The organism is Actinophytocola sp. (genome assembly GCF_035634895.1).
In the GTDB taxonomy this organism is placed as follows: domain Bacteria; phylum Actinomycetota; class Actinomycetes; order Mycobacteriales; family Pseudonocardiaceae; genus Actinophytocola.
On sequence record NZ_DASQCC010000124.1, the window covers coordinates 1 to 57,671 of the forward strand.

Below are 57,671 nucleotides of genomic sequence, written 5' to 3' on the forward strand. Positions count from 1 at the left end.
GCTCCGCCCGCTCCGCTCATGCCAGCTGACGATGCCAGTACCGGACGGCCTGGACGAGCAGGCATGCCGCCAACCCGGCGAGAAGCCCCATGCCGGCAGCCGCGAGCACGTTTCCCCCGACACCCAGGTCGATGCTGAACAGCCCGGCCCGGAACTCGACGTGCGCGCCGCCGAGGGCCGCCATGCCGCCGAAACACAACGTGGCGACCCACGGCGTGTGCCATTCGGCGAACAACGCGATGAGTACGAGAATCGCGGCACTTATTACGACGAGCGGCCACATGGGTGCGGCGATCGGACCAAGTCCTCCAGTTTCCACAGTGGGCAGTGGCAGGTTCGGCCCTTCGACCGTCCACGGCGTACCAAGTCCTCTGGTCAGCGCGACACAGAGCAGGTTCGGCGCGGCCAGCACCATCGTGCCGAGAACCCGGGTGCCGCCGAAAATCGAAGCAAGTACTCCGACGATCAAAGCAAGCCCTGCGGCACCCAGCAGCACCGCGACCACTTTCCGAAGCTTCGGCAGCCACCACATGCCGACCCGGAGCCCCAGCACGACCGCGAGCCACAGCAGCCCGCCGAGCAGCGTCGGCCAGAACCGGATGTCCAGCTGCCCGGCGGGCAGGAACGGCAGCACGTGCAGGCCGGTCACGAACACCGCCGCGGCGCCGGCGACTCGCTGCCAGGACGTGAGCACGACCGCCAGCAGCACGGCGCCGACCAGTGAGACTCCCAGCGGTAGCAAGGAGACCGACCCGGTGAGCAGGTCCCGGCTGACCCCGGCGGAGCCACCGACGGCGAGCGCCACCGCGGCGGGTGTGGTCGCGGCGCCGAAGCCGGCGAGGGACACCCCCAGTGCCGCCCAGCCGGCCATCCCCAGCCACGCGACCAGACCGGCGGCGGCGCCGACGAGAACCTCCTTGCGTGCCGCCGGTTCGGTCCACGAACCGGCGGCGACGGCCTGGCCGGCCATCACGCGTCCTTCGTGCGCAGCAGCAGGTAGCCGCCGGCACCCACCGCCGCGACACAGGCGCACAGAAGGCCGAAGCCCGGCCACGGGGCGAGCGCGCCGTCCGTCGGCACGACCGAAAAGATCCGTTCTCCCGAGGCCGTCGGCCAGTACTTGTTCACCCAGGCCGCCATCCGCTCCGGCAGCGCCTGTGCGACCGCCCGCACGAGCAGCGTGACCGTCACCAGCGTGCCGATCGCGCCCGCGGTCGACCGCAGCACCGTGCCGAGGCCGAGACCCAGCAGGCCGAGCGCCGCAAGATACAGGCCGCCGCCGATGACCGCGCGGGCCACCTCGGGCTGGCCGAGCGTCGCGTACGGGACGCCCTGGCCGGCGAACACCGCCTGGCCGAGGAAGAACGACGTGAACCCGATCAGCTGACCGATCAGCACCGCGACCAGCGTGAACACTCCGGCCTTCGCCGCGAGGAGCCGGCCGCGCCGCGGCACGGCCAGCAGGCTGGGCTGGATCGAGCCGGTCGCGTACTCGGCGGTGATCACCAGCACGCCGAGCACCCCGATCGCGAGCTGCGCGACCGTGATGGCGGTGAGGCTGGCCGCGGTCGGGTCCCAGGCCGTGCGCTCGGCGGCGGAGGCGTCGGGGTAGCCGCGCGCCTGTCCCGTCGCGGACAGCGCGCCGACGGACAGCGCGAGCACGACCGTCACCGTCGCCGTGAGCCAGGTCGAGCGCAGGCTGGCGAACTTGGTCCATTCGGAACGGAGGATGTTCACGCGCTCACCCCGAACTCGACCGCGTCGGCGGTTAGTGTCATGAACACGTCCTCGAGCGAGTCCCGTCGCGGCGTCAGCTCCGCGAGCGCGATCCCGTCCGCGGCGGCGAGCTTGCCGATCTCGGTGGCCGTCAGCCCTTGAACCAGCAGCGCGTCGCCGTCCGTGCCGAGATGCGCACCCGACCGGCGCAGCAACCGCGCGAGTCCGTCCTGCTCGCCGGCGCGGACCAGCACGTTCTCGGTCCCGTGCCGGTGGAGGAACTCGTCGACGGTCGAGTCGGCCAGCAGCCGGCCCCGCCCGATGACCAGCAGGTGCTGGGCGGTGAGCGCCATCTCGCCCATCAGGTGGCTCGACACCAGCACGGTCCGGCCCTCCGCGGCGAGACCGCGCATGAGCGTCCGGATCCAGCGAATGCCCTCCGGGTCCAGGCCGTTGACGGGCTCGTCGAACATCACCACCGGCGGGTCCCCGAGCAGCGCGGCCGCGATGCCAAGCCGCTGGCTCATGCCCAGCGAGAACGTCCCCGCACGCCGGCCCGCGATGCTCTCCAGCCCGACGAGCCCGAGCACCTCGTCGACCCGTGTTCGCGCGATGCCGGCCGCCTGTGCCAGTGCGAGCAGGTGGTTGGCGGCGCTGCGGCCGGGGTGCACGGCCCGTGCGTCGAGCAGCGCGCCGACCGTGTGCAGCGGCCGCGCCAGGTCCGCGTAGCGCTGCCCGGCGACCGTGACGGTTCCCGCGGTGGGCGCGTCGAGTCCCAGGACGAGCCGCATTGTCGTGGACTTGCCGGCGCCGTTCGGCCCGAGGAAGCCGGTGACCCTACCCGGCTGGACGGTGAACGTGAGCACGTCGACGGCGAGCGTGTCGCCGTAGCGTTTGGTGAGGCCGACCGCCTCGATGATCGTGTCGCTCATGGCGCAAGGCTGTCGGCGCGAGGTGACGGGTTGCTGGGAACGGACGGGCCGTCCTCGCGAAACGCCGGGGCGTTCCCAGGAAACTCCCAGGAATCACCAGGTGGCGCCGAGAGCCAGCACGGGTGGTGCGCCGTCCGGGAACCTCAGTTCGAAAACCGCGCCGTTGTCGACGACGAGGCCTCTCGAGAAGTTCTGGAAGCCCCGCATGTCCAGAGGGTCGGCGTCGGTCAGGAGCACCCACGCCACGGCATGCATGAAGATCCCGTGCGTGAAGACCGCCACCGGCCCCGTCGGTTGCTTTGTGAGACGGTCGATGCAGTCGTTGATCCGGCCGATCAGGCCGGCGAACGACTCCGCGCCGCCGACCGCGAGATGCGGGTCGGCGCGGTTCCAGTATTCGACGACGTACGGCCAGCGTTCTTCGCTGGTGGTGAGCCGATCGTGGAGGTCGCCGAGATAGGTGAACTCCTGGACCGGCCACTCCTCGCGGCGCACGTCCGGGAACCGGGCCACGGTGGGCTCGGCGGTCTGGACCGCACGCAGGTAGGGCGAGGTGACGATCAGCGCGGGCTGCTCCGGCAGCGCGGCGGCGACGCGTTCGGCCTGCTCCCGACCACGTGCGGTGAGCGGGCTCGCGCCGGGGACTGTGGACGGCGTGCCCGCGTTGGACTCACTCTCGCCATGCCTGATCAACCATGCTCGTAGCATGATCGAGCAGCCTAACGGTGAGCGAGCGTCGATGGTTCGGGTTAGGTTTTCGCGCATGGTGATCGAACTTGCCCGCTTCACGATCCACGAGGGCGCGGAGGACAAGCTGCTGGCAGAGCGCCCGGCGATGATCGAGGCGTTGCGGCGGCGGTTTCCCGCCTGCCTGGCCGCCTTCCTGACCAAGGAGGGCGAGGATGCCTGGCTGGACGCGATCCTGTGGCGCAGCCGCGCCGAGGCGGAGGAGGCCGCGCGACTGATCGACACCGTGCCGGAGTGCCACGAGTGGTTCCGCCACATCGCGGAGTCCCGCGGCCTGCGTCACGTGGAGGTCAAGAACGCCTGGGCGTCTGAGGTGCTGCTCGCCGCGATCGCCGGCTAGGTCCTGGGATCGTCGTGCGAACGTCCACGCTCGACAACCGTTTCCTCAGGGGACCGTGACGAGGCCAACCACGGTCCACCTCGCCACCCGTGCCAACGGCCGGGACGCAACCCGCACTCAGGAATTCCGGGGAGGCGGACTGGTCACCACGCCGTTCACCACCTCCAGGTGACGGTTGGTGTGCACGGCCTCGAGCATGCGACGGTCGTGTGTCACCAGCAGGAGCGTTCCGGGGTAGTTCGCCAGGGCCGACTCCAGCTGCTCGATGGCCGGCAGGTCGAGATGGTTCGTCGGCTCGTCCAGCACCAGCAGGTTCACCCCGCGCGCCTGGAGCAGCGCCAGGGCCGCCCGCGTGCGCTCGCCGGGGGAGAGGCTGCCAGCGGGGCGCCGCACATGTGCCGCCGTGAGTCCGAACTTCGCAAGCAGTGTGCGTAGATCCGTAGGCGCCGTCTCGGGCAGTTGCTCCTCGAACGCGGCGAGCAGCGTCTCCTGTCCGGTGAACAAGGCGCGGGCCTGGTCAACCTCGCCGACCCGCACGCTCGGCCCGAGCGACGAGGTCCCCTCCACCAGCTCGGCGCGCCCCAGCAGCGCGGCGAGCAGCGTCGACTTGCCAGCGCCGTTCGCGCCGGTGATGGCGACCTTGTCCGCCCAGTCGATCTGCAGGTCGACCGGACCGAGCGTGAACGACCCGCGCCGCACCACCGCCCCCCGCAGCACCGCGACGACCGCGCCGGCCCTGGGCGCCGCGGCGATCTCCATCCGCAGCTCCCATTCCTTGCGCGGCTCCTCGACGACGTCCAGCCGCTCGATCATCCGGTCCGTCTGCCGGGCCTTCGATGCCTGCTTCTCGGTCGCCTCCACGCGCTTGTTCCGGCCTATCTTGTCGTTGTCGGTCGACTTGCGCCGGGCGTTGCGGACACCCTTGTCCATCCACGCTCGTTGCGTCCGTGCCCGCAGCTCCAGCGAGGCCTTCGTGTCCGCGAAGTCCTCGTACCGCTCCCGCGCGTGCCGGCGCGCCACCTCCCGCTCCGCGAGGTAGGACTCGTAGCCGCCGCCGTAGGTGTTCACCTGCTGCTGCGGCAGGTCCAGTTCCACCACGCCGGTGACCGTGCGGCTCAGGAACTCGCGGTCGTGGCTCACCAGCACGGTGCCCGCCCGCAGTCCGGTCACGAATGCCTCCAGCCGCGCGAGCCCGTCGAGGTCCAGGTCGTTGGTCGGCTCGTCGAGCAGGAAGATGTCGTACCGGGACAGCAACAGCGACGCCATGCCGGCGCGCGCGGCCTGCCCGCCGGACAGTGCGGTCATGTGCGTGTCGAGGTCGACGGTCAGCCCGAGGTCCGCGACCACCTCGTCCATGCGTTCGTCCAGGTCGGCGCCGCCGAGCGCGAGCCAACGTTCGAGCGTCACCGCGTAGTCCTCGTCGGCGCCCGGTCTGCCTTCGCTGAGCGCGGTGGTTGCGTCGTCCATCGAAGTCTGTGCCGTGGTGACGCCGGTGCGGCGGCCGAGAAAAGCGCGAACGGTCTCACCCGGCCGACGATCGGGCTCCTGCGGGAGATAGCCGACGTTCGCCGTCGGCGGGTTGAGCCGCACGCTGCCGTCGTCCGGCGCGGCGACGCCGCCCAGGATCCTCAGCAGCGTCGACTTGCCGGCCCCGTTGACCCCGACCAGACCCACCACGTCGCCGGGTGCCACCACGAGATCCAGACCGGAGAACAGCACCCGCTCACCGAACCCGGCGGCCAACCCCTTGGCGACCAATGTTGCGCTCACTGTTCCGGAGCGTAGACATGACGAAACCCCGTGGTGCTGCCAGGTCGGGGGTCCGCCAGCACCACGGGGTCAACTGTCTCATCGCCGGTGCCCACGCATGCGTTACCGGCGATCCCGGCCGCCGATGTGGCGTGTGCCACTCGTCAGCCGTTCTCGATCGTCTCGTTGACGCGCTGGGGATCCAGCAGGTGTTCGACCATGAGCCGAGCCCCGCCGTGGATGCCCGCGCGGTGCCCCGCCCGACTGGTACGGACCTGCAGGTTCTCCGTCGCCATGGGCAGGCTGCGTTCGAACACCGCGGCCCGAACGCTGGCGACGAACGGCTCCGTGCGACTCAGCAGGCCGCCGATCACCAGCGCGTCCGGGTTGAAGAAGTTGACCACCGTCGCGAGCAGCTCGCCCGTCGCCCGGCCCGCGTCCCGCAGCATGCGGGTGGCGATGGGGTCGGCGTCCGCGGCCAGCGCGACCACGTCGTTGGGAGTCCGTACCCGTGCACCGACCGTCTGGAGGTCACGGACGAGCGCGGCGCCGCTCGCCACCGTGTCCAGGCAGCCGCTGCGCCCACAGGAGCACGGAGTGTGCTCGTGGCCGGGCACCGGCAGGTGGCTGATGTCGCCCGCCGCGCCGACCGAGCCGCGGTGCAGCCGGCCTGACGCGATCACCCCGCAGCCGATGCCGCTGCCTGCCTTCAGGTACACCATGTGCTCGACGGGTGCGACGGCATGTTCGCCGAGCCCAGCGAGGTTCGCGTCGTTGTCGACGAGCACCGGCACCCTGGCCCCCCGGCCGAACATCTGGACCCGCACGTTCACCCCGTGCCAGCCGGGCATCCGCGACGGCGACACCACGCGACCGGTTCCGGCGTCCACCGGACCGGGAACGCCGATGGTGATGCCCCGCAGCCGCTTGGGTTCGATCTTCTGGTTCTCGATCGTCTCGGTGACCCACCCGAGCACGGCGTCGGGGCCTTCCTCGATCCGCACGGGCGTGTGCTCGTGCTCCTCGATCAACCTGAAGTTCATGTCGTACTGGCCCATGGCGGCGTGATGGCTGCCAAGGTCCACCGCGATGACTTCGCCGTAGTCAGGTCGCAGCACGATGCGCCGGGGACGGCGGCCACCCTGCGGCAGCCCGTCGTCCAGCTCCTGCACGTAGCCGTGGTCGATCAGGGCCTGGACGCGCAATCCCGCGGTCGACGCGGACACGCCGAGGAGCTTCGCGAGCTTGGCGCGCGACGACACCGCTCCCGCCCGGATGAGCTGCAGGACGGCGCCGGGGGAGTCGGGAGCGACGCGGGGACTGGTCATACGAAACTCATACCTTACTTCGATTCTCGCTTGACTTACTTCGATTTTCGCACATATGGTTTCGACAATCGAACCAAGTCGGAGGAAAATCGATGAAGGGTCGTGTGCTGTTAGTTACCGCCGGCACCCTCGCCGTCGTGCTCGCGGGGTGCGGAAGCGGAGGTGAGTCGGCCGTGCCACCGGCGGGCGGCGCCACGACCAGCCCGGATCTGTTCAAGGACGCGCCGGTGGCCGAGGCCGCCGCGATCCTGCCTGGCTCGACCATGGAGCGGATCAAGCAACGTGGCAAGCTGATCGTGGCGGAGGCGCTCGACGCGCCGTTGCTGTCCCAGCAGAACCCGAGCAACCCCGATGAAGTGACCGGTTTCGACGCCGACCTGGCGAAGCTGCTGGCGGTGTACATCTTGGGGAAGCCGGAAGTCGAGATCGTACCGCCGGCCACGGAGACCCGTGAGGCGCTCCTCGCGAACGGCACGGTCGACGTCGTCTTCAACACCTACACGATCACCGAGGAACGGGCCACACAGGTCGCGTTCGCGGGCCCGTACTTCGAGTCTGGCCTGGCCGTGGCCGTGAAATCCGGTAACACCGGCATCAAGGGCGTCGACGACCTCGGCGGCAGAAAAGTGATCGTCGGGGCCAACACGCCGGCCGTCACCGAGGTACCAAAAGTTCAGCCAACCGCGCAGATCATCACGTTCGGTACCGATCCGCAGGCGGTCACCGCGCTGCTGCAGGGCCGCGGCGACGCGTACGTCCAGGACCTCACCATCCTTGCTAGTGACGCCAAGGCGAATCCGCAACTTTCCGTGGTCGGCAACCCGTTCACGAAGGAGCCGTACGGCATCGGCCTCAAGCACGGCGACGACGACTTCAAGAAATTCGTCAACGACTGGCTGAAGAAGGTCCAGGACGGCGGTCAGTGGGCGCAGGCCTGGAAGAGTTCGCTCGGTACGGTCGTCGACTCGGCGCCGCCGACCCCACCCGCCATCGGATCCGTGCCCGGCTCCTGATGCAGGCACTGCTCGGCGACCTCGGACCGCTGCTGCAGGGCCTGCTGACCACCCTGTGGATGGCGGTCCTGTCCGCGGTGGGCGCGCTGGCCCTCGGCGTGATCGTGACCGCGATGCGCGTCAGCCCGATCCCCGTGCTGCGGGGTGTGGCCTTCGCCTACGTGCAGCTGTTCCTGAACGTGCCGCTGCTCGCGCTGCTGGTGCTGTTCGTGTTCGCGCTGCCGGACGCCGGCCTGCTGATGCCGCTGCCGATGACCGCCGTGGTCGTGCTGGTGATCTACGAGGCGGCGTACGTCGCGGAGGCCGTGCGCAGCGGGGTGAACACGGTCGCGCTCGGGCAGGCGGAGGCGGCCCGAGCGCTCGGGTTGACATTCCGGCAGACGCTGGGGTCAGTGATCCTTCCGCAGGCGCTGCGGGCCGTGGTGCAGCCGGTGGGCAACGTGATGATCGCGCTGGTGATGAACACGTCGCTGTTCGCGGCGGTGGGCATCGTCGAACTGACGGCGGCCGCCAACAAGACGAACCTGATCCACGCACAGCCGATTCCGATTTTCGTAGGCGCCGGCCTGACGTACATGGTGCTTGCTCTGTTGATCGGCCTGGGCACCGGTTGGCTCGAACGACGGGTGGCGATCGTTCGATGACTGGATTCCTTCGTTCGAAATTCGCAGGAAGGCCTTCGAAGACCGAAGGGCTTCCTGCGATGGCCGTCCTCTACGACGCTCCAGGCCCACGCGCGCGGCGCCGGATCGCTATCTGGTCTGCGGTCAGCGGAGTGGTGCTGGCAGTGTTGCTCGGCCTGGGGCTGTGGCAGTTCGCCCGGCACGGCCAACTCGACGCGGCACGCTGGGCACCGTTCACGCAGTGGCCGATCTGGAAGTATTTGCTGGTCGGGTTGCTGGGCACGCTGGAGGCGGCCGCGTACGTCGCCGTGCTGAGCGCGGTGGCCGGGGTGTTCCTCGCGCTGGGGCGGCTGTCGGGGGTTCGGGTGGTGCGCTGGCTCGCCACCGGGTACATCGAGATCGCCCGCACGCTGCCCGTGCTGCTGATGATCTACGTGACACTGTTCGCGCTGCCCAGCGTGGGCGTGAACCTGCCGCTGCTGTGGAAGCTGGCACTGCCGTTGACGGTGGCGAACGCGGCGGCGTTCGCGGAGATCTTCCGTGCGGGGATCCTGAGCCTCCCGCGTGGACAGTCGGAGGCGGCGTTGTCGCTGGGGATGACCCGCGCGCAGGCGATGCGGTACGTGGTGCTGCCGCAGGCGGTACGGCATGTGACGCCGTCGCTCGTGAGCCAGCTGGTGAGCCTGTTGAAGGACACGTCGCTCGGGTACGTGGTGGCGTTCACCGAGCTGCTGTACCGGGCGCAGGTGCTGTCGGCGTACAACCACCTCCTGGTGCAGACCTTCCTGGTCGTGACGTTCATCTACCTGGTGTGCAACGGTTCATTGTCGTTCGTGGCACACAGGCTGCGGCGGTCGTCGGAGAGGACACATGGCTGAGCTGGCGGTGGTGGAGCGGTCCGGTCTGGTGGAGAGCCGGCACTACGGCACGCTGGTCGGCCTGGCCGCGGACGGCACGATGGCGATATCGCTGGGCGAGCCGAACGCGACGATCCTGCCCCGCTCGACGACGAAACCGTGGCAGGCGGTGGGCTGCCGAGCCGCGGGCCTGACACTGTCGGTGGCCGGCACCGCCCTGTCGGCCGGCAGCCACACCGGCGAGGACCGCCACGTCGCGGTGGTCCGCTCGATCCTGACAGAGGCGGGACTGTCCGAAGAGGACCTCGGGTGTGTGCCGGACTGGCCCGAGGACGAGGCGACGAGACACCGACTCATCCGTGCGGGCGACGGGCCGAGCCCGGTGCGGATGAACTGCTCGGGCAAGCACGCGGCCATGCTGGCGTGCAGCGTCCACAACGGATGGTCGATCGAGGGCTACCTGTCACCGGAGCATCCCGTGCAGAAGTCGATCCGCGCGCGCCTGGAGGAGTCGGCCGGCCCGGTGACGCATGTCGCGGTGGACGGCTGCGGCGCCCCACTGTTCTCGACCACGGTGGTCGGCCTCGCTCGGGCGGCGCGGTCGCTGGTGCTGGCCGCACCGGGCTCACCGGAACGCGCGGTGGCGGACGCGATGCGCGCGGAACCCGAGTACGTCGGCGGCCGGGGTCACCAGAACAGCCGGTTCATGCAGCTGGTGCCGGGAACGGTGTGCAAGGGCGGCGCGGAGGGCGTGCTGATGGCGGCGGCGGCCACCGGCGAGGCCGTGGCGATGAAGGTGATCGACGGTAACCCCAGGGCCACAACGATCCTCGCGCTGGCGGTCCTCGGCGCACTGGGCGTGGACGTGTCGGCGGCGGAGTCCCTGCGACAGTCCGAGGCCGGGGTGCTGGGCGGCGGAAGGGTGGTAGGAGAGATCCGCCCGAGCGACGAGGTCCGCACCGTCCTCGGCGGCTGAGGGTTGGCCTCCGGCCCCCGGTTCCACGCTACCATCGGCCGCCGACAGTTCTCGGCCATCCACAGGCGCCTGTCCACAGGCGACGGTTATGTCGGTGCCGGCCGGTAGACTGGAAATCGGGGGGCCCCGGCCGCACGAGAGTCCCTTTCGTGCGGGTTGGGCGGGTGAACCTGTTCCCGGTTGCCTTTCAGGTCAAGGGAAGTGTCGGTGCCTCCCGATACGCTGGATACCGGGGGCCGGAGGCCGCTGTCGTTTGGGTGGTGCTGTGGTTCGGGCGGTGTCGTGGTTCGGGGCAGTGGTCGAAACAGTGATCGGAACAGTGCTCGGCCTTCGTGATCTGTTCGCGCGAACGGTCCGTTCGCGTCCGGCATCGGCCAGTTTCGTCGGTGGTCGACGGTACGCTGGATTCGGGGGCCGGAGGTCGCCCGGGGTCATCGGCGGCGGTTGGTGCGGGCTGTGGGGGTGGCGGTCAGTGGATCCTCCGGCCACGGATGCTTCGGGTACCGGCCGCGTAGCTCCGCGCGCACCTGGCGATAGCCTTCGTGCCAGAACGTGGCCAGGTCGCGGGTTACGGCCACCGGGTGGCCGGCGGGGGAGAGCAGGTGGAGCAGCACCGGCACGCGGCCGTCGGCGATCGTGGGGGTTGTGGTCCAGCCGAATGTCTCCTGCAGTTTGACCGGTAGTACCGGCTCCTCGGCCGAGTAGTCCACGCGGATCTTCGCGCCTGACGGCACTTCCAACCGGTCTGGCGCCAGTTCTTCCAGGCGGCCCGCCGCTGGCCAGGGAAGTAGTCGCGACAGCGCCGCGTGGACGTCGATCCTGGTCAGGTCTGTGCGGCGGCGGGCGGTTGCCAGTGCCGGGCCCAGCCAACTCGGCGCCGCCTCGACCAGGGCTTCCTCGGACATGTCCGGCCACGGGGGACCTAGGACCCGGTGCAGTAGTGCCAGTCGCTGGCGTAGGCGATTTGCTTTGTCGGTCCACGTCAGTAGGTCCAGGCCCTCGGCGCGGAGGCCCTCGGTCAGTGCCTCCCGCACCCTTGTGGGGTCCGGGTTCGGCAGTGGCCGCTCTCGCAGGATGATCGCGCCCAGGCGGCGGACGTGTCGCGCCACCACGTCGCCGTCCGTCCAGCCGATCTCGTCCGCCTCCGACAGCAGGGCCGGCGCGGCTCGTTCCGCCAGTGACTGGTCCGCGCGTGCCGCCAGACGAATCCTGCCCTGTGCCCGGCCCGGCTGGCGGTCCGCGCTCGCGATCGCCAGCCACTCGCCGCTGTCCGCCAGCTCCGCCGCCGTGCCGCCCGCCATCAGGTACACCGGTGAGCCCGGGGAACGTCTTCTCGCCAGGCGTTCGGGGTAGGCGAGAGCGACCACCAGCGCCGGATCCCGGGTCCCTTGTGGACGGTTCGGCACCAGTGCGGCCAGTCTGCGGACCTCGCGTTCCCACCGGGGTGAGCCATCCGCGCGTAGTCGGCGGAGGGTGTCCTCGACCGACGTGCTCGTCGCCAGTGTGTCGTCGTCCAGGAGTGCGACTACCTCGGCCGCCTCCGTCGCTCCTACCGCCTCCGCGCCGTCCAGCAACGCTCTTGCCAGTCGTGGGTGCAGGCCCACGCCCGCGATCCGGCGACCTCGGGCGGTCACCGCACCCGTCCTGTCCAGGGCGCCCAGTGCGCTGAGTACTGCTCGGCCTGCCGCCAACGCTCCCGGTGGTGGCGGGTCCCACCAGTCCAACGCGGTGCCGTCGGGGGTGCCCCAGCACGCCAACTCCAGTGCCAGTCTTGTCAGGTCGGCCGTGCGGATCTCCGGCTCCGGCTGCGCCGGCAGTGTCGCGTGCTCGTGTTCCGGCCAGCAGCGGTACACCCGGCCCGGTGCCTCCCTGCCCGCGCGCCCGGCCCGCTGCTCGGCCACCGACGCCGACACCCTCGTGGTGACCAGGCCCGACAGGCCGCGCCGGTGGTCCATGCGTGGTACGCGCGCGAGCCCGGAGTCGACCACCACACGCACGCCCGGCACCGTCAGGCTGGACTCGGCCACTGCGGTGGCCAGTACGACCCGTCTCCGCGTGCCCGGTCTCAGTGCCGCGTCCTGCCGTGCCGCCGGCAGACGGCCGTGTAGTGGGACGATCTCGACGTCGTCCTGGATCAGGTTCGACACGCGGGCTATCTCCCCGGCGCCGGGGAGGAAGACCAACACGTCACCGGCCGATTCGGACAGTGCTGTGTGGACGGTGCGGGCCACGTGCCGCTCGACTCGTTCGCCGCGGGCCGGTGGGTCGTAGGAGACGGTCACCGGATACGTGCGGACGTGTGCCTCGATGACCGGTGTGTGCTCGCCGAGCAGCGCGGCTATCCGGTCGGTGGCCACGGTCGCGGACGTGGCCAGCAGGCGCAGGTCCGGGCGCAGGCCGGCCCGCGCATCTAGAGTTAGCGCTAACAACAGGTCGGCGTCCAGGTGGCGCTCATGGACCTCGTCCAGCATGATCGTGTTGACGCCGGGCAGGCTTGGGTCGTGTTGCAGCCGTCGTACCAGCAGGCCCGTGGTGACCACCTCGATTCTCGTGTCCTTCGAGGTCTTCCGGTCTCCGCGGACCGCGTAGCCGACCGTCCGGCCCACCGGTTCGCCTATTAGTGCCGCCATCCGGGCCGCCGCAGCGCGGGCCGCCAGCCGTCTGGGCTCGGCAACCACGATCCTGCCTGTTAGCGCTAACGGGACGACCGTCGTCTTGCCGGTGCCGGGTGGTGCCACCAGCACCGCCGTGCCGTGCTCGTCCAGCGCGGCGGTCACCTCGGCCAGGACCGCGCGCACCGGCAGGTCGGGTAGGTCGCCAGGAAGCACGGCCTCGAGTCTAGGTAGGGTCACGGGAGTGGTTTCCAAGGTGGACGTCGCCGCGGCGGCGGAGCGGTTCGCGGGAGTGATCCCGCCGAGCCCGCTGCAGCGCAACGAGCGGCTCTCCGCGCGGCATGACCTGGACGTGTGGCTCAAACGGGAGGACCTCAACACGGTCCGCTCCTACAAGGGTCGCGGCGCCTTCAACTTCGTCAGCGCGCTCAGCCCGGCCGACCGGGAGCGGGGCGTGGTCTGCGCCAGCGCCGGCAACCACGGGCAGGGCGTCGCGTTCGCGTGCGCATCGCTCGGTGTGCGGGCGCGGGTGTACCTGCCCCGCACCACCCCCAGGCAGAAGCGCGACCGCGTGGCCACCCTCGGCGGCCGCCACGTCGAGATCGTCGTCGAGGGCGAGACCTACGACGAGGCCTCCCACGAGGCCACCGCCTACGCCGCGACGACCGGCCGCATCCTCATTCCGGCCTTCGACGACCCACACACGATCGCCGGCCAGGGCACCGTGACCGCCGAGATCGAGACGCAGCTCGGCCAGGTTCCGGATGCGCTGGTCGTGCCGGTCGGTGGCGGCGGCCTCCTGGCCGGCGCGCTCGCCTGGCTCGGGTCCGGCACACACGTCATCGGCGCCGAGCCGGCCGGCGCCGCGAGCATGGCCCACGCCCTGGCGTCCGGCGGACCGGCACCGCTCGCCGAAATGGACCCGTTCGTCGACGGCGCGGCCGTGCGCCAGGTGGGCACGCACACCTACCGCCTCGCCGCCGCCCACCGGCCCCGGCTCGTCGCCGTGCCGGAAGGCCAGATCTGCGTGGAGATGCTGGACCTGTACCAGTCCGACGGCATCATCAGCGAGCCCGCCGGCGCCCTCGCGCCGGCCTCGCTCGGCATGCTCGACCTGCCGCCCGGCGCGACCGTCGTCTGCGTGCTGTCCGGCGGCAACAACGACGTCAGCCGGTATGCGGAGATCGTCGAACGCGCTTTGATCTTCGAAGGCCGCAAGCACTACTTCCTCGTCGAGTTCCCCCAGGAGCCGGGCGCCCTGCGCCGGTTCCTGGACGACGTCCTCGGCCCCGACGACGACATCACCCTCTTCGAGTACGTCAAGCGCAACAACCGCGAGACCGGTCCCGCGCTCGTCGGCATCGAGCTCGGCGCACCGGAGAACCTCCAGGCCATGCTCAAGCGCATGGAGTCCGCGCCCCACCGCATCGAGCGTGTGCCGCCGGACAGCCCGCTGTTCACGTTCCTCGTCTAGTGCGGTGCCCACGGACAGACCCGGCGAACGTTGGCGGACACCGCACCAGCCACACGGCACCGGTCCCCGGGGCGCGGGACGGTTCCGAGCCTGACAAAAGCTCCGTCCGCGACCCGTCGTGGTCGGCATCGCCACCCGACATGTGGGGGACCGACATCGAACGGCCCCGCGGTGTGGCTGCCGCAGACGTGGAACGGGGTTCGGTGCCGCGCGTAACTTCGGGAGTATGAGCGAACTGGCAGGGCGGCGTGCGTTGGTGACCGGCGCGGGCGGGGGAATCGGACGGGCCTGCGCGATACGGCTCGCCGCCGCCGGGGCTGCCGTCGTCGCCGCCGACCGCGATGGTGCGGCGCTCGAAGCACTTGTTTCGGAGATCGAAGGGCTTGCTTCGGAGACTGAGTCGCTTGGTTCGAAGATCGAAGTCGAGCCGGTGATCGTCGACCTCGCCGACCTGGACGCCGTCGACCGGCTCGACCTGGCCGTCGACATCGTCGTCAACAACGCCGGCCTGCAGCACGTGGCACCCATCGAGGACTTCCCGCCGGAGCGATTCTCCTACCTGCTCCGCGTGATGCTCGAGGCGCCCTTCCGGATCGTGCGCATGGCGCTGCCGCACATGTATGCCCAGGGCTGGGGCCGGATCGTCAACATCTCCAGCGTGCACGGACTGGTCGCGTCCCCGTACAAGTCCGCGTACACCGCCGCGAAGCACGGGCTCGAAGGGCTCTCGAAGGTCATCGCCCTCGAAGGCGCCGAGCACGGGGTGACCTCGAACTGCGTCAACCCGGCCTACGCCAACACGCCGCTCGTCACGAACCAGGTCGACGCGCAGGCGAGGACACTCGGCATCACGGCGGACAGGGTCGTCGACGAGGTGATGCTCGGGCCCGCCGCGGTGAAGCGGCTGATCGAGCCCGACGAGATCGCGGAGCTGGTGGCGTACCTGTGCGGCGACGCCGCCTCGGCGATCACCGGTTCGTCGTTGAGAATCGACGGTGGGTGGACGGCGCGGTAGCCGCTATGTAGGAAATGAACACATCCGGGACGGACCTTGTGGACGTGTCGGCCATGTTGCATACATTCGGCAATCTCTAAGGTCATCGAGGTGACCGGCGCCACACCGATGTTGCGTACACGGGGACTCGTCCGGGAGTTCAACGGGTTCCGTGCGGTCAACGGCGTCGACCTGGAAGTGGCCGCCGGGACCGTGCACGCCCTCGTCGGCCCGAACGGCGCCGGCAAGACCACGCTGTTCAACCTGCTGACCGGTTTCCTCGCGCCGACGGCAGGGGTGATCGAGCTGGACGGGCAGGACGTCACCGGCCTGCGGCCGGAGCGGATCGCGCAGCGGGGAGTCGCCCGCTCCTTCCAGATCACCAGCCTGTTCGAGGAGCTGACGCTCACCGAGCACGTCGAGCTGGCGTTGCAGGGCCGGGACGGCCGCGGCTACCGCTTCTGGCGCTCCGAACGGCAACTGGGCCGGTACCGCGACGAGACGGCCGAGCTGCTCGACCAGGTCGGCCTCACCGCACACGCCGGCAAGGCGGCGGGCAGCCTCGCGTACGGCCAGAAGCGGGCGCTCGAGCTGGCGCTTGCACTGGCGCTGTCGCCGCGCCTGCTGCTGCTCGACGAACCGACCGCGGGCATGGGCGTCGAGGACGTGGCGCTGACCGTCGACCTCATCCGGCGCATCCGTGCCGACCGCACGGTGGTTCTGGTGGAACACAACATGAAGGTCGTCGGCGACCTCACCGACCGGGTCACCGTGCTGCAGTTCGGGAAGGTGCTCGCCGAGGGCCCGTACGAGGATGTCCGCGGCGACCCGCGCGTGATCACCGCCTACCTGGGAGAGCCCCGTGCTTAGCGTCCGGGAGATGAGCGCTCACTACGGCGAGGCCACGGTCCTGCAGGGGGTCTCGCTCGACGTGGCCGCCGGTGAGGTCGTGACGCTCGTCGGCCGCAACGGCGCCGGCAAGACCACGCTGCTGCGATGCCTCATGGGGCTGCACCGGTCGATGACCGGGGCCATCCTGCTCGACGGCACGGACATCGCCAGACTGGGGTCGCACAAGCGATGCCGGCTCGGGCTCGGTTACGTGCCGGACGACCGGGGCATCTACGCGACGCTCACCGTCGAGGAGAACCTCACCCTGACGCCCCGGACGGGCCCCGACGCGTGGTCGCTTCAGCGGATCTACGAGGCGTTCCCGGTCCTGAAGGCGCGCAGGAAGCAGGCCGGCACCCATCTTTCCGGTGGGGAGCAACAGATGCTGTCGGTCGCGCGGGTGCTGCGCATGGGCGCGCGGCTGCTGCTGGCCGACGAACCGACCGAGGGGCTGTCGCCGATCCTCGTCCAGCAGATCGGCGACATCATCCGGACAGTGTCGCAGCACGGCGTGACCGTGTTGCTGATCGAACAGAACATCCACTTCGCGACGACCGTGGCGGACCGGCACTACCTGATGAGCCAGGGCCGGATCGTCGAGTCACTCGACAACGCCGAGGTCGAGCAGCGGGAGCACGAACTGCTGGAGTACCTGGGGATCTGACGCGGAGCGTCCAACGCAAGTCGGAAGGAGCACGACATGGCCAGGATTCGGGCGGCGGTCGTCATAGCAGGGGTCGTGCTCGCCGGGTGCGGCGGCGGCCCGCAGGGCGGTGGCGGCAAGATCAGCGGCGACACGATCAGGCTCGGCGTCATCAACGACCTGTCGGGTGTCTACTCCGACGTCGGCGGGAAGAACTCGGTCGAGGCCGTGCGGATGGCCGTCGACGACTTCAAGAAGGCGCACGCCGACGACGCGGTCACGAAGAACATCGAGGTGAGTTCCGCCGACCACCAGAACAAGCCGGACATCGCCAACACCGTCGCCCGCGAGATGTACGACCGCAACGGCGTGGACGCGATCTTCGACGTGCCGACCTCGTCCGCCGCGCTCGCCATCGCCACCGTGGCCAAGCAGAACAAGAAGCTGTACTTCAACACCGGCGCCGCGACCACCGAGCTGACCGGCGCGCAGTGCAACGCCTACACCTACCACTACGCCTACGACACCTACATGCTCGCGCAGGGCACCGGCACCACGCTGACCCAGCAGGGCGCGAAACGGTGGTACATCATCTATCCGGACTACGCGTTCGGCCAGGACATGACAAAGAACTTCACCGCCGCCATCGAGAAGGCCGGTGGCACGGTGGGCGCGGCCGACCCGACGCCGTTCCCCAACGACAACTTCTCGACGTTCATGACCAAGGCGCCGAACCTGAACCCGAAGCCGGACGTGCTCGGCGCCATGCAGGCCGGTGGCGACCTGGTGAACGTCGTCAAGCAGTACAACGAGTTCGGGCTCAAGGCCAAGGGTGTCGGGCTCGCGGTGGGCCTCATGTTCGACACCGACATCGCGTCGATCGGCGTGGACTCGTTGGCGGGCACGCTCTTCACCACCGCGTGGTTCTGGAACCTGGACGCGAAGAGCAGGGCGTGGGCCGAGCGCTTCAAGGAGCGCACCGGCAAGTGGCCGACCTTCGACCACGCCGCGAGCTACTCCTCCGCCATGCAGTACCTGGAGGCCGTGCAGCGGGCCGGCACCGACGGCGCCGACGCGGTCCGCAAGGAGCTGGACGGCTACGAGTTCGACGACTTCTTCGCCCACAACGCCAAGTTCCGCGCGGAGGACCACCGGGTCGTGCACGACGCGTACCTGGTGAAGGTGAAGGAACCCGCGGACATGAAGGAGGACGGCGACTTCACCGAGCTGGTGCACAAGATCCCGGCGGACCAGGCGTTCCGCAAGGCCGCGGACAGCGGCTGCCACATGGGATGACGTCCTCGAGCGGAGCGTGACCAACACGGTGAGGTCCGGGGAGGCGGAATGGCGCAGCAGCTGTTCAACGGGTTGGTGAGCGGCAGTTTCTACGCGTTGCTGGCGCTCGGCCTCTCGGTGATCTTCGGCATGCTCGGCGTGGTCAACTTCGCGCACGGCGCGTTCTACATGCTCGGCGCGGTCGGCGCGTTCGTGCTGCTGGACACCGTCGGGCTGTCGTGGTGGCTCGCGCTGCTCGTGGTGCCGGTCGTGCTCGGCCTCCTCGGGATGGCCTTCGAGCGGCTGCTCGTCGCGCGGCTGGTGCGGCTCGACCCGCTGTACAACTTCCTGCTCACGTTCGGCGTCGCGCTGATCCTGCAGGACGTCGTGCGGCTCAGGTACGGCGCGCAGTCCCAGCCGTACGCGCGGCCCGCGCTGCTGGACGGCACCGTGAACCTCGGGCTGTTCGACTATCCCAAGTACCAGGTGTTCGTGTTCGCGTTCTCGGTCGTCGTGTCGGTGCTGGTGTGGCTGGTGCTGGCACGGACGCGGGTCGGCGTGATCGTGCGTGCGTCGACCGAACGGCCGGAGCTCACGCGGGCACTGGGCATCGACGTGCGGCGGTGGGTCACGCCCGTGTTCGGGTTCGGCATCGCGCTGGCCGGGCTCGCCGGCGTGCTGGCCGCGCCGATGCGTGCCGTCAACGCGAACATGGGCGCCGACCTGATCATCGTGATCTTCGCGGTCGTCGTGATCGGCGGGCTCGGCTCGGTGTTCGGGTCGGTGACCGCGGGCTACGCGGTCGGGATGCTCACCGCGGTCGCGAACTTCTACGCGTCGGCGCTCTCACAGAGCCTGGTGTTCGTGCTCATGGCGTTGGTGTTGCTGCTGCGACCCGCCGGCCTGTTCGGCCGCGAGGAAGGCGTCCGCACGTGATCATCTCCAGGCTGTTCGAAGGCAGGTCACTGCTCGGCCGGTTGGCGCTGCTCGTGGTCGGGCTGGTGGTCGCGTTCGGGCTGCCGTGGTGGATCTACCCGCCGGTGGCGCTGGACATCACGGCGTGGGCGCTGTTCGCGGTCGCCCTGGACCTGCTGCTCGGCTACACCGGCCTGCTGTCGTTCGGGCACGCCGCGTTCTGGGGGACCTCGGCCTACACGACCGGTGTCATCGCCGTCCACACCGGTCTGCCGTTCTATGTCGCGGTGCTCGGCGGAGCGGTGCTGGCGGCGGTGGTCGCGGTGCCGATCGCACTGCTGTCCGTGCGGCGCACCGGGATCTACTTCGCGATGGTGACGCTGGCGTTCGCGCAGCTGGTGTACTTCGTCGCGAACCAGTGGCGGTGGATGACCGGCGGCGAGAACGGCCTGCAGGGCATCCCGCGGGTGGCGTTCGGGATGGACCTGTCGGACTCGTTCTACTTCTACTACGCGGCCGTTCCGCTGATCCTGTTGGGACTCCTCGCGGCGTGGCGGGTGGTGCACTCGCCGTTCGGGCGGGTCATGGTGGCGATCCGGGAGAACCCGGCACGGGCCCGCGCGCTGGGCTATCCCGTGGACCGCTACAAGGTCCAGGTGTTCGTGATCTCCGCGTTCCTGGCCGGGATCGCCGGCGGCGTGTACGCGGTCGGGCACGGGTTCGCGTCGCTGCAGGAGGTGTACTGGACGACGTCCGGGAAGGCCGTCGTGATGAACATCCTCGGCGGCATGGGCACGCTGTGGGGCCCGGTGCTGGGCGCGGGCATCATCGTCGTGCTGGAGGACTACCTCGCGACGGCCGGGATCGACGCGGTCGGCGTGGTCACCGGCGCGATCTTCGTGCTGACCGTGCTGGTGTTCCGCCGCGGGATCTGGGGTACCGCGAGGCAACTGCTCCGGCGGCGCGCTAGGACAGCGCCGCCGCCGGCGACGGCCGAAGCGGCCGGCGACGCACGATCAACCGTTGCAACGCGATGAACACCAGCAGCAGCACGCCGATGAAGATCTTCGTCCACCAGGAGCTGAGCGTGCCCTGGAACGAGATCAGCGTCTGGACCGTGCCCAGGACGAGCACGCCGAACACCGAGCCGACCACGTAGCCGACGCCACCGGTCAGCAGCGTGCCGCCGACGACGACCGCCGCGATGGCGTCCAGTTCCAGGCCGACGGCGTGCAGGCTGTAGCCCGACAGCATGTAGAAGCCGAACAGCAACCCGCCCAGCGCGGAGCAGAAACCGCTGATCACGTACACACCTACCTTGACCCGGCCGGTCCGCAGGCCCATGAGCGTGGCGGAGGACTCGCTGCCGCCGATGGCGTAGACCGTCCTGCCGAAGCGGGTCAGGTGCAGCACGTACGCCGCGACCGCCACGACGACGAGGGCGATGACGACGCTGTAGGTGATCGTCACGTTGCCCAGCTCGATGGTGGCGGTCGCGATGTCGCGGAACGTGTGTTCCTTGATGGACACCGAATCGACGCTGATCACGAAGCACAGGCCGCGGGCGAGAAACATCCCCGCGAGCGTGGCGATGAACGGCTGCACGCCGAACCGGTGGATCATGAGCCCCATGCCGAGGCCGAGCAGGGCCCCCGTCCCGAGCACGGCGATCATCACCAGCCACGCAGGCCACCCGGCCCGGAGCGTGGCGGCGGCGATCATCGTGGACAACGCCACCACCGACCCGACGGACAGGTCGATGCCGCCGGTGAGGATCACGAACGTCATCCCGACCGCGACGACGATGAGGAACGAGTTGTCGATGAACAGGTTGGCGAAGATCTGCGCCGTTCCGAACCCCTCGTAACGGACCGACCCGGCCCCGAAGGTCAGCACGAACACCACGAAGGTCGCGATGACCGGAAGAAAGCGGGAGGGAATGCGGGCGAGAAGGCTCACCGGGCACCTGCTTTCCGGGATACGGCCGGGGTCGGGGGAGTGACGGGGTGACGGGTGCCGCGGGAGGGTGCGGGGACCGGATGCCCGACGGTGCCCGGGAGACAGCACGGCGGGACTCCGTCGGGCACGCCGACGGTCCTCGGCCCGAGTGGTCCGAAGTGGACGGTCACGTCCAACGGCCAGGACGACTGTCCCGTGCGTGCCGTGGGGGAGTGGCTGGTGGACCCCGACGGCGCGATCGTGCTGGCGGGCCTGGTTCGCCAGCACGCGGCGACGCTGCCATGCCCCGGCACCGTTGTGAAGGTGCTCATCGGACGCCTGCTTCCTGCGGCACCGCGGCGACCGGCGGCGATGCCGGGCCGGCCGGGCGGCGGAGCGCGCCCGTCAACCGCGGCGCCTGGAGCAGGCACACCACGATCACCACGGCCGCCTTGAAGACCAGCGACGTCTCCGGGGGCACGCCGATCGTGTAGACGGTCGTCGTCAGGGTCTGGATGACCATGGCGCCGATCAGTGTGCCGGTCAGTGAGTACCGGCCACCCGCCAACGACGTCCCGCCGATGACGACCGCCAGGATCGCGTCCATCTCGATCCACAGGCCGGCGTTGTTGGCGTCCGCCGCGTGCACGTTCGACGCGATCATCAGGCCGGCCACGCCCGCGCACAGCGCGCTGAACACGTACACGGTCCAGATGATCGTCCGGGAACGCACGCCCGCCAGGCGACTCGCCTCCGGGTTCACGCCCACCGCCTCGATGAGCATGCCCAGCGCCGTGCGGCGGGTGACCAGCGCGACCGCGGCGAGCACCACCAGGCTGATCAGGATCGCGATCGGCAGCACCACGTAACCGCCGCTGACCTCGCCGAAGGTGTCGTCGTTGACCGTGATGATCTGGCCTTCGGTGATGAGCATCGCCACGCCGCGGCCCGCCGTCATCAGGACCAGCGTCGCGATGATCGGCTGGATGCCCAGGACCGACACGAGGAAACCGTTCCACAGCCCCAGAACCAGGCACAGCGCGAGCGCCAGCAGCATCGCCACGATCGCGTTTCCGCCGTCCGCGATGTAGGTGCACGCGACCGCGCCGGCGATCGCCACCACCGCGCCGACGGACAGGTCGATGCCCCGCGTCGCTATGACCAGTGTCATACCCAGTGCGATGAGCAGCGTTGGCGCGCCGTTGCGCAGGATGTCCACCAGGCTGCCGAACAGATGACCGTCCTGCAGCCGCAGCGAGAAGAACGACGGGGTGAAGATCAGGTTCAGCAACAGCAGGGCCACCAGCGCGAGCAGCGGCCACAGTAGACGCTTCATGACCGCTCCTCGCGGGCTTCGAGCGGCCGCGGGGCCGACAGCTCACTCATGTGTGCACCTTCTCGGCCTCGCCCGCGATGAGAGCGAGCACGTCGTCGACGCTCGACTCGCCCGGCAGCTCGCCGATCTTCCGCCGGTCACGCAACACGATCACCCGGTCGGACACCCGCATGACCTCCTCCAGCTCGGCGGAGATGAACAGCACCGCCATCCCCTCTGCCGCGAGGTCCGCGACCACCTTCTGGATCTGCGCCTTGGCGCCGACGTCGATGCCGCGGGTCGGCTCGTCCAGGATCAGCAGCCGCGGTTGGGTCACCAACCACCGCGCCAGCAACACCTTCTGCTGGTTGCCACCCGAGAGCGTGGCCACCACGGCATCCGGGTTGGCCGGCCGGATGTCCAGGGTGTGCACGTACTTCTCGACCAGCTCGTCCGCCGTGCGGCGGGGCACCTGGCGGTGCCAGCCACGCGCCGCCTGCATGGCGAGCACGAGGTTGTCCCGCACGGTGAGGTCCGCGACGAGTCCCTCCCCCTTGCGGTCCTCGGAGGTGAACGCGATCCGCTTCGCGATCGCCTGCCGCGGGGTGCGGAGCCGCACCGGCCTGCCGTCCAGTAGCACCCGACCCGAGTCGGCATGGTCCGCGCCGAACAGCAGCCGCGCCAGCTCGGTGCGGCCGGAACCCAGCAACCCGGCCACGCCGACGACCTCACCGGAACGCAGCTCCAGGTCGAACGGGGCGATCGCACCCGTCCGGCCCAGGTTCTCCGCCTGTAGCAACGGAGTCTCGGACGGCACCCGCCGCTCGCTGCGCTGCTCCACCTCGTCCAGCACGCTCAGGTCGCGGCCGATCATGGCGCGCACCAGCTCCAGCCGGCTCACCGCGGTCGTCGCGTGCTCGCCCACCACCGCGCCGTTGCGCAGCACCGTCAGCCGGTCGGCGATCTCGTAGACCTGATCCAGGAAGTGCGACACGAACAGGATCGCGACGCCGTCCTCGCGCAGCACCCGCATGATCCGGAACAGCTCCGCGACCTCGCCGGCGTCCAGGCTGGACGTCGGCTCGTCGAGGATCAGCACGCGGGCGTCGACCGCGACCGCGCGGGCGATCGCGACCAGCTGCTGCACGGCGATCGGGTGGCTGGACAGCGCCGAGCCGGGGTCGATGTGCAGACCGATGCGGGACAACAGCTCCGCCGCCCGCGCCCGCATCGCGCGCCCGTCGATCGAGCCGAACCGGCGGGGCTCACGGCCCAGCAGGATGTTCTCGGCGACCGACAGGTTCGTGCACAGGTTGACCTCCTGGTACACGGTGGCGATGCCGGCGTCCTGCGCCTGTGCGGGGCTGTGGAACGACACCGGAACGCCGGCGAGACGGATCTCGCCGGCGTCGGGGGTGTGGACCCCGGTGAGGGCCTTGATGAGCGTCGACTTGCCGGCGCCGTTCTCGCCGAGCAACGCGTGCACCTCACCGGGGAACAACCGGAAGTCAACGTCCTGCAACGCCTTCACGCCGGGAAACGTGACGGTGATGCCCTGGATGTCGACCAGTGGGGATTCGTCGGTCACGAATCAGTACTTTCGGTCCGGCAGCGCGGTCTTTGCCTGCTCCTGGGTGAACGTGGTCTCCTCCGTGACCACCCGCTGCGGCACGTCCTCGCCGGCCACGACCTTCTTCGTCAGGTCCATCAGCTGTGGGCCGAGGAGCGGGTTGCACTCGACGATGTAGTTGATCTCACCGTCGGCCAGTGCCTGCATGCCGTCGTGCACCGCGTCGATCGTGATGACCTTGATGTCGACGCCGGGCTTCTTGCCGGCCGCCTTGATGGCCTCGAGGGCGCCGAGGCCCATGTCGTCGTTGTGCGCGAACACCACGTCGATGTCGGGCTGGGACTTGAGGAAGGCCTCCATGACCTGCTTGCCGCCGGAGCGGGTGAAGTCACCGGTCTGCGAGGCGACGATCTTGATCTCCGGGTTCGACTTGATCGCGTCCTCGAAGCCCTCCTTGCGGTCGATCGCGGGCGCCGCGCCGGTCGTGCCCTGCAGCTCGACGACGCTGGTCGGGCCACTGTGGTTGTCCACCAACCACTTTCCGGCCTTCTTGCCCTCCTCGATGAAGTCCGAGCCGAGGAACGTCTTGTACAGTGACGTGTCGTCGGAGTCGATGGAGCGGTCGGTGAGGATCACCGGGATGTTCGCGCGCTTGGCCTCCAGCAGGACGTTGTCCCAACCGGTCTCCACCACCGGGCTGAACGCGATCACGTCCACCTTCTGCTGGATGTAGGACCGGATCGCCTTGATCTGGTTCTCCTGCTTCTGCTGCGCGTCGGAGAACTTGAGCTCGATCCCGGCCGACCTCGCGGACTCCTGGATCGACTTGGTGTTCGCGGTTCGCCAACCACTCTCCGCGCCAACCTGCGCGAAGCCCATCGTGGTCTTGCCGTCGTCCGCGGCCCCACCACCACTGCCACATGCGGTCAACGCTGTCAGCAGGACCGCGACTAAGGCGGTCGTGATCGTCTTACGCACTGCAAATCCTCCATTGGACGGTGCGTGACCCGTGTCACTGGGCCACAAGAGTGAACGTTCACAGTGGCCGCGTCAACCCCCCGTGACAACACCGTGTCATCGGTTGACACGTAGGGAGTGTGCGCTTATGTTAACGCTCACTTTGCGTGTCAGCGTTGACTCCACGGGACGCCTCGGCGCGGGCATGCGGACCGCCTACTCCTGAACCGGTTCACCCCGCAAACCGAGGGAGCGAGCATGTCCCCACTCGCCCGCGTCCGACTCCCTGCCGTGGTCCTGTTCGTGAGCGTTCTCGCCGCACCCGGCGTCGGGCAGGCCGCCGAACCCGCGGCCGACCTGGACTACACCGTCACCGTCGATGTGAACGTTCACGGCGCCGACATCTCCGACACGATGTATGGCGTCTTCTTCGAGGACATCAACCGCGCCGCCGACGGCGGCCTGTACGCGGAGCTGGTGCAGAACCGCTCCTTCGAGTACGACCCCGCCGACAACGCCGCCTACACCCCGCTGACCGGTTGGGCCCCGAAGGCCGGCGACCCGCGGGTGGTCGACGACGACGGGCGGTTGAACGAGCACAACCGCCGTTACCTGCGCCTGCCGCTGCCGGGCGGGATCATCAACGCCGGCTACAACGCCGGCATCGACGTGGCGAAGACGAAGAAGTACGACTTCTCCGTGTGGGCACGCACCGACCAGGCCGGCACGCCGCTCACGGTCACGCTCACCGACCCCGCCGGCACCCCGCTCGCGGCCCCGCTGAACCTGTCGGTCCGCGGCGCGACCTGGACCCGGTACACGGGCTCGTTCACCGCCAGGACCGCGAGTGTCACCGGCCGGCTGCTCGTCGAGGGTGGGGGAGCGGGCACGCTCGCGCTCGACATGGTGTCACTGTTCCCGCGCGACACCTACAAGAACCGGCCGAACGGCATGCGCCGCGACCTCGCCGAGCGGATCGCCGCACTGCACCCGAGGTTCGTGCGCTTCCCCGGTGGCTGCCTCGTCAACACCGGCAGCATGTACGGCTACGAGGCGCCCGGCTGGGAACGGCGCCGGTCCTACCAGTGGAAGGACACGATCGGCCCGGTCGAGGAGCGCAGCACCAACGCCAACTTCTGGGGCTACAACCAGTCCTACGGCATCGGCTACTACGAGTACCTCCGGTTCGCCGAGGACATCGGCGCCATGCCGCTGCCGGTCGTGCCCGCGCTCGTCACCGGCTGCGGCCAGAACCGGGCCACCGACGACCCGGCGCTCCTTCGGCGCCACATCCAGGACACGCTCGACCTCATCGAGTTCGCGAACGGCCCCGCAGACTCCACGTGGGGCCGCAGGCGGGCCGAGATGGGCCACCCGGCACCGTTCGGGCTCACCCACATCGCGGTCGGCAACGAGGAGAACCTGCCCGACGCGTACTTCGCCAACTTCCTGAGTTTCCGCGCGGCGATCAAGGCCCGGTACCCGGGTGTGGTCGTGCTCGGCAACGCCGGCCCTGACGACGCGGGCGCCACGTTCGCCCGCCTCTGGCAGCTGAACCGGGACGCGGGCGTGGACATGGTCGACGAGCACTACTACAACAGCCCGACCTGGTTCCTCCAGAACAACGAGCGCTACGACGCCTACGACCGCAATGGCCCCGAGGTGTTCCTCGGCGAGTACGCCTCGCAGGACAACAAGCTCTACAACGCGCTCGCCGAGGCCACCTACCTGACCGGCCTGGAGCGCAACGCCGACGTGGTTCGGCTCGCCTCCTACGCGCCCCTGCTGTCCAACGAGGACTACGTGCAGTGGCGGCCGGACCTGATCTGGTTCGACAACCACGCGTCGTGGGGCTCGGCGAACTACGAGGTGCAGCGGCTGTTCATGAACAACGTGGGCGACTACGTCGTACCGAGCACCGCCACCGGCACGCCCTCGCAGGAGGACCAGCCGATCTCCGGTGCGATCGGCCTGTCCACCTGGGGCACGGCCGCGGCCTACGACGACGTCCGGGTGTCCACACCGGACGGAGCGTCGCTGTTCGCCGACGACTTCTCCGGCACCGACGCCAACTGGACCAACATCGCCGGCCGCGGCTCCTGGGCGGTGACCGGCGGCGCGTACGTCCAGTCCGACACCGCCGCGGAGAACACCATGGTCATGGCCGGCGACCCGGCCTGGCGCGACTACGACCTGAACCTCCACGCCACCAAGCTGTCGGGCCGCGAGGGCTTCCTGGTCGGCTTCGGGGTCAAGGACTCCGGCAACTACTACTGGTGGAACCTCGGCGGCTGGAACAACACCCAGACCGCCGTGGAGAAGGCCGAGGGCGGCGGCAAGTCCACGCTCATCGCCGACGGCACCGCGATCGAGACGGCTCGCCGGTACGACGTGACGATCCAGATCCGCGGCCGGACCGTCACGCTGCTCCTCGACGGCCGGCAGTGGGGCCGGTTCACCGACAGCGAGAAGGCCGAGCCGTTCCGCCAGGTCGTCACTCGGGACAACCGAACAGGCGAACTCGTCGTCAAGGTGGTGAACGCAGCTGCCACCCCGGCGCGGACGACGGTCCGGCTGAACGGAGCGAACGTAGAACGCGGCGCTCGCGTCACCACGCTCACCGGCGACCGTGACGACGTGAACACGCGTTACACGACGCCGGTCACGCCACGGGAGTCCCGCCTGGACGTGGCGAGCACGTTCACATATACGTTCCAGGCGTACTCCGTGACCTTCTTCCGCATCAAGACCAGGAGCAGCTCGTGAGCCTCGACCGCAGGACGGTTTTGCGTGCCGGCGGTGTCGTGGCCACGGCGAGCGTGATACCCATGACGACAGGAAGCACCGCACCCGCGGCGACCAGAGGAAAGCACGCGGCGGACCGACCACGGCCCTCGGCCGCCACCACCACCCGCAACCCGCTCGTCGAGCAGCGGGCGGACCCGTTCGTCACCCGGCCCGTCGACGGCATGTACTACCTGACCGGCTCGGTGCCCGAGTACGACCGGGTCGTCATCCGCGGCGCCACGACGCTCGACGGCCTGGCCACGGCCCGTGAGCGCACCATCTGGCGCCGCCCGGCCTCCGGCTCGATGGGCGGCTACATCTGGGCGCCCGAGCTGCACCGCGTCGGCGACCGCTGGTACGTGTACTTCGCGGCCGGTGACTCCGACGACCCGTTCCGCATCCGCACCTACGTGCTCGAGTCGATCGGCGCCGACCCGAGGAGCACCGGCTGGCTGCCGCCGAAGCGCATGGTCACCGGTTGGGACTCGTTCACGCTCGACGCGACCACGTTCGAGCACCGCGGGCGAAGATACTTCCTCTGGGCGCAGAGCGAGCCGGGCATCGCCACCAACACCAACCTCTACATCGCCGAGATGGTCTCGCCGCTGGAGCTCGTCACGCCGGTCGTGCGGATCGCCGTGCCGACGCTGAGCTGGGAGATCCAGGGGTTCCGGGTGAACGAGGGGCCCGCGGTGCTGATCCGCAACGGGCGCGTGTTCGTCACCTTCTCGGCCAGTGCCACCGACGCCCGCTACTGCATGGGCCTGCTGTACGCCGACGAGAACGCCAACCTGCTCGACGCGCGGTCGTGGACCAAGGCGCCCGACCCGATCTTCACGACCAACGCCGAGACCCGCCAGTTCGGGCCGGGCCACAACTCGTTCACGGTCGCGGAGGACGGCACGACGGACGTCCTCGTCTACCACGCCCGCGACTACCGGGACATCAACGGCGACCCGCTGTTCGACCCGAACCGGCACACGCGGGTGCAGAAGCTGTTCTGGAACGCCGACGGCACGCCGTCGTTCGGCGTGCCGGTGGGCAAGGGCGAGACGGTCGTGCGGCTGTCCCCGCTCGACGCGCCCGACTTCGTCGTCCGGCACGCGGAGTTCCGGCTGCGGGTCGAGGGCGAGGTCCCCGAGGTCGCCGACTCGTGGTTCCGGTTCACGCCAGGGCACCTGGGCGCCGGCACGGTGTCGATCCAGTCGGTCAACTACCCGAACCGGTACGTGTGCTCGGGCGACGGGGTGCTGCGCATCGAGCAGTTCGTGGAGTCCGACGAGTACGGCACCATCGCCAGTTTCGTCCGCGTGCCCGGGCTCGCGGATCGCTCCGCCGTGTCACTGCGGTCGCTGGGCGACTCCGGAGCGTATATCGCGCACGAGGCCGGGCGGCTCGTCATCGCCCGACCGGGTAGGGGACGCGCGGAACGTGAGCGTTCTACCTTCCGAATCAGCTGACGGTGGGACACTGGGTAAACACACAGGTCCTGGACGATCAGGACCGACGCGAGCTCGAAGGTAGGTTTCAAGTGGACAACCCGATAGTGGGTAGCAAGGTCTCGCGGGACCCCGCGATGACGGACGTCGCCCGCTTGGCCGGGGTGTCCCATCAGACGGTGTCCCGGGTGTTGAACGGGCATCCGAACGTGCGGGAGCAGACGCGGTTACGGGTGCGGGCCGCCATCGAGCAGCTGGGCTACCGGCCCAACAACGCGGCGCGGGCACTCGTCACCGGCAAGTCGCAGCTGATCGGCGTCATCGCGCAGAACTCGTCGCTGTTCGGGCCGGCCTCGCTGCTCGGCGCGTTCGAGTCGGCCGCAGCGGAGGCGGGCTTCTCGGTGAGCCTGCGGCGGGTGAAGGTGCTGGACCGCGACTCGATCGCGGCGGCCGTGGAACACCACCGGGACGCGCGGGTGGCCGGCATCGTCGCGATCGCGCCGACCGCGTCGGCCAACGAGGCGCTCGCCGAGGTGCCGGCTGGCGTGCCGCTGGTGACCGTCGACGGCGACCCGGCACGGGAGAGCCCACTGGTGACCGTGGACCAGTTCCAGGGGGCGTTCGACGCGACGACCTACCTGCTCGAGTCCGGGCACAAGACGGTGTGGCACGTGTCGGGGCCGCCGGACTGGTTCGACAGTGCCGGCCGGGTGCAGGGGTGGCGGGCCGCGCTGGCGGAGGCGAGGGTCGAGGAGCCGCCGCTCGTGGCGGCCGACTGGAGTGCCGAGGCGGGCTACAAGGCCGGGCAGATGCTGGCCCGGATGCCGGAGTGCACCGCCATCTTCGCGGCGAACGACCACCTGGCGTTGGGGATCCTGCGCGCGATGCACGAGCGGAACCGGGTCGTGCCGCGGGATGTGAGCGTCATCGGGTTCGACGACGTGCCGGAGGCGGCGTACTTCATACCGCCGTTGACGACCGTGCGACCGGACTTCGACGCGGTGGCTCGGGAGACGCTCGGGTTGCTGCTGGCTCAGGTCACCGAGGGAGAGGTGGGGGAGATACATCGGACCGTGGCGCCTTCGTTGGTGGTGCGGTCGAGTGTGTTCGTGGCGGGGAGTTGATCCTGCTGCTGGGTTCGTGGCCGGGTGGGCCGGCCGGGGCGGGTGGGGCGGGGTGCGTGGGAGCGGAGGGTTGGTGCCTGGGTTGGTTGGGCCGCGCGGTTGAGCGGTGTTCGTGGTTGGGCGGAGGGTTGGCAGGCGGGTTGGTTGGTCTGCGTGGTTGGGCGGTGTTCGTGGTTGGGCGGCGGCTTTTGATGCCTGGGTTGCTACGGCCGCGCGGTTGAGCGGAGTCGGTGGCTGAACGCCGGTCGCGGTCGATGTTCTGGCGGTTGAGCTTCGTGGGGCCTCGTGCCGGCGCGGGACGCTGCCGACGCCCTTTGGGAACCCTGTGAGGCGTTGAGGCCCTTACAGGGCTCCTCAGCGTGCTCCCGCCCGTGTCCTGGACGCGCTCCTTCATGGCGTGATGGCAGTGTGCCCACGGCTCTGATGTGGTCAGCGCTGTTCCGGAGAAGTGGCGAAACTTTCGGCGGCCTGCTCGGGAGTCGTCGGGTCCGGTATGGCCGGTCCGTGGTTGCTTACCGTCCTATGTGCACGTTCACTAACGATCTCCGTTACAAAGCGGACGGCCTCTTGACGAGCCGGATGTTAACGATAACACTCCTCGCATGGCCAACGATCGCGACGACGCGCTGGTGGTGGGCGTCGACTTCGGCACTCTCTCCGGGCGTGCCGTGGTCGTGCGGGTGAGGGACGGGGTCGAGCTCGGGACCGCCGTGCACGAGTATCGCCACGGGGTCGTCGACCGGACGCTGCCAGGGACCGGTAAGGCCTTGCCGCCGGACTGGGCCCTGCAGGTGCCGAAGGACTACGTCGACGTACTGCGCACGGCGGTGCCCGAGGCGATCAAGGACGCCGGTGTCAACGCCTCCGACGTGATCGGCATCGGTACCGACTTCACCGCCTGCACGATGATCCCGGTGACCGACGACGGCACGCCCCTGTGCGAGCTGCCGGAGTTCGCGGACAACCCGCACGCCTACGTCAAGCTCTGGAAGCACCACGCCGCCCAGCCGCAAGCCGACCGGATCAACGAGCTCGGCGCGGCCCGCGGCGAGAAGTGGCTGCCCCGGTACGGCGGTCTCATCTCCTCGGAATGGGAGTTCGCCAAGGGACTCCAGCTGCTCGAAGAGGCCCCCGACCTCTACGCCGCCATGGCCCACTGGGTCGAGGCCGCCGACTGGATCATCTGGCAGCTCACCGGGAACTACGTCCGCAACGCCTGCACCGCCGGCTACAAGGGCATCTACCAGGACGGCGCCTATCCCTCCGAGGACTTCCTCCGCGAGCTGCACCCCGACTTCACCGGCTTCGTCCGCGACAAGCTCGACCATCCCATCGGCCAGCTCGGCGACCGTGCCGGTGACCTCAGCAAGCTCGCCGCCTACTGGACCGGCCTGCCGGCCGGGATCGCCGTGGCGGTGGGGAACGTCGACGCGCACGTCACCGCACCCGCCGCGCAGGCGGTCGAGCCCGGGCGGCTCGTCGCGATCATGGGTACCTCCACCTGCCACGTCCTCAACGGTGCCGACCTCCACGAGGTGCCGGGCATGTGCGGCGTCGTGCAGGGCGGGATCGTCCCGGGGCTCTGGGGGTACGAGGCGGGACAGAGCGGCGTCGGTGACATCTTCGCGTGGTTCACCGCGAACCAGGTGCCGCCGGAGTACCACGAAGCCGCACGCGCACAAGGCAAGTCGCTGCACGAGCATCTCACCGACCTCGCCGCGAAGCAGCGGGTCGGCGAGCACGGCCTGCTGGCGCTCGACTGGCACAGCGGCAACCGTTCCGTGCTCGTCGACCACGAGCTGTCCGGTGTCGTGCTCGGCCAGACCCTTGCCACGAAGCCGGAGGACATCTACCGCGCGCTGTTCGAGGCCACCGCGTTCGGCACCCGCATGATCGTGGCGGCGTTCACGGAGTCGGGTGTGCCAGTGACGGAACTGGTCGTCGCGGGCGGGCTCGTCCAGAACGAGCTGCTCATGCAGATCTACGCCGACGTCACCAACCTGCCGCTGTCCACCATCGGTTCCGCGCAGGGGCCGGCGCTCGGCTCGGCCATGCACGCCGCCGTCGCGGCGGGCGCCTACCCGGACATCCGTGCGGCGGCCGGCGCGATGGGCTCGGTCAACAGCGGGGTGTACCAACCGATCCCGGAGAACGCGGCGGTCTACGACGAGCTCTTCGCCGAGTACGCGACGCTGCACGACTACCTCGGCCGGGGCGCCAACGACGTCATGCACAGGCTCAGGGCACTGCGGAACGCCGCGGTGGCGAGCCGATGAGCACGCTACCGGCGCTTCGGGAGACCGTCGCCAGGCTGCACGCCGAGCTGACCCGCTACCACCTCGTCAGCTGGACGGCCGGCAACATCTCCGCGCGCGTGCCGGGCGAGGACCTGATGGTGATCAAGCCGTCCGGGATCTCCTACGACGACCTGACCGCGGACACCATGGTCGTCACCGACCTGCACGGCAAGCTCGTCGACGGCGACCTCTCGCCGTCCTCGGACACCGACGCGCACGCCTACGTCTACCGGCACATGCCCGAGGTGGGCGGCGTCGTGCACACGCACTCGTCCTACGCCACGGCGTGGGCGGCCCGCGGCGAGCCGATCCCGTGCGTGCTCACGATGATCGCCGACGAGTTCGGTGGCGACATCCCGGTCGGGCCGTTCGCGTTGATCGGCGACGACTCGATCGGCCGCGGCATCGTGGAGACGTTGCGGGACAGCCGGTCCCCGGCGGTGCTCATGAAGGGCCACGGCCCGTTCACCGTCGGGAAGGACGCGCGGGCCGCGGTCAAGACGGCCGTGATGCTGGAGGAGGTCGCCCGCACCGTCCACTTCGCACACCAGCTCGGCAAGCCGGACGTCATCGCCCAGGACGACGTCGACCGGCTCTACGCCCGGTACCAGAACGTCTACGGGCAATAAGGAGAGTTCATGTCCTCTGCCGCAAAGCCACAGGTCTGGTTCCTGACCGGCAGCCAGCACCTCTACGGTCCGGAGACGCTGGACCAGGTGGCCAGCCAGTCGCAGCAGATCCAGCGCATGCTCATCGACTCCGGCGCGATCAGCGCGGAGATCGTGTGGCAGCCGGTGCTGACCGACTCGACCGCGATCCGCGAGATGTTCCTCAAGGCCAACAGCGACCCGTCCTGCGTCGGCGTGATCGCGTGGATGCACACGTTCTCCCCAGCGAAGATGTGGATCACCGGGCTGGACATCCTGCGCAAACCCCTGCTGCACCTGCACACCCAGGTCAACGAGGCGCTGCCGTGGGAGTCCATCGACATGGACTTCATGAACCTGAACCAGGCCGCGCACGGCGACCGCGAGTTCGGCTACATCCAGAGCAGGCTCGGTGTGCCCCGCAAGACCGTGGCCGGGCACGCGAGCGACCCCGTGCTCACCAGTCGAATCGACGAATGGGCCCGCGCCGCAACGGGTTTCGCGCACCTGCGGACGCTGCGGCTGGCCCGCTTCGGCGACAACATGCGCGACGTGGCCGTGACCGAGGGCGACAAGGTGGAGGCCGAGCTGCGTTTCGGGGTGTCGGTCAACACCTACGGCGTCAACGACCTCACCGCACTCGTCGACGAGGTGACCGATGACGAGATCGACCTGCTCGTCGCCGACTATGCCGACGCCTACCGGCTCGCGCCGGAGCTCGCGAAGGGTGGCGAGCGGCACGAGTCGCTGCGGTACTCCGCCCGCATCGAGGCCGGGCTGCGCAGGTTCCTCACCGAGGGCTCCTTCGGCGCGTTCACCACGAACTTCGAGGACCTGGGCGGGTTGCGGCAGCTGCCGGGCCTCGCCGTGCAGCGGCTGATGGCCGACGGCTACGGCTTCGGCGGCGAGGGCGACTGGAAGACCTCCGCACTGCTCGCCGCCGTGAAGGCCATGGGTGCCGGCACGCCGGGCGGCAGCTCGTTCATGGAGGACTACACCTACCACTTCGGCCCCGGCTCGCCGAAGATCCTGGGCGCGCACATGCTCGAGGTCTGCCCGTCGATCGCGACCGGCACGCCATCGTGCGAGATCCACCCGCTGAGCATCGGTGGCCGTGAGGACCCCGTGCGGCTGGTGTTCGACACCGATCCCGGCACCGCGGTCGTGGTCGGCCTCGCGGACGTCGGTGACCGTTTCCGGTTGGTGGCCAACGAGATCGAGGTCGTGCCGCCGGACGAGCCCCTGCCCAGGCTGCCGGTCGCGCGGGCGGTGTGGCAGCCCGCGCCGTCGCTGCAGACCTCCGCCGAGTGCTGGCTCACCGCGGGCGGCCCGCACCACACCGTGCTCACCCAGTCGGTCGGTTCCGGCGTGCTGAAGGACTTCGCACGCATGGCCGAGACCGAGCTGGTGCTCATCGACGACGACACCACGACCGACGCGTTCGCCGACCGGCTGCGCTGGAACCAGGCCTACTACCGCCTCGCGAACGGCCTGCACTGACGCGGAGCGAAGTGAAGGAGCCAGACGACGACCGATCGAGGAGCAGGCTCGGTGGCGAGGGACGAGCGCCGAGCACGGCGACGAGAGCGGCCGGCGGCTGGTGGAGAACGAAGCCACCCATTCACCGATGAAACAAGCCACACCCATTCGACACAGTTGGAGAAACGATGAGGTTTCCACGCCTGATAGCCGGTGTCGCCGGCCTGGCGCTCGTGCTGGCCGGTTGCGGCTCGTCGGAGAAGTCGACCGACGAGCAGAAGAAGGGCGGTCCGGGGTCACTCGTCGGCGTCACGATGCCGACCCGAGCCTCGGAACGCTGGATCCATGACGGTGACAACCTGAAGAAGGAGCTGGAGAGCAGGGGCTACAAGGTCGATCTCCAGTACGCCGAGAACGACATCCCCACCCAAGCGAACCAGATCGAGAACCAGATCACCAAGGGCGCGCAGGTACTGATCATCGCGTCGATCGACGGCAAGGCCCTGTCCTCGCAGCTCCAGCTCGCCGCCGACCGCAAGATCCCCGTGATCTCCTACGACCGGCTGCTGCTCAACAGTCCCAACGTCGACTACTACGCCTCGTTCGACAACTTCAAGGTCGGCGTGCAGCAGGCCACCTCGCTGCTGACCGGGCTGAAGATCCTCAACGAGGACGGGTCGGCCGGCACCGCCAAGGGACCGTTCAACATCGAGCTGTTCGCCGGTTCCCCGGACGACAACAACTCCTCCTACTTCCTCGACGGCTCGATGTCGGTGCTGAAGAAGTACATCGACGACGGCACGCTCGTGGTCAAGAGCGGGCAGAAGGACTTCAAGACGATCGCGATCCTGCGCTGGGACCCGGCCACGGCCCAGCGGCGCATGGAGGACCTGCTCACCTCGACCTACGGCTCCGCCAAGGTGGACGGCGTGCTCTCGCCGTACGACGGCCTGTCGATCGGCATCCTCTCGGCACTGCGGAGCAGCGGCTACGGCACCGGCCAGCCTTACCCGATCGTCACGGGTCAGGACGCTGAGGTCGCCTCGGTGAAGTCGATCATCGCCGGTGAGCAGTACTCGACGATCTTCAAGGACATCCGCAAGCTCGCCAAGAACGCCGCCAACATGGCCGACGCGCTGCTGTCGGGCAAGAAGCCCGAGGTCAACAACACCAAGGACTACGACAACGGCAAGAAGGCCGTGCCCGCGTACCTGCTGCAGCCGGTGATCGTGAACAAGTCGAACTACAAGCCCGAGCTGGTCGACAGCGGCTACTACACCGACGACCAGCTGAGGTAGTTTCCGTGTCGGACGAGATTCTCTCGATGCACGGCATCACCAAGTCGTTCCCCGGCGTGACCGCATTGCGGGACGTGGAGTTCTCGGTGCGGCGCGGTGAGATCCACGCGATCTGCGGCGAGAACGGGGCGGGCAAGTCCACGCTCATGAAGATCCTCTCCGGGGTGCATCCCCACGGGACCTACTCCGGAGAGGTCGTCTTCGACGGCGAGGTGTGCTCGTTCTCGGGTATCCGCGACAGCGAGGCACGCGGCATCGTGATCATCCACCAGGAGCTGGCGCTGGTCGGCCAGCTCTCGATCGCCGAGAACCTGTTCCTCGGCAACGAGATGGCCCGGCGCGGGATGGTCGACTGGAACCGGACCAACCACGAGGCGGAAAAACACCTGCGCCGCGTGGGGCTGCACGAGAACCCCGTGACGCAGGCTGGTTCGCTGGGTGTCGGCAAGCAGCAGCTCGTCGAGATCGCGAAGGCGCTGTCCAAGAAGGTCCGGCTGCTGATCCTGGACGAGCCGACGGCCGCGCTGAACGACGACGACTCGGCGCACCTGCTGGAGTTGTTGCGCGGCCTGCGCGAGGACGGGATCACGTGCGTGGTGATCTCCCACAAGCTGTCCGAGATCATCGCGATCGCCGACACCATCACGATCCTGCGGGACGGCCGGACCATCGAGACGCTCGACGCCACGGACGTCACGGAGAACCGGCTCATCGCCGGCATGGTGGGGCGGGACCTGGAGCACCGGTTCCCGCCCCGCGAGCCACACGTCGGCGAGGAGGTGCTGCGGATCGAGGACTGGACCGTCCACAGCCCCACGATCCACGGCCGTGTCGTCGTCGACCGCGCGAACCTCTCGTTGCGGCGCGGGGAGATCGTGGGTCTCGCCGGTCTGATGGGCGCGGGGCGCACGGAGCTCGCGATGAGCGTGTTCGGCAGGAGCTACGGCGTCGACATCTCGGGCCGGGTGGTCAAGGACGGCCGGGTGATCGACGTGCGTACCGTCGAGTCGGCCATCCGCAACGGGATCGCGTACGTGAGCGAGGACCGCAAGCGGTACGGCCTGAACCTCGTGGCGGACGTGAAGCAGAACGTGTCCGCCGCCGGGCTCTCGCTGCTGTCGAAACGTGGTTGGGTGAACGACAACGAGGAGGTCAGCGTCGCCGAGCGGTTCCGCAAGGCGCTGCGGATCAAGACACCCAACGTGCAGACCGGCGTGCAGACGCTGTCGGGCGGCAACCAGCAGAAGGTCGTGCTGGCCAAGTGGATGTTCACCGAACCGGACGTGCTGATCCTCGACGAGCCGACCCGGGGCGTCGACGTCGGCGCGAAGTACGAGATCTACACGATCGTGAACTCGCTGGCGGAGCAGGGAAAGTCGGTGTTGGTGATCTCGTCGGAGCTGCCGGAGCTACTGGGGCTGTGCGACCGGATCTACACACTGTCGGCGGGCCGGATCACCGGCGAGGTGCCGCGCGCGGATGCGACGCAGGAGCGGCTGATGAGGTACATGACGCAGGAGGTAGGCCGTGAGTGACCTGGCGAGCGAGTCGCGGGCGTCCGAAGTGGACGATTTCCCGCCGCCGGTGGCCACACCGGCCTCACCGCGGCGGATCAGGATCAACCTGCGGCAGAGCGGAATCTACGTCGCCTTCGCGATGATCGTCGTGCTGTTCACCGTGCTGACCGACGGTGACCTGCTCGAACCCGGGAACATCTCGAACATCATCGTGCAGAACTCCTACGTGCTGATCCTCGCGATCGGCATGATCCTGGTGATCATCAGCGGCCACATCGACCTGTCGGTCGGGTCGGTGGTGGCGGTGACGGGTGGGTTGTGCGCGGTGTTGACCGTCAACTGGGGCATGCCGTGGTGGCTCGCGGTGCTGGTGACGCTGGCGACAGGTGCGCTCATCGGCGCGGCGCAGGGATACTGGGTCGCGTTCTTCGGCATCCCGGCGTTCATCGTGACGCTCGGCGGCATGCTGGTGTTCCGTGCGTTGACGCTGACAGTCCTTGGCAACCAGGGGATCGGGCCGTTCCCGAACGAGATCCGCACGCTGGCGAACGGCTTCACCGACGGCTACTTCGGCAATGTCGGGCTCGGCCCGCTCGGCGGCGCGGACATCGTGTCGCTGCTGGTGGGCATCCTGGTGGTGGTCGGGTTCGCGTTCGTGCAGTGGCGGACGCGGCGTGGGCGGCTGGGCTACGGCCAGGTGGTCGACCCGTTCCCGTTGTTCGCCGGGAAGATCCTGCTCGCCGCGCTGGTGGTCATGTTCGTGGTGGTACAGCTGGCCAGGTTCCGGAACCTGCCGTGGGTACTGGTGCTGCTGGCGGTGCTGGTGCTGGGCTACTCGCTGATGGCGAACCGGTCGGTGTTCGGCCGGCACATCTACGCGGTGGGCGGCAACCTCCAGGCCGCGACCCTGTCCGGTGTCCGCGTCAAACCGGTGACCTTCTGGGTCTTCGTCAACATGGGTGTCCTGGCCGCGCTGGCCGGCGTGATCTTCGCCGGCCGCCTCAACCAGGCCGGTCCCACCGCGGGCAACGCGTTCGAGCTGGACGCGATCGCGGCGGCGTTCATCGGCGGCGCGGCCGTGCAGGGCGGCGTCGGCAAGGTCATCGGCGCCATCACCGGCGGCCTGATCATGGGCGTGATCAACAACGGCATGTCGCTGATCGGTGCGCCGAGCGAGCGCGTCATGCTCGTGAAGGGACTGGTCCTCCTGGCCGCCGTCGCCTACGACGTGTGGACGAAACGCCGCGCGGGCACCGTGCGCTGATCGACAGCGGGAAAGGGCTGTTCAGGGCGGGCGACCCGCCTTGGGCGGCCCTTCTTCGTGTTCAGTAGGTACTGAACCGGTTCATCGGTAGGGCTAGTCACGACGTCGTCACGTGTCGTAAGCTCCGCGTCGACCAGGGTGTGGGCACTGAACGAATACTTACGCGGTTCAGTTGCCCGTGCGCAGGGGAGGCGATGATGCTTCTGCAAGACGGCCGGCCGTGGCTGGGCGCCAACTTCTGGTCCCGCTCCGGGGGACCCCTGATGTGGCGCAGCTACGACCCCGGCCTGATCGTGCGGGAGCTTGCCGTGCTCGCGGAGCACGGGATGAACCTCACCCGGTCCTTCTTCTACTGGCCGGACTTCATGCCGGCACCCGACCGGATCGACGACGACATGGTCGCCCGGTACGCCGACTTCCTCGACCGGCACCTCGACGCCGGCATGGCCACCATCCCCACCTTCATCGTCGGGCACATGTCCGGGGAGAACTGGGATCCGGTTTGGCGCCAGGGACGTGACCTCTATTGCGACGTCTGGATGGTCGCCCGCCAGGCCTGGTTCGTCGAGCGCATGACCGCCCGCTTTCACGACCACCCGGCCGTCGCGGGGTGGCTGATCTCCAACGAGATGCCCATCTACGGCGAGCGCTCACCACGCGACACGGTCACGTCCTGGGCCCAGCTCATGGTGCAGGCCGTGCGCGCGGGTGGCGGCACCCAGCCCGTCTCGATCGGGGACGGCGCCTGGGGAATGGAGGTCTCCGGCTCGGACAACGGCTTTTCCGTGCGTGCGTTGGGAGCGCTCACGGACTTCGTCGGGCCGCATGTCTACCGCATGGAGAACGACGTTGTCCGCCAGCACCTCACGGCCGCCTTCATCTGCGAGCTGGCCGACTTCGGCAAGCCCGTCGTGCTGGAGGAGTTCGGCGTCACCGACGCGTTCGTCTCCCGTGAGCACGCCGCGCACTACTACCGCCAGATCCTGCACAACTCGCTGCTGGCCGGCGCCACCGGATGGATCGGCTGGAACAACAGCGACTACGACAACCTGTACACCCAGGATCCCTACCGCCACCACGCGTTCGAGATGCGGTTCGGCCTCACCGACGTCGACGGCAACCCCAAGCCCGCGCTTCGCGAGGTACGCGACTTCGCCGACGTGATCGCGCACGTCGACCTCCCGGGGTGCGCGCGACCCGCCGCCGAGACCGCGCTCGTCGTCCCGTCCTACCTGGAGCAGGCCTACCCGTTCACCGAGCCCGGCGACCACACCTACGTCTTCGAGGTCCTGCGCCAGGCCTACGTCGCCGCACGCGAGGCCGATGTGCCGACGAGGACGGCGCGCGAGCTCGACGGCCTGCCGGCAGGACGGAAGCTCTACCTCGTGCCGTCGGCCAAGCAGCTCACCGGGCCGGCGTGGCGCGACCTCGCGGACTTCGCCGAGCGGGGCGCGGTCGTCTACGTCTCCTACAGCCCCGGAAACCACGGCGTGCAGCGCGGTCTCTGGCACGCGGACGTCAACGGCATGTTCGGCGTCGAGCACCAGTTGCGCTACGGCCTCGTCGACCCGATCGCCGGCGACGAGGTCGTGGTCACGTTCACCACGGACTTCGGCTCCCTGTCCAAGGGAGCCAGGCTCGCCTTCCGCGCGGGCGGCAACGAGCACGCGCGGTCGTACCTGCCCGTGCGGGCCACGGACGCGGAGGTCGTCGCGGTCGACCAGCACGGGAACCCCGTGCTGCTGCGGCGAAGGCACGGTGCCGGGCACCTGGTGCTGTGCACGTTCCCACTGGAGGGCATGGCGGCGGCGCTCCCGCACGTCAACCCCGAACCGACGTACCGGATCTACGACGCGCTGGCCGCCATGGCCGGCGTGTCGCGGCCGGTGACCGTCGCCGACCCGCTCGTCCACGCGGCCGAGCTGCGCCACCGGGACGGCAGGCGGTTCGTCTGGCTCGTGAGCCAGGCGGCGGAAGAGCTGACCGTGAAGCCCGTGACCGGGGGCAGGCTTCACGACCTCGCCGCGGGGGAGCCCGCCGACGAGGTGACGCTGCGCCCGTATGGCGTGCGGGTGCTGGCACTCAAGGACTAGAAGGAGAGGCGCCATGCGCAAACGGTCGAGGTTTCTGACCCTGCTCCTGTCGGTGGGCCTGTTAGCCGCCGCCTGCACGGGCGCCGAGGGCAACGGGTCCGACGGCGGTTCCGGTTCCTACCCGCGCAACGAGACGCTGTTCACCAGCGGCACCCAGTGGGGTCCGCCGAGCAACTACAACCCCTTCCGGCTGGGGGACTACGCGACCGGCACGGTCGGCCTCCTCTATGAGCCCTTGTTCCTGTACGACCCGCTGAAGGACGCGTTCGAGCCGTGGCTCGCGGAGAAGGACCAGTGGGTCGACGAGAAGACCTACGAGGTGACCCTGCGCGACGGTCTCACGTGGAGCGACGGCAAGCCGATCACCGCGGACGACGTCGCCTTCACGATCGGCCTCGGCAAGCTGAAGACGGTGCCCTACAACGCTCTGTACCAGTTCGTCGATTCGGTCAAGGCCGTCGACGACAGGACCACGCGGGTCACCTTCAAGGAGCCGCGCTACCAGCAGTGGGCGAACTGGGTCTACTTCAACCCGATCGTTCCCAAGCACGTCTGGGAGGGCAAGTCCGAGAAGGACATCATGCACGGCGCCAACAAGAGCCCCGTCGGCTCCGGCCCGTACCTGTACGAGACCTCCGACCAGGACCGCATGGTCTGGAAGCGCAACGACAAGTGGTGGGGCAAGGACAAGCTCGGCCTTTCCATGAAGCCCAAGTACATCGTCGACGTCGTCAACACCAGCAACGAGGCCGCGCTCGGCCAGGTGCTGCAGGGTGACATCGACCTGTCCAACAACTTCCTGCCCGGCATCGCGTCACTGGTCAAGGGTGGCTACAAGCTCCAGACCTACTTCAAGGACGCGCCGTTCATGCTGGCCGCCAACACCACCTGGCTGGTGCCGAACACCAAGAAGGCCCCGCTGGACGACCCGGCCTTCCGCCGCGCACTCGCGTCCTCGATGGACACCGACAAGATCGTGAACTCGGTGTACAGCAACATCGTGCAGAAGGCCAACCCCACGGGCCTGCTGCCGATCTGGGACAAGTACGTCGACAAGAGCGTCGTCGACGAGCTCGGCCCGACCTACGACACCAGTGAGGCCAAGGGAATCCTGGCCCAGGCCGGCTACCGCGACACCGACGGCGACGGGTTCGTCGAGAACAAGGACGGCTCGAAGCTCGCGCTGAAGCTCGCCACCCCGTCCGGCTGGACGGACTGGAACGAGGCGGCGCGGGTCATCACCGACAGCGCGAAGTCGGCCGGCATCCAGGTCACCGCGGAGACGCCGGCCGCGGAGGTCGTGCAGGACCAGCGCGAGTCCGGCCAGTTCGACCTGATCCTGGACAACCAGCGGCAGATGGCCAACACGCCGTGGACCTACTACGAGTACGTCTTCGGCCTGCCGGTCTTGGAACAGCAGACCACGATCAACTTCGGCCGCTACGAGAACCAGGAGGCGTGGGACCTCGTCAACCAGCTCAACGCGACGAAGATCGACGACCTGGACGGGATGAAGTCGATCGCCTCGCGGCTGCAGCGCGTCCAGCTGACCGAGGAGCCGGTGATCCCGTTGTGGTACAACGGCCTCTGGGCCCAGTACAGCAACAGCGTGTGGACCAACTGGCCTGCGGACGGGAGCGCCGCGGTCCTGCCCACCCTGTGGCACGGCTACCCGCAGATGGGCTCGATCAAGATGCTGGCGGAGCTGAAGCCGGCACCCGAGGAGAAGTAGCCCCATGGGACGGTACTTCGGCAGGAAGCTCGCGATCTACGCGTCGACGTTCTTCGTCGCCGTGACGATCAACTGGCTCATTCCGCGCTTCATGCCGGGCGACCCGGTGCGCGCCATGGTGTCGCGCGCCGGGTTGCAGGACCCGGCGGGCGTCGCGGCCATGCGGGAGTACTACACCAGCCTCTTCGGTTTCGACCTGCCCGTGTGGAAGCAGTACCTCAACTTCTGGGGCGAGCTCGTCAAGGGCAACTTCGGGACGAGCCTGTGGGCCTATCCCAAGCCGGTCGGCTCGATCATCCTCGACGCCGTCCCGTACACGCTCGGGCTCCTGTTGCCCGCCATCCTGCTGAGCTGGTGGGCGGGCAACAGGTTCGGCGCGTACGCGGCGCGGAAGAAGGTGCTGGACAACACGGTCCTGCCGGTCTGGTACGTGCTGACCGCGACGCCGTACATGTGGCTCGCGATCCTGCTCGCCTGGGCGCTCGGGAAGGTGGCCGGGGTCTTCCCGGTGGGCCGCAGCTTCTCCGCGACCCTGGAACCGGGCTGGAACTGGGTGTTCATCGAGGACCTGATCAGCCACTGGTTCCTGCCGTTCCTGTCACTGTTCCTGGTGATGTTCGGCGGCTGGGCCATCGGCATGCGGAACCTGATCATCTACGAGCTGGAGGCGGACTACGCGCACTACCTCGGCGCGCTCGGCGCGCCACACCGGCTGGTGCGCCGGTACGCCTTCCGCAACGCGATGCTGCCGCAGGTCACCGGGCTCGCCCTGCAGCTCGGTGTGATCGTCGGCGGTCAGGTGGTCACCGAGATCGTCTTCGACTACCGGGGGCTCGGCTACCTGGTGCTGGAGGCGATCAAGACCAGTGACCTGTTCCTGCTGCAGGGCATCTTCCTGTTCATCGTGATCGGCGTCCTGGTCGCGAACTTCGTCATCGACATCGTCTACGTGCTGGTGGATCCACGCACCAGGGTCGGCATGGGGAGCGCCTGATGACACAACCGAACACGGATCCGGTGCACTCCGACGTCGAGCCGGCGGCCACGGCCGAGGTCGCCGCCGTGCCCGGCGCGGCGACCGTGCACGCCGCGCCGGTGCGGCGGGAGGCGCTGTACTTCGCGCTGCGCAACAGAAAGCTCGTCGCCGGGCTCGGCGTCGTGCTCGTCTTCCTTTCGCTGGCGCTGATCGGGCCGCTGTTCACCGGCGACGACCCGATGGCCTACGTCGGACCGCCGTCCGCTGCGCCGTCGGCACAGTACTGGTTCGGCACCACGACGTTCGGGCAGGACGTGTTCGCGCAGTTCGTGCACGGCCTGCGGTCCACGTTCTTCGTCGGCGTGGTCGCGGCGTTGATCGCCGGCGTGCTCGGCATGGTCATCGGGTTCACCTCCGGCTACCGCGGCGGGCTCGTCGACGAGATCCTCAACATGATCACGAACATCGTGCTCGTGCTGCCGGTGCTCGCGGTGCTGATGATCATCGCGGCGTACCTGCAGGTGCGCGACGTCCAGATCCAGGCGGTCATCATCGGCCTGTTCTCCTGGCCGTGGGTGGCCCGCGCGGTGCGGTCCCAGACACTCACCCTGCGGGCCAGGGAGTTCGTCGACCTCGCGAAGCTGTCCGGGATGCCGGTGCGGCGGATCGTCTTCCGCGAGATCGCGCCGAACATGGCGTCCTACCTGTTCATGGTGTTCATCCTGCTGTTCGGCGGCGCGGTGCTGTTCGCGGCGACGCTGGACTTCATCGGCCTCGGGCCGACCGACGGCATCTCGCTCGGCCTGATGCTCAACCACGCGAAGCAGTGGAGCGCGATGAACCTCGGCATGTGGTGGTGGTTCATCCCGCCGGGCGCGGGCATCACGATGATCGTCGGCGCGATGTACATCATGAACGTCGGCCTCGACGAGGTCTTCAACCCCAAGCTCCGGGAGACGTGATGGGCGCAGCTCGCGAACCGGACCAGGTATGCTCCGGCCAGCACCCCACCTGCGGCTGGATGCACGAGTGGGACTTTCGTACGGGTCCCGGGAGCAGGATGGGCCGTTCGTTCGTTGCCATATGGACAGCGTCGGGCGGGGCGGCGTCATGAGCCTTCGCGTCGAGGACCTCGAGGTCTACTACCGCACGCTGCGCGGCGAGGTCCGGGCGCTCGACGGCGTCACCTTCAGCGTGGCGGACGGCGAGATCATGGGGCTGGTCGGCGAGTCCGGCTCCGGCAAGACCACGCTTGGCAAGAGCCTGACCCGGATGGACAGCCGGATGCGGCACGTCGGCGGCACGGTCACGTTGGACGGACACGAGCTCCCGATCGGCGACACCGAGGCCATGAACCCCTTCCGGTTCACCGACGTCTCGATCGTGCCGCAGTACGCGATGAGCGCGATGAACCCCACCCGCAGGATCGGCAGGATGGTTCGCGAGCTGGTCGAGTCCCGGAAGATCAGGTTCTCGTCCGTGCGCGACGAGCTGAACCGCCGGCTCGACCTCGTCGGCCTGGACCGCGGGGTGCTCGACCGCTTCCCGATCGAGCTGTCCGGCGGGATGAAGCAGCGCATGGTGATGGTGATCTCCACGCTGCTCAACCCGGCGCTGCTGATCGCCGACGAGGTGACCTCGGCGCTGGACGTGTCCACGCAGCGCGCGGTCGCGCTGGCCCTGGCGTCCTTTCGCGACCACGGCCTGGTCCGCAGCATGATCGTGATCACGCACGACGTGTCGCTCGTGTACCAGATCGCCGACACGATCACGGTCATGTACGCGGGCCGGCTGGCCGAGACCGCGCCCACCGACGTCCTGACCTCCGCGCCGCGGCACCCGTACACGCAGCTGCTGATCTCGTCGCTGCCGGAGGTGGGCGTCCGCTACGGCGGCAAGCGGCTGACGGGAATCGCCGGCAGCCCGCCGGCGCTGCTGGACCCGCCACCGGGGTGCCGGTTCCGCGACCGCTGCCCGCTCGCGTTCGACAGGTGCGCCGAGCAGCCGCCGTTCGTGAAGATCGCGGACGACCACGAGGTCGCCTGCTGGAAGGTCACGTAGATGCTGCGACTGGAGCGGGTTTCCAAGACCTATCGGGTCGGCGCGTTCGGCCGGGGCACGCTGCGCGCGGTGCGGGACGTGAGCTTCGAGCTGCGGCCCGGGGAGGTCACGTCGCTGATCGGGGAGAGCGGCAGCGGCAAGTCGACGATCGGCCGGATGATCCTGCGCCTGCTGCGCCCGACGAGCGGCGCGATCACGTTCGAGGGCACCGACATCACCGGGCTGCGCGGATCCGGGCTGAAGGAGTACTACCGGCACGCCCAGGGCGTGTTCCAGGACCCGTTCAGCACCTACAACCCGATCTTCCGCGCGGACCGGGTGTTCGCCATGATCCGCCAGTCGTACTTCCGGTCGGTGCGGGACGACGAGTGGGGCGACCGCGTGGTCGAGGCCGTGCGCTCGGTCAACCTCAACCCGGACCTGGTGCTGGGCAAGTACCCGCACAACCTGTCCGGCGGACAGCTGCAGCGGCTGCTGGTGGCCCGCGCGTTGCTGCTGGACATCAGGTTGCTGGTGGCCGACGAGATCATCAGCATGCTGGACGCGTCGACCCGGATCGACGTGCTGAACCTGCTGGCGGACCTGAAGGAGCGGGGCCTGGCGGTCCTGTTCATCACGCACGACCTGTCGCTGGGCAACTACCTGTCCGACCAGACGGTGATCCTGCGCAGGGGCGCGGTGGTCGAGCGCGGCGCGACCGAGAAGGTGTTCGGCGACCCGCGCCACCCGTACACGCGTACGCTGCTGGCGTCGGTGCCGCGGCTGGGTGTGCGCTGGGAGGACCTGCCGGTGCCACGGATCGAGGGACACGAGTGCGACGCGCCGCCCGACGAGGTCGAGGACGACCACTTCGTGGCATGCTTCGACACCGCGAGTGTCCATCATGGGCGGAAGAGCGAGTCGGTGTGACGAAAAGAGTGACGATCGCCGACGTCGCCAGGCAGGCGGGGCTGTCGAAGGGCGCGGTGTCCTACGCGCTGAACGGGCAGCCCGGCGTGTCGGAGGCGACGCGGCAGCGGGTGTTGCGACTGGCGCTGGAGATGGGGTGGCACCCCAACAGCGCGGCCAAGGCGTTGTCGGGTGCGCGGGCGGGTGCGTTCGGCCTGGTGCTGGCGCGGCCGGCGAGCACGCTGGGTGCCGAGTCGTTCTTCATGAAGCTCATCTCGGGCATGGAGAGCGCGATGGAGTCCAGCCAGACCGCGTTGCTGCTGCAGGTGGTGCCTGACCACGCCGCCGAGATCGCGACGTACCGCCGCTGGTGGGCGGAGCGCCGGGTGGACGGCGTGTTCCTGGTCGACCTGTGCGTCGAGGACGCCAGGGTGGCTGTCCTGGAGGAGCTGCGCCTGCCGGTGATGGTGGTGGGCGGCCCGGGGCACCACGGCTCACTGGCTGCGCTGTGGATCGACGACGCGAGCGCCATGGTGATGGCCGTCGAGTACCTGGTGGCGTTGCGGCACCGGCGGATCGCGCGGATCGGCGGCGTCCCCGGCATGCTGCACGACGAGATGCGCACGGCCGCGTTCGACTCCGTGGTGCGCCGGCTGGAGCTGGAGTGGTCGACGACCATCCCCACCGACTACAGCCCGGAGGCCGGGGCCCAGGCCACCCGCCGCCTGCTGAGTGGCGCGAACCCGCCGAGCGCGATCATCTACGACAACGACGTCATGGGCGTCGCCGGGGTGTCGGTGGCCCACGAGATGGGCGTGAAGGTCCCCGGCGACCTGTCGATCATGGCCTGGGACGACTCGGTCCTGTGCGAGATCACCCACCCGCCGCTGACGGCCGTGAGCAGGGACATCACCGCGTACGGCCGGCAGGTCGCCGAGCACCTGCTGGCACTGCTGAACGGCGAGGTCGTGACCGAGGTCCAGGACACCCCACCCCGCCTGGTCGTCCGCGGCAGCACCGCCCGCCCACTGACCTGACCACCCGCGAGTCCCGCGTTCAGACACCGTGAGGCCCGCGTTCAGACACACCGAACTGCGGTTTCGTGCACACGGCCCAGTCCACGACCTGCACGAAACCGCAACTCGGTATGCGCGAACGCGGGACTCGGTATGCGCGAACGCGGGACTCGGTATGTCTGAACGCGGGACTCGCGGGGCGGTTTGCCCGGTCCCGCCAGCGGCGGCTGGCGGGACCGGGGCCGTGTGGTCGCACACCCCGATGTGCGCGATCACATGTCGGGGGCTCGGGTGGACGGCTGCTCGCGGCGCGAGGGTGGTCGGGGTGGTTGGGAGAGTGCGGGCGGGTCGCCGGTTGCCACGGGCCGGCGACCCGCCCGGATGTCAGCGTCCGGAGGGACTCCCGGACGCTGACCGAGGCGGCGCGCTGCCCCACAGGACTGCGCCGGCCGCGTTGGTCAGGACGATGCGGCTGGTGGTCGCCGGCTGGGCGCCGCTGCCCGAGGGCAGGCCGCTGTACGACCAGTCGTTGGTGGGGTCCCAGGTGCCGCTGCTCGTGACGCGGACCTGGATCTCCTTGCGGTACTGGCTCTGCCCGGCCGGCGCGATCGCGTCCGGGCAGGGCACCTCGACGTAGTAGACGTTGCCGCTCCACTGGATCGGCGCCGACGCCGCGCCGCACTGGTTGTAGTTCATGGTGACGGTCAGCTGGGCCGGCGTCGTCGTGCCGTCGAGCGTGAAGAAGTAGCGGACCCTGCGACCGGCCAGCGACCGCGCCGGCCACGCGGACTGGTTGGCCACGTACAGCTTCACCTCGGTGAATGTCGAACTCTGTTGCGTGGCGGCGCCTTGGACGTAGGTCTCGGGGCCGTCGGGGGTCTCGGCGGGCGGGAAGCTCGCGAGCGGTGTGCCGCCGTACTCGTCGTACAGCTTCGCCAGCGCGCCGGTGTACGCCGCGTTGTAGTCCAGCGCGACCTCGTTGGCCACGTAGTTCTGCCGGTCGTCGGTGTACGCGTCGTTCGCGTCCGGGCCGCCGACGAGTGCCCCGTAGAGCACGTGGCGGCTCTGCGCGGGCTGGGTGATGTTGTCGGTCCAGCTTCCGTGTGCCGTGCGGTGGTGCGGGTTGCGGGGCGGGTTCTGCCCGAAGCCGACCAGATAGCTGGCGTTGCGGGGGTTCTGCCCAAGCGTGTAGTTGATCTGCCGGACGGCGAAGTCGTGGTACCGCGCCCGCAGCGTCGGGTCGGTGACGTTCTTGCTGTGCACCAGCGCGACGAACGCGGTGTTGGCCGCGTACCGCAGCGAGCCCCACGTGTCGAGGAAGGCCAGGCCGCCGGGGGAGTAGCGGACCTTCTGCCCGTTGACGCCGACCGTCCAGAAGTCCAGCCAGCGGTTCGCGTCGGTGAAGTACTTGTCCTTGCCCGTCAGCTGGGCCAGCAGCACGTAGTCGCCGTAGGACTTGTCGTCCCACGCGATCGTCCAGCGGTAGGACTTGGTGGTGGTCTGCTGCTCGTTGGCCAGCGCGTCGTACTCCGCCTCGGCCTTCGCGAGGTAGGTGGCGTCGCCGGTCGCGCGGTAGAGCCAGATCGCGCCCCACACCAGTTCGTCCTGGTAGCCGCTCCAGCTGCGGTAGAAGTTCTGGGCGTCGGTGATGCAGTCGCTGTACCTGCCGCGCCGCTGGTCGGCGAACGTGTAGAGCTGCTTCGCGTGTGTCAGCAGGGTGTTGCGGTACGCGGTGTCGTCGGAGAAGACCATGGACGCGGCGGCCATCGCGGCGGCGGACTCGCCGGCGAGGTCCGAGCCGGGGCAGCTCGCGTCGATCTTGTAGGCCGGGCGGGCCATCGGCATGACCTCGGCGGGGCCCCACCACTGGTGGTCGGCGTTGCCGTTGCCCACCTGCCCGTAGAGCACCTGGGGCTGCGGGTGCGCCTTGATGAGCCAGTCCATGCCCCAGCGCAGGTTCGACCTGAGCGGCGCGAGCTGGCCGGCCCGCTGGTAGGCGGCCGGCGACTCGACGGCGCCCCAGGCGAGCATGGTCATGCTGGCGGCGAACGGGAGCCCGAACTTGACGTGGTCGCCCGCGTCGTAGAACCCGCCGGACAGGTCGAGCCCGACGTCACGGCCGTCGTTCAGGCCCGAGTCACCACGCCAGCCGACCCGGTTGCCGGTGCCCAGCGCTCCCGAGCGCTGCGCGTCGTAGAACCAGACCGACTTCTGCAGCGCCTCGCCGTAGTTGAAGGCAGGCGCCGCGGCCGCCGGTGTGGCGCCCGAGGGTGCCACGAGCACGGCGCCGGCGATGGCCAGCACCGTGAGCATGCAGAGCCGGTTGCGCACGGGGCCTCCTCGTTGAGGGCTACCTCTCGGTCCGCTGTCTGGGAGCGCTCCCAGAAGTGTAGGGCGTGACGGTCACACTTGGGAAGGGGGACTGCGCCATCCGCACGAACCGTGTTGTGCCGGTTCGGAACGGGGAGTAGAGCAGAATGCCATGAGGCGTGTCGCCCTAACATTCCTGGCCGCCCTGTGCGCGCTCACGGGCTGCTCGGGTGTCCAGCAGACGGCCACCCGGGGCGTGGCCGCGCTCGGCGACCGTCTGTCCACAATGGACGATATAGTCGACTGGATGCGTGACACCGCAGGCGAATGCGAAGACGTGACACCGCAGGGCCGCGACGCGTTGCGCGGGTTCATCGGCCCGGACAACGCCGCGCGCTTCGCGCCGTACGTGGCCGAATGGGCCACCTGCTCGGTGTCGAACGAATTCCCCAGAGTGGGCCTGGTGCTGTTCTCCGCCGACGGACAGCTAAAATTTCAGAAATCATGGCACGACGCGATGACCGCGGGCGTGGTGGCCGACGGGCCGTCCTTCGCCTTCGGCAACGGGTTCGCGGTCTCGGCCGGCGCGCTCGGGGTGAGCAGGCTCGGACTGTACTGGTTCCTCTGCGACTTCACCGACCCGAAGGTGCACCGGATCCCCGCCGACGAGGCAGGCTGCGTGTTCGCCAACTCCGAGCACGCGCACGGTTGAGGGACGCCACTGGAGCCGCCGATCCAATGGGGTCCGCGGGGACCTACGGGCTCGAACAGGTGAGTGCCGGCGCCGTGTCGCTCGACGCGTTCGCCGTCAGGCCGAACGACTGGCTGCCGCCCACCGGTACCGAGCCGTTCCAGTTGGCGTTGCTGACCGTCGCCTGCGTGCCCAGGCTGTCGGTGGTGAGCGTGCCGTTCCAGACGCTGTTGATGGTCGTGCCGCTGGGGATCGTCCAGCCGACACGCCAGCCGTTGAGCGCGGCCGTGCCCGGGTTGCGGACCGTCACCTGTGCCTGGTAGCCACCCTGCCAGTTGCCGGTGACCGACCAGGACGCCGTGCACGCGTTGTTCGGCGGCGCGTTCGGGTCCGGCGGGTTGTCGACCACGCCGACGCCGGTGACCTCGCCGCTGCCGCCGTCGAAGGTGACGTCCGAGCAGCCGTAGAAGGTCTCGTTGGAGTCCGAGCGCTTCCAGACCGAGTAGATGACGTGCCGGCCGGTCTTGCCGGACGGCAGGTTCGCGGTCCACAGGTACTTGCCGTCGGTCGTGCCGACCGAGCCGGTGACCGGCGGGTGGTCCACCGTCGCGAACGGCTGGGACTCGAGCTCGTCCCAGCGCAGCGGCTGGTCGGGATCCCAGCCGTCCTTCGTGACGTACAGGTAGAACCAGCCGGGGTGGGCGGCCCACGCGTTGTAGGAGAAGTTGAAGCTCGCGCCCGAGGTCAGGTGCGTGAGCGGCCAGTTCCCGACCCGGTCGTAGCCGGCGAAGTTCGGGTTGCCGCCGGAGCAGAGCTGGCCGTCGGCGATGAACCCCACGGTGCGGCCGGCGCCGTCCGAGCGGAGCACGGAGAACCAGTTGTACAGCGAGTTGTCCCCGCTCTGCGCGACGGCCCCGGAGCAGGCCGAGTTCTTCGGGACGATGTTGCCCTGCTGGCTCAGGCCGTCCCGCCAGCACAGGAAGGTCCGGCTGCCGGGCGTCATCAGCGCGCCGTGTGCCGACGCGGGCGGTGCGTTGAGCGTCGCCGCCACCAGGCCGGCCATCAGCATCGCGACGGCGGCCAACACCGTTGTTGCCCTTCTTCGTGTCATCGTGCCTTCTTTCTTGCGCCTGGGAGCGCTCCCAGTAGTCTGAACGGTAGCCCGGCCGGTTGCCGGCAGGGAACAGTTCGCGTGGCCACGACAAACGATTTGCCCAACGCGCTGGGCCGTTCGGGCGATAATCGCGAATATACGGTGATCCTGGGTGATGGTCTTCCCAGTCGCGCGGGTGCCCGCTAGATTGTGGGAGCGCTCCCAATCTCGGGCAAAGGAGATCACACCGTGGTGATCAGGAACTGGTGGCGTGCGCTGACGGCCGCCGCCGTGCTCGTGGCCCTGGGTGGGCCGCTGGCCGCGTCCGCGGAAGCCGTCGCGTACGAGCGGATCGTGAACGGCAGCTTCGACTCCGGCGCCGCGGACCCGTGGTGGACGGGCGCCGGCACCCTCGGGCACGTCCCCGGCGGCGAGTTCTGCGTGGACGTCACCGGCGGCACCGCGAACGGCTGGGAGGCGTTGGTCGGGCAGAACGGCGTGCCCTACGAGGCCGGCCAGTCCTACACGCTGACCTTCGACGCCCGCGCCACGACACCGCAGCAGGTCTCCGCGGTGGCGGGCGAGGCGGTGGAGCCGTTCCGGCAGATCGCGAAGCTGGACGCGAACCTGACGGCCGAGCCGAGGACGTTCACGTTCACCTTCACGTCCTTCCTCGACTTCCCGGCGGCCGGCAACGGCCAGCTGACGTTCTGGCTCGGCGGCCAGAGCTTCGACAACACCGTGTGCGTGGACAACGTGTCGCTGACCGGCGGCGTGCTGCCGCCGCCGGGTCTCGAGCCGGCCCCGCCGATCCGCGTCAACCAGGTCGGCTACGTGCCGGGACTGCCGAAACAGGCGAGCGTCGCCACCGACTCGTCCACGCCACTGCCGTGGACGCTCAGGAACGCGCGCGGCGCGGCGGTCGCGCACGGCCGGACCATCCCGAAGGGCCTGGACGCGGGCTCCGGTGAGAACGTTCACATCGCCGACTTCTCGGCGTACGACAGGCCGGGCACCGGGTACACGCTGTCCGTCGACGGGGACACCAGCTTCCCGTTCGACATCTCGACGACCGCGCTGACCGGACTGCGGTACGACTCGCTGGAGTTCTTCTACCACCAGCGCAGCGGCACCCCGATCGAGGAGCGCTACGTCGGTGCGGCGCACGCGCGCCCGGCCGGGCATGTGAACGTTCTCCCGAACCAGGGCGACAACAACGTGCCGTGCCGCGCGGACCTGGCGTGCGGCTACGCGCTCGACGTGCGGGGCGGCTGGTACGACGCGGGCGACCACGGCAAGTACGTGGTGAACGGCGGCATCGCGGCGTGGGAGCTCCAGAACTCCTACGAGCGGACGCTGCGCCTCGGTGACGTCCGGGCGCTCGGCGACGGCACGCTCGCGATTCCCGAACGGTCGAACGGCGTGCCCGACGTGCTGGACGAGGCACGCTGGGAGGTCGAGTTCCTGATGAGGATGCAGGTGCCCGACGGTCAGCCGCTGGCCGGCATGGCGCACCACAAGATCCACGACCAGCAGTGGACGGGCCTGCCGCTCCTGCCCGACCAGGATCCGCAGCCACGCCGGCTGTCCGCGCCGAGCACCGCGGCCACCCTGAACCTGGCGGCCGCGGCGGCGCAGGCGTCCCGCCTGTGGAAGAGGTACGACCCGGCGTTCGCGACGCGCGCGCTCACGGCCGCGGAGAAGGCGTACGCGGCGGCGAAGGCGCACCCGGCAATGCTGGCCGACCCGGACGACGGCCAGGGCGGCGGCACCTACAGCGACGGCGACGTGTCCGACGAGTTCTACTGGGCTGCGGCCGAACTGTTCGCGACGACGGGCCGGTACCGCGCGGACGTGACGGGTTCCCCGCGCTACGGCGGCAAGAGCCTCAGCGACCGCGGCATGGACTGGGCGGCGACGGGCGCACTGGGCGACATCACCCTGGCGATCGTGCCGACCGGCCTTCCGCCGGCGGAGGTGGGCGCCATCAGGTCGGCGGTCGCGCGAGCGGCCGACCAGGACCTGGCGAACATGGCGTCGGCCGGCCACCCCGCGCCGTACCGAACGGACGACGGCCGCTACGAGTGGGGCTCGAACGGCCTGGTCGCGAACAACGGTGTGATCATGGCGCTGGCCTACGACCTGACCCACCGCCCGAAGTACCGAGACGGCGCGTTCGCCGCGCTGAACTACCTACTCGGCCGCAACCCGACGAACTACTCCTACGTGGCCGGCTACGGTGACCAGCCGGTGCAGAACGTGCACCACAGGTTCTGGGCACACCAGCTGGACCCGTCGCTGCCGACCGCCCCGCCCGGCGCGCTGTCGGGCGGCCCGAACAGCGGGCTGCAGGACCCGGTGGCGGCGCGGCTGCTGACGGGGTGCGCACCACAGCGGTGTTTCGTCGACCGCACGGAGGCGTACTCGGTCAACGAGGTCGCGATCAACTGGAACTCGGCACTGGCCTGGCTGTCGAACTGGACCGCCGAACAGTCGACGGCGGCGGGACGGTGACGGTCGACTTCACGGCAACCAGGAAGGGTCAACGCACAACACCGACCATGAACGGTGTGGCGTGACCCGGGCGAGGGCCGGTCTCCCCGCACGGCCGGCCCTCGCCGATCACGCCACACCCGAGAAGCCGAAAAATTTCGCTGAAGTCAGCCCCAGAATGGAGAGTAGGCAGCCCCCACCCGATCCCGGGGGCACCCCGCCACGCCAGTCTACCGGGTGGCACTGACAAAACCCCTGGTCGGCGAGGGCTGTGGATAACTTTCACACGGTTGGGGCGAGCGAAACCGACACTCGTGGGGGAGGTGACTCCGTGTGTCAGGCCGACTCGCGGCAGATCAGTTCTGTCGGGAGGATGACCGGGCTCAGTGTGGTGTCGCGGTCGCGGAGTTGGGTGATCAGGAGCTTCGCCAGCTCGTGGCCCATCTCCTGGATCGGCTGGCGCACGCTCGTCAGTGTGGGGTCCGTGTGCCGGGCCACCTCGGAGTCGTCGAAGCCGATCACCGCCACGTCGTCCGGGACGCGGCGGCCCGCTGCGCGCAACGTGCGTAGCGCCCCGGCCGCCATGAGGTCGCTCGCGGCGAAGATCGCGTCGAGGGTCGGGTCCTTCGCCAGCAGCTCCCGGGTCGCCGCCTCGCCGCTCGCCTGGCCGAAGTCGCCCTGGGCCACCAGCCGGGTGACCCCGCGCTTGCCGCGCAGCGCCGAGCGGAAGCCGGCCAGCCGGTCGATGCCGGCCGCCATGTCCTGGGGGCCGGTGATCGTCGCGATGCGGCGGCGGCCCTGGCGGTACAGGTAGTCCGTCGCGATGCGGGCGCCCGACTCGTTGTCCGCGTCGACGTACGGGGTCGCGCCGATGTCGGACATCGGGCGGCCGATCAGGGCGACCGGCGTGCCGGCCGCCATCAGGTTGCGGGGAAGCGGGTCGTCGCCGTGCAGGGAGATCAGCAGGACGCCGTCGACGTGGCCGTTGCGGACCTGCTGCTCGACCCGTCCGTGCTGGCGTGGCGTGTTGGCCATCATCAGGTTCAGCTGCAGGGGAGTGTTGGACAGCTCGTGGGACAGCCCGCGCACGATGCTCGCGAAGAACGGCTCGCCGAACACGCGGTCCTCGGACTCGGACACCACAAGCAACACCGTGTCACTCCGCTGGGTGACCAGGCTGCGTGCGGCGTGGTTCGGCACGTACCCCAGCTTGCGGATCGCGTCCTGCACCGCCTTCAACGCCCACGGGCTCACCTCGAGCGAACCGTTGACGACCCGCGACGCCGTGCCCCGGGAGACGTTCGCCTCGATCGCGACCTGTTCCAGTGTTGGGCGCCCGCTCGCCCGTGTACGACGGCTGTCTTGCGTCGTCATGCCGCACTCCCGCTTTCCCGCTCCCGCTATGGTGATTCGGGCGCCGCGAACGGCGCCGTCCCGCCTCACGTATGCTCGTCCCCGTCGCCCTGCGCACACGCGTTGGCGCGGACGGTGCCCGCCTCGTCGCGTGCACCCCGCATCCCGGCCATGATACTGGGAACCCTCCCAGACGCGTCCGTTCCTTGACTCGGCGTGGCGGACCCAGCACACTGGGAAACGCATTTTGGGAACGCTCCCATCCGACTTCGCGCGTATTTACCGGAGGTATGGATGGTGTTGAGGAAATGGGTGGTCGCCATCGGCGTCATCGCCGGAGTGGCGGCGTCCGCGAGCCCCGCGGCCGCCGCGCCGTCGGTGTTCTATGTGGACCCCGAGACCAACGCGGCCCGCTGGGTCGCCGCCAACCCGAACGACGGCCGCACCGCCGTGATCCGTGACCGGATCGCGAGCGTGCCGCAGGCGCGGTGGTTCACGACCACCAACACGGCCACGGTGCGTGCACAGGTCAGCGGCTTCGTCGGCGCGGCGGCCGCGGCCGGCAAGATCCCGATCATGGTCGTCTACGACATCCCGAACCGCGACTGCGGCGGGGCCAGCTCGGGTGGCGCGCCCTCCCATGCGGCCTACCGGGCGTGGGTGGACGAGGTCGCCGCCGGCCTCGCGGGCCGGCCGGCCTACATCGTGCTCGAGCCCGACGTGCTGGCGCTGATGACCAACTGCCAGAACGCGACACAGCAGGCGGAGACGAGAAGTTCCATCGCCTACGCGGGAAAGCGGCTCAAGGCCGGCTCGGCGCAGGCGAAGGTCTACTTCGACATCGGGCACTCCGCGTGGCTGTCGGCGGGCGAGGCCGCGAACCGGCTGCGTGCCGCCGACATCGCGAACAGCGCGGACGGCATCTCGACGAACGTGTCCAACTACCGGACGAGCTCGGCCGAGGTCGGCTACGCCAAGGCGATTCTCTCGAACCTCGGCGGCGGGCGGCTACACGCGGTGATCGACACGAGCCGTAACGGCAACGGGCCGTTGGGCAGCGAGTGGTGCGATCCGGCCGGTCGCAGGGTCGGCACGCCGAGCACCACCGAGACGGGCGACGCGCAGATCGACGCGTTCCTGTGGGTGAAGTTGCCGGGCGAGGCGGACGGCTGCATCGCGACGGCCGGTCAGTTCGTGCCGCAGCGAGCCTACGAACTCGCCAACGGCTGATTCCCGGACGGCGCGGAAATATCGGCGAGGGACAAATTCCCTTGCCGATATTTTCGTCCTGACGCGTGTTACGGGATCGATTGAAGTTCCCTCGATCGGCCTAAGATCAACAGCCGAACAGCCCAGCGTGACGGCGTTCCCCTGGCCTACCCGAAAGACTGCGACTGAACGACTCCTGAACAGCCTAGTCGACGCCCGTTTTGTCCAGTATGAATACTACGTTCCGTAGCGGGTTCGCGTCGGCTTCGCCCGAACGGGCTTCACGTGTCCGGTCTGCACCGTTACAGTTGGATACTGGGAGCGTTCCCAAATTCTCCCGGAACCTTGCGGACAAAGGAGTTCATCATGCGTTCCGCCATCGCACGGGGCATGCCGCGGAAAGGCATGCCCCGTGCGATGGCCGCCGCCGTCGCGCGAGCGTCGGCGTCTTTCTTCTTCGCTGGCGCCTGGGTGCCACGGCGCTCGCACCCGGAGTCGACGACCCATATGCCGGCGCGGGGTCCACGTGAATACCGAATGGACCACGAAGGCCGCGGCCGAACCGGGCACCGACGCGGGTGGGCGGAACGAACCGCCGGGCGAGTCGGGGCGCCATCGAGGAGATCCCGAACGACGAGGCAGGGCCGGATACGCGACGCGCATCCGCCGTTGTGACCGAAAACCAGAGGAGTGAGGCAAGTGTCGATCCGACTACGTGCCGTCGCCGTGCTCGCGGCAGCGGCCGCCCTGCTGGTCGGCTTGGCGCAGCCGGCCGGCGCGCACGGCAGCACCACCGACCCGCCGTCCCGCAACTACGGTTGCTGGCAGCGGTGGGGGAACGACTTCCAGAACCCGGCGATGGCCACCCAGGACCCGATGTGCTGGCAGGCCTGGCAGACGGAGACGCAGGCCATGTGGAACTGGAACGGCCTGTACCGCGAGGGGGTCGCCGGCAACCACCAGGCGGCCATCCCGGACGGTCAGCTCTGCAGTGCCGGCCGCACCCAGGGTGGCCGGTACCGGGCCATGGACGCGGTGG

46 protein-coding genes (1 of these 46 running past the window's edge) are annotated in these 57,671 nt (G+C 69.3%); 32 read left to right on the forward strand and 14 right to left on the reverse strand.

All coding sequences use genetic code 11. From position 1 onward, the window contains the following. Positions 1 to 16: 16 nt before the first annotated feature. The 4 genes from VET29_RS17750 to VET29_RS17765 form a co-directional block, all read right to left on the reverse strand. Positions 17 to 970 (reverse strand): hypothetical protein, encoded by a 954-nt coding sequence (locus tag VET29_RS17750; RefSeq protein ID WP_324921580.1) that lies wholly within the window; start codon positions 968 to 970, stop codon positions 17 to 19. Further along, complete coding sequence (locus VET29_RS17755) at positions 970 to 1,737, reverse strand: ABC transporter permease (protein ID WP_324921582.1); 768 nt, start codon at positions 1,735 to 1,737, stop codon at positions 970 to 972. Before VET29_RS17755 ends, VET29_RS17750 begins: the two co-directional genes overlap by 1 nt. Then, positions 1,734 to 2,648, reverse strand: a complete 915-nt coding sequence (locus VET29_RS17760; protein ID WP_324921584.1) for an ABC transporter ATP-binding protein — start codon at positions 2,646 to 2,648, stop codon at positions 1,734 to 1,736. Before VET29_RS17760 ends, VET29_RS17755 begins: the two co-directional genes overlap by 4 nt. Before the next feature lie 93 nt (positions 2,649 to 2,741). Next, positions 2,742 to 3,356 (reverse strand): histidine phosphatase family protein, encoded by a 615-nt coding sequence (locus tag VET29_RS17765; RefSeq protein ID WP_324921587.1) that lies wholly within the window; start codon positions 3,354 to 3,356, stop codon positions 2,742 to 2,744. A 55-nt stretch (positions 3,357 to 3,411) separates the two neighbouring features. Here VET29_RS17765 and VET29_RS17770 point away from each other — a divergent pair, with 55 nt between their 5' ends. Beyond that, positions 3,412 to 3,735, forward strand: coding sequence for an antibiotic biosynthesis monooxygenase (locus VET29_RS17770; RefSeq protein WP_324921589.1), 324 nt, complete (start codon positions 3,412 to 3,414; stop codon positions 3,733 to 3,735). Positions 3,736 to 3,852: 117 nt separating this feature from the next. Here VET29_RS17770 and VET29_RS17775 read toward each other — a convergent pair whose 3' ends face one another. Continuing rightward, positions 3,853 to 5,505, reverse strand: coding sequence for an ABC-F family ATP-binding cassette domain-containing protein (locus VET29_RS17775; protein WP_324921591.1), 1,653 nt, complete (start codon positions 5,503 to 5,505; stop codon positions 3,853 to 3,855). 143 nt (positions 5,506 to 5,648) lie between these two features. Next, the gene (locus VET29_RS17780; RefSeq protein WP_324921593.1) at positions 5,649 to 6,812 is read right to left on the reverse strand and encodes an ROK family protein; all 1,164 of its coding nucleotides are present in this window, start codon (positions 6,810 to 6,812) and stop codon (positions 5,649 to 5,651) included. Between the two features lie 92 nt (positions 6,813 to 6,904). Here VET29_RS17780 and VET29_RS17785 point away from each other — a divergent pair, with 92 nt between their 5' ends. From VET29_RS17785 to VET29_RS17800, 4 genes are all read left to right on the forward strand, one after another. Next, the gene (locus VET29_RS17785; RefSeq protein ID WP_324921595.1) at positions 6,905 to 7,825 is read left to right on the forward strand and encodes a glutamate ABC transporter substrate-binding protein; all 921 of its coding nucleotides are present in this window, start codon (positions 6,905 to 6,907) and stop codon (positions 7,823 to 7,825) included. Further along, entirely contained in the window at positions 7,825 to 8,469 is a 645-nt protein-coding gene (locus tag VET29_RS17790) for an amino acid ABC transporter permease (RefSeq protein ID WP_324921597.1), read from the forward strand. The genes VET29_RS17785 and VET29_RS17790 overlap by 1 nt, the downstream gene beginning before the upstream one ends. Positions 8,470 to 8,600: 131 nt before the next feature. Beyond that, positions 8,601 to 9,326 carry an amino acid ABC transporter permease gene (locus tag VET29_RS17795; protein ID WP_324921598.1) on the forward strand — a complete coding sequence of 242 codons (726 nt, stop codon included), beginning with the start codon at positions 8,601 to 8,603 and terminating at the stop codon, positions 9,324 to 9,326. Continuing rightward, the gene (locus VET29_RS17800) at positions 9,319 to 10,281 is read left to right on the forward strand and encodes an asparaginase (protein WP_324921600.1); all 963 of its coding nucleotides are present in this window, start codon (positions 9,319 to 9,321) and stop codon (positions 10,279 to 10,281) included. Before VET29_RS17795 ends, VET29_RS17800 begins: the two co-directional genes overlap by 8 nt. Positions 10,282 to 10,712: 431 nt before the next feature. On the opposite strand, the gene hrpB is transcribed toward VET29_RS17800, so the two are convergent. After that, positions 10,713 to 13,109, reverse strand: coding sequence for an ATP-dependent helicase HrpB (gene hrpB / locus VET29_RS17805; protein ID WP_324921602.1), 2,397 nt, complete (start codon positions 13,107 to 13,109; stop codon positions 10,713 to 10,715). A 28-nt stretch (positions 13,110 to 13,137) separates the two neighbouring features. Between hrpB and ilvA the strand changes: the two genes are divergently transcribed. The 7 genes from ilvA to VET29_RS17840 all read left to right on the forward strand — a co-directional run bounded on the left by ilvA (position 13,138) and on the right by VET29_RS17840 (position 20,122). Continuing rightward, positions 13,138 to 14,367 carry a threonine ammonia-lyase IlvA gene (gene ilvA / locus VET29_RS17810; RefSeq protein WP_324921604.1) on the forward strand — a complete coding sequence of 410 codons (1,230 nt, stop codon included), beginning with the start codon at positions 13,138 to 13,140 and terminating at the stop codon, positions 14,365 to 14,367. Positions 14,368 to 14,593: 226 nt separating this feature from the next. After that, positions 14,594 to 15,382 carry a 3-hydroxybutyrate dehydrogenase gene (locus VET29_RS17815; RefSeq protein WP_324921606.1) on the forward strand — a complete coding sequence of 263 codons (789 nt, stop codon included), beginning with the start codon at positions 14,594 to 14,596 and terminating at the stop codon, positions 15,380 to 15,382. Between the two features lie 108 nt (positions 15,383 to 15,490). Beyond that, on the forward strand, positions 15,491 to 16,231 hold the full coding sequence (locus tag VET29_RS17820; protein WP_414636528.1) for an ABC transporter ATP-binding protein: 741 nt from the start codon (positions 15,491 to 15,493) through the stop codon (positions 16,229 to 16,231). A 10-nt stretch (positions 16,232 to 16,241) separates the two neighbouring features. Next, entirely contained in the window at positions 16,242 to 16,916 is a 675-nt protein-coding gene (locus VET29_RS17825) for an ABC transporter ATP-binding protein (RefSeq protein ID WP_324921611.1), read from the forward strand. A gap of 36 nt (positions 16,917 to 16,952) precedes the next feature. Next, positions 16,953 to 18,191: an ABC transporter substrate-binding protein gene (locus tag VET29_RS17830; protein WP_324921614.1), complete on the forward strand. Its 1,239-nt coding sequence runs from the start codon at positions 16,953 to 16,955 to the stop codon at positions 18,189 to 18,191. 48 nt (positions 18,192 to 18,239) lie between these two features. Next, on the forward strand, positions 18,240 to 19,106 hold the full coding sequence (locus VET29_RS17835; protein ID WP_324921615.1) for a branched-chain amino acid ABC transporter permease: 867 nt from the start codon (positions 18,240 to 18,242) through the stop codon (positions 19,104 to 19,106). Next, entirely contained in the window at positions 19,103 to 20,122 is a 1,020-nt protein-coding gene (locus VET29_RS17840) for a branched-chain amino acid ABC transporter permease (protein WP_324921616.1), read from the forward strand. The genes VET29_RS17835 and VET29_RS17840 overlap by 4 nt, the downstream gene beginning before the upstream one ends. Here the strand turns inward: VET29_RS17840 and yjfF are convergent. From yjfF to VET29_RS17860, 4 genes are all read right to left on the reverse strand, one after another. Then, positions 20,052 to 21,044 (reverse strand): galactofuranose ABC transporter, permease protein YjfF, encoded by a 993-nt coding sequence (gene yjfF, locus VET29_RS17845; protein WP_324921618.1) that lies wholly within the window; start codon positions 21,042 to 21,044, stop codon positions 20,052 to 20,054. The genes VET29_RS17840 and yjfF overlap by 71 nt on opposite strands. 307 nt (positions 21,045 to 21,351) lie before the next feature. Further along, positions 21,352 to 22,359, reverse strand: a complete 1,008-nt coding sequence (locus VET29_RS17850) for an ABC transporter permease (protein ID WP_324921619.1) — start codon at positions 22,357 to 22,359, stop codon at positions 21,352 to 21,354. 46 nt (positions 22,360 to 22,405) lie between these two features. Then, positions 22,406 to 23,926, reverse strand: coding sequence for a sugar ABC transporter ATP-binding protein (locus tag VET29_RS17855; protein WP_324921621.1), 1,521 nt, complete (start codon positions 23,924 to 23,926; stop codon positions 22,406 to 22,408). 3 nt (positions 23,927 to 23,929) lie between these two features. Next, complete coding sequence (locus VET29_RS17860; protein ID WP_324921623.1) at positions 23,930 to 24,886, reverse strand: ABC transporter substrate-binding protein; 957 nt, start codon at positions 24,884 to 24,886, stop codon at positions 23,930 to 23,932. Positions 24,887 to 25,123: 237 nt separating this feature from the next. Here VET29_RS17860 and VET29_RS17865 point away from each other — a divergent pair, with 237 nt between their 5' ends. The 16 genes from VET29_RS17865 (at position 25,124) to VET29_RS17940 (ending at position 47,504) form a co-directional block, all read left to right on the forward strand. Continuing rightward, the gene (locus tag VET29_RS17865) at positions 25,124 to 27,631 is read left to right on the forward strand and encodes an alpha-L-arabinofuranosidase C-terminal domain-containing protein (protein ID WP_324921625.1); all 2,508 of its coding nucleotides are present in this window, start codon (positions 25,124 to 25,126) and stop codon (positions 27,629 to 27,631) included. Between the two features lie 62 nt (positions 27,632 to 27,693). Continuing rightward, positions 27,694 to 29,112 (forward strand): family 43 glycosylhydrolase, encoded by a 1,419-nt coding sequence (locus VET29_RS17870; RefSeq protein ID WP_324921627.1) that lies wholly within the window; start codon positions 27,694 to 27,696, stop codon positions 29,110 to 29,112. A 116-nt stretch (positions 29,113 to 29,228) separates the two neighbouring features. Continuing rightward, positions 29,229 to 30,215: a LacI family DNA-binding transcriptional regulator gene (locus VET29_RS17875; RefSeq protein ID WP_414636529.1), complete on the forward strand. Its 987-nt coding sequence runs from the start codon at positions 29,229 to 29,231 to the stop codon at positions 30,213 to 30,215. Positions 30,216 to 30,817: 602 nt separating this feature from the next. Then, on the forward strand, positions 30,818 to 32,491 hold the full coding sequence (gene araB, locus VET29_RS17880) for a ribulokinase (RefSeq protein ID WP_324921631.1): 1,674 nt from the start codon (positions 30,818 to 30,820) through the stop codon (positions 32,489 to 32,491). Next, the gene (locus VET29_RS17885; protein WP_324921633.1) at positions 32,488 to 33,141 is read left to right on the forward strand and encodes an L-ribulose-5-phosphate 4-epimerase; all 654 of its coding nucleotides are present in this window, start codon (positions 32,488 to 32,490) and stop codon (positions 33,139 to 33,141) included. Before araB ends, VET29_RS17885 begins: the two co-directional genes overlap by 4 nt. A gap of 9 nt (positions 33,142 to 33,150) precedes the next feature. After that, positions 33,151 to 34,659 (forward strand): L-arabinose isomerase, encoded by a 1,509-nt coding sequence (gene araA / locus VET29_RS17890; protein ID WP_324921636.1) that lies wholly within the window; start codon positions 33,151 to 33,153, stop codon positions 34,657 to 34,659. Between the two features lie 167 nt (positions 34,660 to 34,826). Further along, a complete protein-coding gene (gene chvE, locus VET29_RS17895; RefSeq protein WP_324921638.1) occupies positions 34,827 to 35,936 on the forward strand; it encodes a multiple monosaccharide ABC transporter substrate-binding protein in 1,110 nt (369 codons plus the stop codon). A gap of 5 nt (positions 35,937 to 35,941) precedes the next feature. Then, complete coding sequence (gene mmsA, locus VET29_RS17900) at positions 35,942 to 37,471, forward strand: multiple monosaccharide ABC transporter ATP-binding protein (RefSeq protein ID WP_324921640.1); 1,530 nt, start codon at positions 35,942 to 35,944, stop codon at positions 37,469 to 37,471. A 28-nt stretch (positions 37,472 to 37,499) separates the two neighbouring features. Next, complete coding sequence (gene mmsB / locus VET29_RS17905) at positions 37,500 to 38,717, forward strand: multiple monosaccharide ABC transporter permease (protein WP_324921745.1); 1,218 nt, start codon at positions 37,500 to 37,502, stop codon at positions 38,715 to 38,717. A 194-nt stretch (positions 38,718 to 38,911) separates the two neighbouring features. Then, a complete protein-coding gene (locus VET29_RS17910; RefSeq protein WP_324921642.1) occupies positions 38,912 to 40,810 on the forward strand; it encodes a cellulase family glycosylhydrolase in 1,899 nt (632 codons plus the stop codon). 13 nt (positions 40,811 to 40,823) lie between these two features. Continuing rightward, positions 40,824 to 42,542: an ABC transporter substrate-binding protein gene (locus tag VET29_RS17915; RefSeq protein ID WP_324921645.1), complete on the forward strand. Its 1,719-nt coding sequence runs from the start codon at positions 40,824 to 40,826 to the stop codon at positions 42,540 to 42,542. Between the two features lie 4 nt (positions 42,543 to 42,546). Further along, positions 42,547 to 43,536, forward strand: a complete 990-nt coding sequence (locus tag VET29_RS17920; protein WP_324921647.1) for an ABC transporter permease — start codon at positions 42,547 to 42,549, stop codon at positions 43,534 to 43,536. Further along, entirely contained in the window at positions 43,536 to 44,480 is a 945-nt protein-coding gene (locus VET29_RS17925) for an ABC transporter permease (protein ID WP_324921649.1), read from the forward strand. The genes VET29_RS17920 and VET29_RS17925 overlap by 1 nt, the downstream gene beginning before the upstream one ends. 148 nt (positions 44,481 to 44,628) lie before the next feature. Next, positions 44,629 to 45,579, forward strand: coding sequence for an ABC transporter ATP-binding protein (locus VET29_RS17930; protein ID WP_324921651.1), 951 nt, complete (start codon positions 44,629 to 44,631; stop codon positions 45,577 to 45,579). Then, entirely contained in the window at positions 45,580 to 46,488 is a 909-nt protein-coding gene (locus VET29_RS17935; RefSeq protein WP_324921653.1) for an ABC transporter ATP-binding protein, read from the forward strand. Then, positions 46,485 to 47,504, forward strand: coding sequence for a LacI family DNA-binding transcriptional regulator (locus tag VET29_RS17940; RefSeq protein WP_324921655.1), 1,020 nt, complete (start codon positions 46,485 to 46,487; stop codon positions 47,502 to 47,504). The genes VET29_RS17935 and VET29_RS17940 overlap by 4 nt, the downstream gene beginning before the upstream one ends. A gap of 363 nt (positions 47,505 to 47,867) precedes the next feature. On the opposite strand, the gene VET29_RS17945 is transcribed toward VET29_RS17940, so the two are convergent. After that, on the reverse strand, positions 47,868 to 49,814 hold the full coding sequence (locus VET29_RS17945) for a glycoside hydrolase family 9 protein (protein ID WP_324921657.1): 1,947 nt from the start codon (positions 49,812 to 49,814) through the stop codon (positions 47,868 to 47,870). Between the two features lie 151 nt (positions 49,815 to 49,965). On the opposite strand from VET29_RS17945, the gene VET29_RS17950 reads away from it, so the two are divergent. Continuing rightward, entirely contained in the window at positions 49,966 to 50,505 is a 540-nt protein-coding gene (locus VET29_RS17950) for a hypothetical protein (RefSeq protein ID WP_324921658.1), read from the forward strand. A gap of 43 nt (positions 50,506 to 50,548) precedes the next feature. On the opposite strand, the gene VET29_RS17955 is transcribed toward VET29_RS17950, so the two are convergent. Next, positions 50,549 to 51,595 carry a lytic polysaccharide monooxygenase auxiliary activity family 9 protein gene (locus VET29_RS17955; protein WP_324921660.1) on the reverse strand — a complete coding sequence of 349 codons (1,047 nt, stop codon included), beginning with the start codon at positions 51,593 to 51,595 and terminating at the stop codon, positions 50,549 to 50,551. 231 nt (positions 51,596 to 51,826) lie between these two features. On the opposite strand from VET29_RS17955, the gene VET29_RS17960 reads away from it, so the two are divergent. Further along, on the forward strand, positions 51,827 to 54,091 hold the full coding sequence (locus tag VET29_RS17960; protein ID WP_324921662.1) for a glycoside hydrolase family 9 protein: 2,265 nt from the start codon (positions 51,827 to 51,829) through the stop codon (positions 54,089 to 54,091). Between the two features lie 315 nt (positions 54,092 to 54,406). On the opposite strand, the gene VET29_RS17965 is transcribed toward VET29_RS17960, so the two are convergent. Continuing rightward, entirely contained in the window at positions 54,407 to 55,444 is a 1,038-nt protein-coding gene (locus tag VET29_RS17965) for a LacI family DNA-binding transcriptional regulator (RefSeq protein ID WP_324921664.1), read from the reverse strand. A 273-nt stretch (positions 55,445 to 55,717) separates the two neighbouring features. On the opposite strand from VET29_RS17965, the gene VET29_RS17970 reads away from it, so the two are divergent. Together VET29_RS17970 and VET29_RS17975 are read left to right on the forward strand one after the other, a co-directional pair. Next, entirely contained in the window at positions 55,718 to 56,653 is a 936-nt protein-coding gene (locus tag VET29_RS17970; RefSeq protein ID WP_324921666.1) for a glycoside hydrolase family 6 protein, read from the forward strand. Positions 56,654 to 57,337: 684 nt separating this feature from the next. Continuing rightward, positions 57,338 to 57,671 carry the 5' portion of a lytic polysaccharide monooxygenase auxiliary activity family 9 protein gene (locus VET29_RS17975; protein WP_414636530.1) on the forward strand. The gene runs 299 nt beyond the window's last position, so only the first 334 of its 633 coding nucleotides appear in the window; its start codon is at positions 57,338 to 57,340; its stop codon lies off the right edge, out of view.

Excerpts from the sequence above, each read along its gene's own strand:
- VET29_RS17820 (WP_414636528.1), top strand. The coding sequence starts at position 15,491 with ATGTTGCGTACACGGGGACTCGTCCGGGAGTTCAACGGGTTCCGTGCG.
- VET29_RS17910 (WP_324921642.1), top strand. The coding sequence starts at position 38,912 with ATGATGCTTCTGCAAGACGGCCGGCCGTGGCTGGGCGCCAACTTCTGG.
- VET29_RS17830 (WP_324921614.1), top strand. The coding sequence starts at position 16,953 with ATGGCCAGGATTCGGGCGGCGGTCGTCATAGCAGGGGTCGTGCTCGCC.
- araB (WP_324921631.1), top strand. The coding sequence starts at position 30,818 with ATGGCCAACGATCGCGACGACGCGCTGGTGGTGGGCGTCGACTTCGGC.
- VET29_RS17925 (WP_324921649.1), top strand. The coding sequence starts at position 43,536 with ATGACACAACCGAACACGGATCCGGTGCACTCCGACGTCGAGCCGGCG.
- VET29_RS17950 (WP_324921658.1), top strand. The coding sequence starts at position 49,966 with ATGAGGCGTGTCGCCCTAACATTCCTGGCCGCCCTGTGCGCGCTCACG.
- VET29_RS17955 (WP_324921660.1), bottom strand. The coding sequence starts at position 51,595 with ATGACACGAAGAAGGGCAACAACGGTGTTGGCCGCCGTCGCGATGCTG.
- VET29_RS17760 (WP_324921584.1), bottom strand. The coding sequence starts at position 2,648 with ATGAGCGACACGATCATCGAGGCGGTCGGCCTCACCAAACGCTACGGC.
- VET29_RS17865 (WP_324921625.1), top strand. The coding sequence starts at position 25,124 with ATGTCCCCACTCGCCCGCGTCCGACTCCCTGCCGTGGTCCTGTTCGTG.
- VET29_RS17750 (WP_324921580.1), bottom strand. The coding sequence starts at position 970 with ATGGCCGGCCAGGCCGTCGCCGCCGGTTCGTGGACCGAACCGGCGGCA.
- VET29_RS17875 (WP_414636529.1), top strand. The coding sequence starts at position 29,229 with ATGACGGACGTCGCCCGCTTGGCCGGGGTGTCCCATCAGACGGTGTCC.
- VET29_RS17790 (WP_324921597.1), top strand. The coding sequence starts at position 7,825 with ATGCAGGCACTGCTCGGCGACCTCGGACCGCTGCTGCAGGGCCTGCTG.
- VET29_RS17870 (WP_324921627.1), top strand. The coding sequence starts at position 27,694 with ATGACGACAGGAAGCACCGCACCCGCGGCGACCAGAGGAAAGCACGCG.
- VET29_RS17935 (WP_324921653.1), top strand. The coding sequence starts at position 45,580 with ATGCTGCGACTGGAGCGGGTTTCCAAGACCTATCGGGTCGGCGCGTTC.
- VET29_RS17770 (WP_324921589.1), top strand. The coding sequence starts at position 3,412 with ATGGTGATCGAACTTGCCCGCTTCACGATCCACGAGGGCGCGGAGGAC.
- VET29_RS17920 (WP_324921647.1), top strand. The coding sequence starts at position 42,547 with ATGGGACGGTACTTCGGCAGGAAGCTCGCGATCTACGCGTCGACGTTC.
- VET29_RS17815 (WP_324921606.1), top strand. The coding sequence starts at position 14,594 with ATGAGCGAACTGGCAGGGCGGCGTGCGTTGGTGACCGGCGCGGGCGGG.
- VET29_RS17885 (WP_324921633.1), top strand. The coding sequence starts at position 32,488 with ATGAGCACGCTACCGGCGCTTCGGGAGACCGTCGCCAGGCTGCACGCC.
- chvE (WP_324921638.1), top strand. The coding sequence starts at position 34,827 with ATGAGGTTTCCACGCCTGATAGCCGGTGTCGCCGGCCTGGCGCTCGTG.
- VET29_RS17785 (WP_324921595.1), top strand. The coding sequence starts at position 6,905 with ATGAAGGGTCGTGTGCTGTTAGTTACCGCCGGCACCCTCGCCGTCGTG.
- VET29_RS17780 (WP_324921593.1), bottom strand. The coding sequence starts at position 6,812 with ATGACCAGTCCCCGCGTCGCTCCCGACTCCCCCGGCGCCGTCCTGCAG.
- VET29_RS17765 (WP_324921587.1), bottom strand. The coding sequence starts at position 3,356 with ATGCTACGAGCATGGTTGATCAGGCATGGCGAGAGTGAGTCCAACGCG.
- VET29_RS17970 (WP_324921666.1), top strand. The coding sequence starts at position 55,718 with ATGGTGTTGAGGAAATGGGTGGTCGCCATCGGCGTCATCGCCGGAGTG.
- VET29_RS17825 (WP_324921611.1), top strand. The coding sequence starts at position 16,242 with ATGAGCGCTCACTACGGCGAGGCCACGGTCCTGCAGGGGGTCTCGCTC.
- VET29_RS17800 (WP_324921600.1), top strand. The coding sequence starts at position 9,319 with ATGGCTGAGCTGGCGGTGGTGGAGCGGTCCGGTCTGGTGGAGAGCCGG.
- araA (WP_324921636.1), top strand. The coding sequence starts at position 33,151 with ATGTCCTCTGCCGCAAAGCCACAGGTCTGGTTCCTGACCGGCAGCCAG.
- VET29_RS17835 (WP_324921615.1), top strand. The coding sequence starts at position 18,240 with ATGGCGCAGCAGCTGTTCAACGGGTTGGTGAGCGGCAGTTTCTACGCG.
- VET29_RS17965 (WP_324921664.1), bottom strand. The coding sequence starts at position 55,444 with ATGACGACGCAAGACAGCCGTCGTACACGGGCGAGCGGGCGCCCAACA.
- VET29_RS17850 (WP_324921619.1), bottom strand. The coding sequence starts at position 22,359 with ATGAAGCGTCTACTGTGGCCGCTGCTCGCGCTGGTGGCCCTGCTGTTG.
- VET29_RS17915 (WP_324921645.1), top strand. The coding sequence starts at position 40,824 with ATGCGCAAACGGTCGAGGTTTCTGACCCTGCTCCTGTCGGTGGGCCTG.
- VET29_RS17930 (WP_324921651.1), top strand. The coding sequence starts at position 44,629 with ATGAGCCTTCGCGTCGAGGACCTCGAGGTCTACTACCGCACGCTGCGC.